This is a genomic window from Streptomyces sp. NPDC041796 (assembly GCF_055590785.1).
Genome location: NZ_JBVJAH010000009.1, coordinates 308,742 through 357,130, shown reverse-complemented (window position 1 = coordinate 357,130; position 48,389 = coordinate 308,742). Strand labels below are relative to the sequence as shown.

49 protein-coding genes are annotated in these 48,389 nt (G+C 72.5%); 18 read left to right on the top strand and 31 right to left on the bottom strand.

What is annotated here, in order from left to right; genetic code table 11:
* Positions 1-91: 91 nt before the first annotated feature.
* The 8 genes from ACZ6C1_RS20995 to ACZ6C1_RS20960 form a co-directional block, all read right to left on the bottom strand.
* Complete coding sequence (locus tag ACZ6C1_RS20995) at positions 92-520, bottom strand: SRPBCC family protein (protein ID WP_469242627.1); 429 nt, start codon at positions 518-520, stop codon at positions 92-94.
* 108 nt (positions 521-628) lie between these two features.
* Positions 629-1,801, bottom strand: a complete 1,173-nt coding sequence (locus tag ACZ6C1_RS20990) for a phospholipase D-like domain-containing protein (RefSeq protein WP_469242649.1) — start codon at positions 1,799-1,801, stop codon at positions 629-631.
* Between the two features lie 321 nt (positions 1,802-2,122).
* Positions 2,123-2,470 carry an STAS domain-containing protein gene (locus ACZ6C1_RS20985; RefSeq protein ID WP_469242626.1) on the bottom strand — a complete coding sequence of 116 codons (348 nt, stop codon included), beginning with the start codon at positions 2,468-2,470 and terminating at the stop codon, positions 2,123-2,125.
* 202 nt (positions 2,471-2,672) lie between these two features.
* On the bottom strand, positions 2,673-3,083 hold the full coding sequence (locus tag ACZ6C1_RS20980) for an ATP-binding protein (RefSeq protein WP_469242625.1): 411 nt from the start codon (positions 3,081-3,083) through the stop codon (positions 2,673-2,675).
* Positions 3,084-3,446: 363 nt separating this feature from the next.
* On the bottom strand, positions 3,447-4,682 hold the full coding sequence (locus tag ACZ6C1_RS20975; RefSeq protein ID WP_469242624.1) for a hypothetical protein: 1,236 nt from the start codon (positions 4,680-4,682) through the stop codon (positions 3,447-3,449).
* Between the two features lie 192 nt (positions 4,683-4,874).
* Positions 4,875-5,327, bottom strand: coding sequence for a hypothetical protein (locus ACZ6C1_RS20970; protein WP_469242623.1), 453 nt, complete (start codon positions 5,325-5,327; stop codon positions 4,875-4,877).
* A gap of 101 nt (positions 5,328-5,428) precedes the next feature.
* Entirely contained in the window at positions 5,429-5,719 is a 291-nt protein-coding gene (locus tag ACZ6C1_RS20965; RefSeq protein WP_469242622.1) for a hypothetical protein, read from the bottom strand.
* 240 nt (positions 5,720-5,959) lie between these two features.
* A complete protein-coding gene (locus ACZ6C1_RS20960) occupies positions 5,960-6,625 on the bottom strand; it encodes a maltokinase N-terminal cap-like domain-containing protein (RefSeq protein WP_469242621.1) in 666 nt (221 codons plus the stop codon).
* A 163-nt stretch (positions 6,626-6,788) separates the two neighbouring features.
* Here ACZ6C1_RS20960 and ACZ6C1_RS20955 point away from each other — a divergent pair, with 163 nt between their 5' ends.
* On the top strand, positions 6,789-7,658 hold the full coding sequence (locus ACZ6C1_RS20955; RefSeq protein WP_469242620.1) for a hypothetical protein: 870 nt from the start codon (positions 6,789-6,791) through the stop codon (positions 7,656-7,658).
* 45 nt (positions 7,659-7,703) lie between these two features.
* On the opposite strand, the gene ACZ6C1_RS20950 is transcribed toward ACZ6C1_RS20955, so the two are convergent.
* The 7 genes from ACZ6C1_RS20950 to ACZ6C1_RS20920 all read right to left on the bottom strand — a co-directional run bounded on the left by ACZ6C1_RS20950 (position 7,704) and on the right by ACZ6C1_RS20920 (position 17,775).
* Positions 7,704-9,284: a S41 family peptidase gene (locus ACZ6C1_RS20950; RefSeq protein ID WP_469242619.1), complete on the bottom strand. Its 1,581-nt coding sequence runs from the start codon at positions 9,282-9,284 to the stop codon at positions 7,704-7,706.
* Positions 9,281-10,834 carry an amidohydrolase family protein gene (locus ACZ6C1_RS20945; protein WP_469242618.1) on the bottom strand — a complete coding sequence of 518 codons (1,554 nt, stop codon included), beginning with the start codon at positions 10,832-10,834 and terminating at the stop codon, positions 9,281-9,283. The genes ACZ6C1_RS20950 and ACZ6C1_RS20945 overlap by 4 nt, the downstream gene beginning before the upstream one ends.
* Positions 10,834-11,601, bottom strand: a complete 768-nt coding sequence (locus tag ACZ6C1_RS20940) for a uracil-DNA glycosylase family protein (RefSeq protein ID WP_469242617.1) — start codon at positions 11,599-11,601, stop codon at positions 10,834-10,836. The genes ACZ6C1_RS20945 and ACZ6C1_RS20940 overlap by 1 nt, the downstream gene beginning before the upstream one ends.
* A gap of 590 nt (positions 11,602-12,191) precedes the next feature.
* Complete coding sequence (locus ACZ6C1_RS20935; protein ID WP_469242616.1) at positions 12,192-13,985, bottom strand: hypothetical protein; 1,794 nt, start codon at positions 13,983-13,985, stop codon at positions 12,192-12,194.
* Between the two features lie 157 nt (positions 13,986-14,142).
* Positions 14,143-15,789: a sodium/solute symporter gene (locus tag ACZ6C1_RS20930; RefSeq protein ID WP_469242615.1), complete on the bottom strand. Its 1,647-nt coding sequence runs from the start codon at positions 15,787-15,789 to the stop codon at positions 14,143-14,145.
* Positions 15,789-15,980 carry a hypothetical protein gene (locus tag ACZ6C1_RS20925; RefSeq protein WP_469242614.1) on the bottom strand — a complete coding sequence of 64 codons (192 nt, stop codon included), beginning with the start codon at positions 15,978-15,980 and terminating at the stop codon, positions 15,789-15,791. Before ACZ6C1_RS20925 ends, ACZ6C1_RS20930 begins: the two co-directional genes overlap by 1 nt.
* A gap of 490 nt (positions 15,981-16,470) precedes the next feature.
* Complete coding sequence (locus ACZ6C1_RS20920; protein WP_469242613.1) at positions 16,471-17,775, bottom strand: PucR family transcriptional regulator; 1,305 nt, start codon at positions 17,773-17,775, stop codon at positions 16,471-16,473.
* Positions 17,776-18,038: 263 nt separating this feature from the next.
* Between ACZ6C1_RS20920 and ACZ6C1_RS20915 the strand changes: the two genes are divergently transcribed.
* The 3 genes from ACZ6C1_RS20915 (at position 18,039) to ACZ6C1_RS20905 (ending at position 20,154) form a co-directional block, all read left to right on the top strand.
* Positions 18,039-19,037, top strand: coding sequence for an NAD(P)-dependent alcohol dehydrogenase (locus ACZ6C1_RS20915; RefSeq protein ID WP_469242612.1), 999 nt, complete (start codon positions 18,039-18,041; stop codon positions 19,035-19,037).
* Positions 19,038-19,151: 114 nt separating this feature from the next.
* Positions 19,152-19,517 carry an MmcQ/YjbR family DNA-binding protein gene (locus ACZ6C1_RS20910; protein WP_469242611.1) on the top strand — a complete coding sequence of 122 codons (366 nt, stop codon included), beginning with the start codon at positions 19,152-19,154 and terminating at the stop codon, positions 19,515-19,517.
* Positions 19,518-19,542: 25 nt separating this feature from the next.
* A complete protein-coding gene (locus tag ACZ6C1_RS20905) occupies positions 19,543-20,154 on the top strand; it encodes a S1 RNA-binding domain-containing protein (protein WP_469242610.1) in 612 nt (203 codons plus the stop codon).
* Between the two features lie 69 nt (positions 20,155-20,223).
* Here ACZ6C1_RS20905 and ACZ6C1_RS20900 read toward each other — a convergent pair whose 3' ends face one another.
* Positions 20,224-21,108 carry an ATP-grasp domain-containing protein gene (locus tag ACZ6C1_RS20900; RefSeq protein WP_469242609.1) on the bottom strand — a complete coding sequence of 295 codons (885 nt, stop codon included), beginning with the start codon at positions 21,106-21,108 and terminating at the stop codon, positions 20,224-20,226.
* 201 nt (positions 21,109-21,309) lie between these two features.
* On the opposite strand from ACZ6C1_RS20900, the gene ACZ6C1_RS20895 reads away from it, so the two are divergent.
* Positions 21,310-21,579, top strand: a complete 270-nt coding sequence (locus ACZ6C1_RS20895) for a hypothetical protein (protein WP_469242608.1) — start codon at positions 21,310-21,312, stop codon at positions 21,577-21,579.
* A gap of 26 nt (positions 21,580-21,605) precedes the next feature.
* Here the strand turns inward: ACZ6C1_RS20895 and ACZ6C1_RS20890 are convergent, their stop codons facing one another.
* The 4 genes from ACZ6C1_RS20890 to ACZ6C1_RS20875 form a co-directional block, all read right to left on the bottom strand.
* A complete protein-coding gene (locus ACZ6C1_RS20890) occupies positions 21,606-22,841 on the bottom strand; it encodes an MFS transporter (protein WP_469242648.1) in 1,236 nt (411 codons plus the stop codon).
* 53 nt (positions 22,842-22,894) lie between these two features.
* Entirely contained in the window at positions 22,895-23,998 is a 1,104-nt protein-coding gene (locus tag ACZ6C1_RS20885) for a PLP-dependent cysteine synthase family protein (protein ID WP_469242607.1), read from the bottom strand.
* Between the two features lie 392 nt (positions 23,999-24,390).
* A complete protein-coding gene (locus tag ACZ6C1_RS20880) occupies positions 24,391-24,744 on the bottom strand; it encodes a hypothetical protein (protein WP_469242606.1) in 354 nt (117 codons plus the stop codon).
* A gap of 389 nt (positions 24,745-25,133) precedes the next feature.
* A complete protein-coding gene (locus ACZ6C1_RS20875) occupies positions 25,134-25,547 on the bottom strand; it encodes an arsenate reductase ArsC (RefSeq protein ID WP_469242605.1) in 414 nt (137 codons plus the stop codon).
* 101 nt (positions 25,548-25,648) lie between these two features.
* On the opposite strand from ACZ6C1_RS20875, the gene ACZ6C1_RS20870 reads away from it, so the two are divergent.
* On the top strand, positions 25,649-25,957 hold the full coding sequence (locus ACZ6C1_RS20870) for an ArsR/SmtB family transcription factor (RefSeq protein WP_469242604.1): 309 nt from the start codon (positions 25,649-25,651) through the stop codon (positions 25,955-25,957).
* A complete protein-coding gene (gene arsB, locus ACZ6C1_RS20865) occupies positions 25,954-27,027 on the top strand; it encodes an ACR3 family arsenite efflux transporter (protein WP_469242603.1) in 1,074 nt (357 codons plus the stop codon). Before ACZ6C1_RS20870 ends, arsB begins: the two co-directional genes overlap by 4 nt.
* Before the next feature lie 60 nt (positions 27,028-27,087).
* On the opposite strand, the gene pstS is transcribed toward arsB, so the two are convergent.
* Together pstS and ACZ6C1_RS20855 are read right to left on the bottom strand one after the other, a co-directional pair.
* Positions 27,088-28,161: a phosphate ABC transporter substrate-binding protein PstS gene (pstS, locus tag ACZ6C1_RS20860; protein WP_469242602.1), complete on the bottom strand. Its 1,074-nt coding sequence runs from the start codon at positions 28,159-28,161 to the stop codon at positions 27,088-27,090.
* 180 nt (positions 28,162-28,341) lie between these two features.
* The gene (locus tag ACZ6C1_RS20855; RefSeq protein WP_469242601.1) at positions 28,342-33,033 is read right to left on the bottom strand and encodes a hypothetical protein; all 4,692 of its coding nucleotides are present in this window, start codon (positions 33,031-33,033) and stop codon (positions 28,342-28,344) included.
* Positions 33,034-33,333: 300 nt separating this feature from the next.
* On the opposite strand from ACZ6C1_RS20855, the gene ACZ6C1_RS20850 reads away from it, so the two are divergent.
* The gene (locus tag ACZ6C1_RS20850; RefSeq protein ID WP_469242600.1) at positions 33,334-33,873 is read left to right on the top strand and encodes a hypothetical protein; all 540 of its coding nucleotides are present in this window, start codon (positions 33,334-33,336) and stop codon (positions 33,871-33,873) included.
* A gap of 31 nt (positions 33,874-33,904) precedes the next feature.
* Here ACZ6C1_RS20850 and ACZ6C1_RS20845 read toward each other — a convergent pair whose 3' ends face one another.
* The 3 genes from ACZ6C1_RS20845 to ACZ6C1_RS20835 all read right to left on the bottom strand — a co-directional run bounded on the left by ACZ6C1_RS20845 (position 33,905) and on the right by ACZ6C1_RS20835 (position 35,508).
* On the bottom strand, positions 33,905-34,348 hold the full coding sequence (locus ACZ6C1_RS20845; RefSeq protein ID WP_469242599.1) for a MarR family winged helix-turn-helix transcriptional regulator: 444 nt from the start codon (positions 34,346-34,348) through the stop codon (positions 33,905-33,907).
* Positions 34,349-34,433: 85 nt separating this feature from the next.
* Positions 34,434-34,994 (bottom strand): GNAT family N-acetyltransferase, encoded by a 561-nt coding sequence (locus tag ACZ6C1_RS20840; protein WP_469242598.1) that lies wholly within the window; start codon positions 34,992-34,994, stop codon positions 34,434-34,436.
* Positions 34,995-35,322: 328 nt separating this feature from the next.
* On the bottom strand, positions 35,323-35,508 hold the full coding sequence (locus ACZ6C1_RS20835; RefSeq protein ID WP_469242597.1) for a hypothetical protein: 186 nt from the start codon (positions 35,506-35,508) through the stop codon (positions 35,323-35,325).
* Between the two features lie 213 nt (positions 35,509-35,721).
* Between ACZ6C1_RS20835 and ACZ6C1_RS20830 the strand changes: the two genes are divergently transcribed.
* The 4 genes from ACZ6C1_RS20830 to ACZ6C1_RS20815 are packed head-to-tail and all read left to right on the top strand — an operon-like array spanning position 35,722 to position 38,809.
* Positions 35,722-35,979 (top strand): hypothetical protein, encoded by a 258-nt coding sequence (locus tag ACZ6C1_RS20830; protein WP_469242596.1) that lies wholly within the window; start codon positions 35,722-35,724, stop codon positions 35,977-35,979.
* Positions 35,976-36,569 carry an RNA polymerase sigma factor gene (locus ACZ6C1_RS20825; RefSeq protein WP_469242595.1) on the top strand — a complete coding sequence of 198 codons (594 nt, stop codon included), beginning with the start codon at positions 35,976-35,978 and terminating at the stop codon, positions 36,567-36,569. Before ACZ6C1_RS20830 ends, ACZ6C1_RS20825 begins: the two co-directional genes overlap by 4 nt.
* Positions 36,570-36,574: 5 nt before the next feature.
* A complete protein-coding gene (locus tag ACZ6C1_RS20820; protein WP_469242594.1) occupies positions 36,575-38,302 on the top strand; it encodes an IclR family transcriptional regulator domain-containing protein in 1,728 nt (575 codons plus the stop codon).
* Positions 38,303-38,353: 51 nt separating this feature from the next.
* Positions 38,354-38,809 (top strand): archease, encoded by a 456-nt coding sequence (locus tag ACZ6C1_RS20815; RefSeq protein ID WP_469242593.1) that lies wholly within the window; start codon positions 38,354-38,356, stop codon positions 38,807-38,809.
* 26 nt (positions 38,810-38,835) lie between these two features.
* On the opposite strand, the gene ACZ6C1_RS20810 is transcribed toward ACZ6C1_RS20815, so the two are convergent.
* From ACZ6C1_RS20810 to ACZ6C1_RS20800, 3 genes are all read right to left on the bottom strand, one after another.
* Entirely contained in the window at positions 38,836-40,245 is a 1,410-nt protein-coding gene (locus ACZ6C1_RS20810; protein ID WP_469242592.1) for an RtcB family protein, read from the bottom strand.
* A gap of 131 nt (positions 40,246-40,376) precedes the next feature.
* Positions 40,377-41,918, bottom strand: coding sequence for a hypothetical protein (locus ACZ6C1_RS20805; RefSeq protein ID WP_469242591.1), 1,542 nt, complete (start codon positions 41,916-41,918; stop codon positions 40,377-40,379).
* A gap of 162 nt (positions 41,919-42,080) precedes the next feature.
* On the bottom strand, positions 42,081-42,686 hold the full coding sequence (locus ACZ6C1_RS20800; protein ID WP_469242590.1) for a hypothetical protein: 606 nt from the start codon (positions 42,684-42,686) through the stop codon (positions 42,081-42,083).
* A gap of 57 nt (positions 42,687-42,743) precedes the next feature.
* Here ACZ6C1_RS20800 and ACZ6C1_RS20795 point away from each other — a divergent pair, with 57 nt between their 5' ends.
* Entirely contained in the window at positions 42,744-43,145 is a 402-nt protein-coding gene (locus ACZ6C1_RS20795) for a hypothetical protein (RefSeq protein ID WP_469242589.1), read from the top strand.
* Positions 43,146-43,348: 203 nt separating this feature from the next.
* Here the strand turns inward: ACZ6C1_RS20795 and ACZ6C1_RS20790 are convergent, their stop codons facing one another.
* Positions 43,349-43,534: an STAS domain-containing protein gene (locus ACZ6C1_RS20790; protein WP_469242588.1), complete on the bottom strand. Its 186-nt coding sequence runs from the start codon at positions 43,532-43,534 to the stop codon at positions 43,349-43,351.
* Positions 43,535-43,715: 181 nt separating this feature from the next.
* Between ACZ6C1_RS20790 and ACZ6C1_RS20785 the strand changes: the two genes are divergently transcribed.
* The 3 genes from ACZ6C1_RS20785 to ACZ6C1_RS20775 all read left to right on the top strand — a co-directional run bounded on the left by ACZ6C1_RS20785 (position 43,716) and on the right by ACZ6C1_RS20775 (position 45,058).
* On the top strand, positions 43,716-44,462 hold the full coding sequence (locus tag ACZ6C1_RS20785) for an alpha/beta fold hydrolase (protein ID WP_469242587.1): 747 nt from the start codon (positions 43,716-43,718) through the stop codon (positions 44,460-44,462).
* A 4-nt stretch (positions 44,463-44,466) separates the two neighbouring features.
* Positions 44,467-44,811 carry an Hsp20/alpha crystallin family protein gene (locus tag ACZ6C1_RS20780; protein WP_469242586.1) on the top strand — a complete coding sequence of 115 codons (345 nt, stop codon included), beginning with the start codon at positions 44,467-44,469 and terminating at the stop codon, positions 44,809-44,811.
* 82 nt (positions 44,812-44,893) lie between these two features.
* Positions 44,894-45,058: a hypothetical protein gene (locus ACZ6C1_RS20775; RefSeq protein ID WP_469242585.1), complete on the top strand. Its 165-nt coding sequence runs from the start codon at positions 44,894-44,896 to the stop codon at positions 45,056-45,058.
* A 39-nt stretch (positions 45,059-45,097) separates the two neighbouring features.
* On the opposite strand, the gene ACZ6C1_RS20770 is transcribed toward ACZ6C1_RS20775, so the two are convergent.
* Complete coding sequence (locus tag ACZ6C1_RS20770) at positions 45,098-45,412, bottom strand: DUF3040 domain-containing protein (RefSeq protein ID WP_469242584.1); 315 nt, start codon at positions 45,410-45,412, stop codon at positions 45,098-45,100.
* Between the two features lie 145 nt (positions 45,413-45,557).
* Positions 45,558-46,061, bottom strand: coding sequence for an FBP domain-containing protein (locus tag ACZ6C1_RS20765; RefSeq protein ID WP_469242583.1), 504 nt, complete (start codon positions 46,059-46,061; stop codon positions 45,558-45,560).
* A 134-nt stretch (positions 46,062-46,195) separates the two neighbouring features.
* Here ACZ6C1_RS20765 and ACZ6C1_RS20760 point away from each other — a divergent pair, with 134 nt between their 5' ends.
* Together ACZ6C1_RS20760 and ACZ6C1_RS20755 are read left to right on the top strand one after the other, a co-directional pair.
* Positions 46,196-47,089 carry a S41 family peptidase gene (locus ACZ6C1_RS20760; protein WP_469242582.1) on the top strand — a complete coding sequence of 298 codons (894 nt, stop codon included), beginning with the start codon at positions 46,196-46,198 and terminating at the stop codon, positions 47,087-47,089.
* 37 nt (positions 47,090-47,126) lie between these two features.
* On the top strand, positions 47,127-48,215 hold the full coding sequence (locus ACZ6C1_RS20755; RefSeq protein ID WP_469242581.1) for a DNA glycosylase AlkZ-like family protein: 1,089 nt from the start codon (positions 47,127-47,129) through the stop codon (positions 48,213-48,215).
* Positions 48,216-48,389 lie beyond the last annotated feature (174 nt).

Below are 48,389 nucleotides of genomic sequence, written 5' to 3'. Positions count from 1 at the left end.
CAAGCCGCTGTCCGTCGTGATCACGGCCGGTCGGCCCGGTGACCTCCCGCGGCGCAACGAGTGGCTGTGACTGGCACTTTCGCAACAGCCCCTAGGAGGAGGCCGCGAGGTCCTCGGCCATGCGCTGGAACTGTCCCAGGTCGTAGTTGGCCAGTGTCTTGTCGAGATTGGTCAGGGCACCGAGGTGTTCGACGAACCCGTCGGGTTCGTACTCGAGCTGGATCGTGACACGGCTGGTGGTGTCACTCAGCCGGTGGAAGGTCACCACGCCCGCGTGCCGAGTGCCGGCGATCACCTTCCAGGCGATGCGTTCCTCCGGGACGACCTCGGTCAGTTCAGCGGTGAAGTACTTGTCCGCGCCGGGCAATGTCAGCCACCACGTGAACCGGCGCTCGTCGATCCGGTCGACTCGTGTGACGTGGGTGAGGAACTCCGGCCACCGTGTCACATCGCTCCACAGCTGCCAGATCAGTGAGACGGGGGCCTTCATGTCCACGGTTTCGACCAGCGAGGACGACATGGGAAAGGGTCCTTTCCGATGGGGTGCCGACGACGCGGTGCGGCACGACCGCTGCGAGTGCCGCCCGTCTACCCCCGAAGGTCCGGCTGATGCCTCGGCCGTGCCCGGTCAGAGGAAACGCCGGACGGGGCTGACCGCCACTTCCAGGGCACGCTGGAGGCGGGGCCTGTGCTTCCACCGGGAGAGCGTGACCGGACGGCTGCGGGTGAGGTCTTCGTCGAAGTGGCCGTCGAGGGTGGCGGTGAACGCCTCGTCGAGGACGGCGAGCATCACTTCTTCGTCGTGGTCCATGGAACGGCGGTTGAAGTTGGTGGACCCGATCAGGGACGCGACCCCGTCCACGGTGATGACCTTGGCGTGCATCATGGTGGGCTGGTACTGGCGGATGTCGACACCCGCCGCGAGAAGCTCGCTGTAATGGCGTTGTCCGGCCAGTTGGCTGACTCGTTGATCGGTGTGCCGGCCGGGGAGCAGTATCTCCACGGTGACACCGCGGCGGGCGGTGGCGCAGAGCAGGTCGATGAAGTACGCGTCGGGTGCGAAGTAGGCGGTGGCCAGGCGGAAGCGTTCCTCCGCGGAGGTGAGCATGATGCGGATCAGTGTCTGCATGTCCTGCCAGCCGATACTGGCGGACCCTCGCACGACCTGGACGACGGCGTCTCCGTGCTGTGTGTGCTCGGTGAACCGGTCGCGTTCGTCGAAGAGTTCAGCGTGGCATTCCGCCCAATTCTGGGCAAAGGCGGCGGCTATTCCGTCCACCGCGGGGCCGCGGACCTGGACATGGGTGTCGCGCCACTCGCCGGGGTCGCGAGCGTCACCACACCATTCCTGGGCAATCCCGACTCCACCGGTGAAAGCGGTGTGCTCGTCGATGATCAGCGCCTTGCGATGGCAGCGGTGGTTCTGCTTGAAGGGTGAGAGCCACAGCGGCTTGCGGAACCAGGCGACCTCAACCCCTGCCGCGTCCATGTCGTCGAGCAGGTCCGTCTCTATCTGCCGGGCACCGAAGCCGTCGAGCAGCAGCCGCACCCTCACTCCGTCCCGCGCACGGGCCGCGAGGGCGGTGGCGAACTCCCGGGCGATCTCTCCGCGCCAGTAGACGAACGTCATCATGTCGATGGTGTGCTCGGCGCCGCGGATGGCCTTCAGCATCGCGGGGAAGATCTCGTCGCCGTTGCGCAGCGGATGGAGGTGGTTGCCTTCGGTGGCCGCGACTCCGATCAGGCGCTCCAGCCGGCGTCGCAGTCGCTGTTTGCGCTCCTGCACGGTAGGGATCGTCATCGTGGTGCGCTCGGCACCGTCGGGTCTGAGGGGATCGATGACGCTCATGCTGAACACTCCGGGGTGACTCCGCGGTCCTGACTGCCGCGGCGGTGCGGCTTCGGACACAGGTACAGGTGCTGACGAAGCCCGCTTTCCCTGCAAACAGGGTTCCACGCCGCCAAGGATGGGCCGAGCGTCGAAAGGGCGCGGAAACCCGTCAGGACCCGGTGGCTTCGCAGAGGGCTCCGGCCGGGCCATGCGCGGGCGGGCTCCCGGCGCCCGTCGAGACACGAGGCCGCCGTACGTCGTCTTTCCCGGCCCTTACGCGCACCCGAAGGGCTAAGCCGTGAGAGCCTCACTGACATCGGCGTACAACGGGATGGCCTGGTCGAGCCCGACGAGTTCGATGACCCTCATCACCGACGGCTGGGGCCCGGCGATCCGCATCCATCCGCCGGAGACGTGGGTGTCGCGGCGGGCCTTGAGCAAGGCGTTGACTCCGGAGGAGTCCATGAACGTCAGGCCCGACAGGTCGACCAGCAGGCAGTGGCTGCCCAGGGCGCGGACGGATCTGACCGCGTCTTCGAGGGCCGCCACCCCGTCGTAGTCGAGCTCGCCGCTGACCCGTACCAGCGCGATGCCGGCGGGTTGAACTTCGCCTTGTACCTGAAAGCGCCCGGGTTCCATATCAGCTGTCTCCTCACGAACTCTTCGGCGCCCTGACGCACCGGTGTAGATGACTGCCCGCTGACGGCTTCCGCAATTCAAGCCGGCCGCCACGTCCGCGTACGGCGTCCGCTCGGGAACCGGGCCGGTCCCTCGGTGCCCCCCTCGGAAGGACACTGCGTCCATGATCGTCCGCCTTCGGCTGCCTTCGGCGCGGCACGCGTCAGCGCAGGGCGAGGCGCGCCCGGACCCGCTTGCCCGACGGCAGGGGTTCGATCTCGACACCTTCGCACACGGCCAGAACGATCTCCAGCCCATGCTGCCCGACCCGGCGGGGGTCGGGTGCGTGGGCGGTGGGGGCCACCGGGTGAGTGTCCGACACGGCGATGTGGAGCACCCCGCCGATGAGTTCCAGGTCGATTTGACAGGGGCCTGTGGCGTGCCGGACGACGTTCGTGACGAGCTCGCTGATCACCAGGCGGGCATCCCCGACCGCGCTGGGCCCCATCGGCACCCCGCCGGCCGCCTTCTCCAGCAGAAACGACCCGACGAAGTCCCTCGCCGAAGCGATGGCGCCATCAAGATCGGTGTAGATTGTGGAGGCGATCGCCCCGGCCGCCCGTTTGGTCGGCACAGAAGCTTCACCTCCTGGCTGCCGCTGGACGGACCGGACCGATGTCGCGGCCTCAATGGGGGCCACGCTGTCACCACGCACCAGAGCTACCCCCATCGCACTCTTCTTCCTCTCGCCACGGCTCCTTCATACCCCTATCCCGGATCCGGCCCGGCAACACCGCCCTTCTTGGGCCTGCTGCCGTCGGGTTGTCGTGACGGGCGGCTCGCACCCCACTGCGAGGGATGCCATGGGGCGGCGGCGGGAGAGCAGGCCGGAAGGCACTTTACCGCCGGCGGCCGCCCGCGGCTCCAGGCCCCGGCCCCTGAAGGAGTCGGCTGCGCGACGGGAGGCGCCGGCGGTCCATGACCAGCGGGGCGGTGCTCAGAGGTTGCGGAACTCCTTCGCGTCCGGGTACGTCACGTGCGTGCAGCCGCGCTGCTTCGTGATGTCGGCGACGTACGCGCGGAACAGTGCGGACAGCGTCTCGGGGCCCAGTACGTCGTCGTAGGTGTAACCGGAGCTGAGGGTGTGCAGGGCGGGCTTGCCACCGCAGACGGACGAGGCCCACCAAGCCCCACGCGCGTGCCCGGTCGTCCCCACCTCGATGACCTTGTCCTGGCCGAGATCCTCGTATCCCACCGTGCGCGCCTCCGCGCCGAAGTAGGAGACAGTGCGCAGCCACCAGGGCGAGTGGGTGAGCGCACTGTCGGCGTAGTCGCGCTCGTCACCGCTCAGGCCTCCCGCCACGCGGCGCACGTGGTCGGGGCCGACCGCCAGGAGACAGCCCTCGACAGGGTTCGATGTCCGGCCGGGTACTGCGAGGGCACGGTCGGGAAGACGGCCTTGCCCCTTCTCCTTGAGGTGACGGTTGAACCAGCCGCACGAACCGTCCGCGGTCCGCGCGGGGCGAAGGGCGGACGGCACCGGGGCCAACTCGTCGGGCAGGGCGGGCAGTCGGGTGCGGCAACCGATCCGGTCGGTGAGCTCCTCGGCCGCGGAGCGGGCGATGCGGGCGAGGCGCCCACGGTCCGCCGCGGAGACGTCGTCGTACTCGGCGCGGGCGGTGACGTGCAGCAGCTTCGGAGCCTTCGGGCTGCCGCCGGGTCCGCACTCGGCGCGGACGGTGGTGTACCAGTTCCCGTACCAGCCCAGGGTGCCGTCGCCCAACGGTCGCGATTCGGGGCGGCGGTCGGCGACGGCGGTGACGTCGGGCCGGTCGTCGCTGTCACCGCTGTCACGGAGATCACTGGCTCGGAACGGCTCGAGCCCGGGGTCATCACCGATCCAATGCAATGGCCTGGAGGTGTCACCGCCTTGCACCACCAGCGTGAACAGGCTCTTCGTCCTCCCGGGCCCCGGCACCTTGTAGACGGTGCAGGAGCCGGACAGCTCGCGTGCATCGAGCCTTGCCCCGTCGTGGTCGCCGGCCGTGGCCCGGACCATCCCGCCCTGCAGGTCCATCACCGCCGCCCCGGACACGAGCCGACCGCACGCCGCGCTGATCTCGCGCTCGCTGGACGCGCGGTCCCGGATGTCATCGACCGTCAGCCAACCCGCGTACAGGCTCAGGCCGATCCCGCCCCACGCCGCCCACTGCCACAGCCTGATCCAGCCCACGCGCACCGCACACCCCCGTTGAGACCCGTCCGTCGCGATCGTTGCCGCGCCGGGTACCGAGCGTAGGAGTCCGGCCTCGGGCGCATCGAGGCGGGGCCGGGAGCTGACCGGTCCGGGTGAGGTCGGCTCGGCTCGGCTCGGGTCGGATGAAGCCAGGTCAGGTCAGGTCAGGTCAGGTCAGGTCAGGTCAGGTCAGTAGAACCAGACGACAAGGCGGACGTTCTCCGGTCCGTGGAGTTCGCCGAGCGTCCGCATCACGCTCCATACGGGCGCCCAGTGGGTTCCCTCTCCGGCGACCATGTCCCGGCTCAATGTGCCCGATTCGTCTGTTTCCTGCCAGTCGGCGGAGGCAAGCTCGGCCCAGGTGAGCCATGTTGTGCCATGTGTGTCGGTCGTGCCGTCGTACGCGGCGTAGTCGGTTCTCAGCCGTTCGGACGCGTCACCCGGAAAGCCGCGGCCTTCGGCCAGGGGTCGGAAGCCGAAGTAGTTGCGGACACCGAAGAGGCAGGCGAACGCGTCGTAGGCGTTGCCGTTGTTGAGCAGGAAGATGTCGATGGCGGCGTGCCATACGGAGTCTTCGTCGTCGGGGCCCCACAGGCGGGCACCGGGTCGGCATTCGATCATGCCGCTGATCTCGGTGGACATGGGGGCATCCTGTCCGCACGACCTGGTGGGCGGCACCTGATTTTCGCCTGGGCGTCCGGCGGGCGTCACGGCCCGGGGAACGGACGATCCCCGCGAAGTGACTAGGCGCCGGCGGTACGGTCAGCAGGGTCGGCAGACCTCCACCAGGCGATCACTCGGCTCGCCATCGCGTCGGTCGCCAGGTCCGCGGGGTCGAGGGCGAAGTGGTCCTCCAGCTCATGCCGCAGGAATTCATCGATGTCCGCCTGGTCGGCGCCGCCACGAAGCCGCCCGAGCAGAGGGGCGAGCAGGCAGTCGTACTCGTCCTGCACCTCGTCGGCGACGCCGATCGGATCCCACTCATTGAGCAGACGGCGCAGGTGGTTCTCGGTGGAGGTGCTCCCAAGTCTCATCACCCCAGCCTGCCATGCCGCCACGGCTGCCATCACACGCCCCCGACCGTCGCGGCGATCCGCCTCCGGCCGTGGCCACAACCGACCGCCGGTCCTCCGTCCACGCGAACGGCCATGCTCCCGTGGGGCAGTTGGCGTGGCGGTGGCTCACCGCACAGCATGCCGACCGGCAGCTCGACGGCCGGTGACAGGCCCTGAGCGTGCGGCGCGTTGCGGTGTCGGCAGGCTCCGCAGCCGACCCTAGGACTCGGCGCGCAAGGTCAGGAACGGGGCGCGGTGTTCGGTGCCGTCCGGGAGGTGCCAGGGGGCGGTGACGCATGTGTGGGGAGGTGTCGGAGCGGAGGGCTGGAGGACGCGGGTGACGGTGAGGGTCAGCGGGCCGGTGGCCGTAGGGACGGCGATGTCGGTGCCGTGCGGACCGTCGGTGACGGTGCTCGGGCCGGTCGGGGACGGGAGAGGGCCGCCCGCGCCGTGCCGGGTGACGGACCGGTCGGGGGTGTCGCTCTCGCTCTGGGCCTGCGGCACCGTCCGGCCCTGGAGGAGGGCGAGGACCTGGGCGACGAGGACCGGGTCCCCCGCTCCGTCGTAGATCCAGCGCCGGCCCAGTACGCCGTGCTCCGACGTTCCGACGAGCACACTCCCCCGGCCGTCCCCGTCGCTCTCGTCGAGCGGTGCGCCCCGGTAGGTGAGCGGAACGTGGTAGGTGACGGGCCGGTCGCCGGAGCCGTCGGTGACCGCCATGAATTCCATGCCGACCTCGCCCTCCGGGTCGTCCAGCCGGAAGCCACCCGCCTTGGAAAGGTTCGGCGCGCTGCCGGTCGGGACGTACCAGGGGCGTGTGGGCAGCCAGGACGCCAGCAGCTCCAGCTTGCCCGGAGACATCGTCGTGCGGTGGATGACAGCCATTCTTCGTGATCCTCCCGGGTCGGTGTGCCCGTTGATCGTACGAACCCCCTCCGGCGCCACGTTACTTGGTGGCCACTTCCGTGCTCTGGGAAGCGGGCGCATACCGTGGCAAGATGGTCGGACGGGCAGTATCGACGGTCGGTACTCGTCCTCTGGGGCATCAATGAACGTCTGGCTCCACTTCCGCCTCATCGGTGTCACGGTCGCGACCGGCTTGTCGCTGGTGGCCTGCAGCGGTACGGACACGCGCCCGGACGCGTCGGCGTCGCCGTCCGCCGTACCCCGGCCGTCCGCGCCCTCCGCACCGTCCCCGTCGGTTTCCGTGCCGAGCGGGCAACCGTCGTCGACGCCGAGCGCCCCGGCCACGCCGCGCCCGGACGCGTCGACCGCCACTCCTCCCGGTCCCGGCGGCGTCGCCCCGGTTCCCGGTCTGGGGCGCCTGCAGCCGATCTGGCCCTTCACGACGCCCGCCCAGGCGCAGGCGTGGCAGCGCGAGTACCGCACGGGCGGCCATCAGCCCTGGCACCTCGACCCGGAGCAGACCGCCCTGTCGTTCACCCGGGGCTACTTGGGCTTCACCGAGATCGACCGCGTCACCTCGCGGTCCGTCGCCGCGACACACGCCCGCATCGGGGTGGGCCTGAGCGGACCCGAGTCGTCGGGCAGCGCGGCGGTCGTGCACCTCGTGCGGTTCGGCACCGGCCGTGACGCCCCGTGGGAGGTCGTGGGCACGGACGACACCTCTTTCAGCCTGACGAAGCCCGCGTACGGCTCGGTGGTCCGGTCCCCCGTGGCCGTCGGAGGACGCATCAGCGGTGTGGACGAGAGCATCCGCGTGCATGTGCGTCAGCCCTCGTCGAAGGCGCCGCTGGGCGAGTCCTGCTGCATCCCGGCGGGCGGCTTCGGACAGCCCTGGTCGTACTCCGTGTCCTTCAAGGGTGCCAAGGACGCGGTGCTGACGGTGGTCGCCATGACCGGCGGGCACATCGCCGAGGTCGAGCGCTTCACGGTCACGGCGGTCCGGACCCGCTGACCGCGGCACCGGGCGGAGGCGGACCGCCACCGTTGCGGCAAGGGGTCAGGCGAGCAGTGCGGCGGCCGCCGCCAGAAGGTCCTGGTTGTGCCCGGTGACGTCGCGCTCGGTCAACCGGTGGAGCTCGTCCGCCTGTACGCCGAGGTCCTCGAGCGGTACGTCGATGTTGCCTCGTGCCCGGGTGGCGCGCCGCAGGGCGACGCGGAACCCGGCGCCGCGCGGCAGTTCGCCGAGCAGCTCGGGCAGCCAGACGCGCAGCAGCTCGTGCGTCCACACGTTGGCGCCACCGGCGCCGGTGCGCCCCGCGGTACCGAGCACGGGCCCGAGGCCGTTGTCCTGGAAGCCCGCGGCGAAGATGTCGGCGGCCGAGTAGGACAGCGCGTCGGTGATGAGGACCTTGGGGCCGGAGTAGCGCGGGAGCCCGGCGGTGATCGCCTCGGGGTCGGTGAGCGGGAAGCCCTGCGAGTACACCTCGCCGGTCTCCACGGCGGCGCGGATCGAGTTCGTCCAGGAGCGGAAGCCCGGGTTGGACCGTGCGAGCGTGAGCGCGGCGCGTGTGGTCGACAGGGAGAAGCTCACCGGGACGACGGGGCTCTCGTGGAGGACCTGGAGCGCGGATTCCGCGGCCGGGACATGACCGCCCGGATTGCCGCGGACGTCGACGATCAGCCCTCCGGCCGGTGCCCGGGCCGCGATCCGCGCGACCTGCTCGGCGAACGACCGGGCTCCGGAGACGTTGAACGAGAAGATGCGCAGGTACCCGTACGAGCGGCCCCGGAATCGGAGCGTCCGGTGGTCGATGACGCTGCGGAGGGCACGCGCCGGCGAACGCCGGGCCCTGGGCGGCGCGAACAGCACACGTTTGACCTGCCGGGTCGCCTCGTTCCCGGCGTCGATACCGAGGTTCGTCGCCAGTGTGGGGACGGGATCCTGGGCGTGCCCCGCCTGCAGCTCAGCGGCGCGGACGCGCCACGGGATGCGTGTCTCGCGGCGGCGGCCGGAGGGGGTGCGGTAGGTGAGGAGCACCCAGTGCTCGTCGGGTGGGGGGCCGGTCCGCAGCGGGCGCAGCGCCAGCGACTCCAGTCCGCGTGCCAGGCGGGCGTCGGCGTTGGAGCCCGCTTGCGCGGCCGCGTTGCGTTCGACGGCGCGCTCGATGGGGACGCCGTTCCAGGTTTCCAGCTCGGCCCCGACGTCGAAACCCGCGTGTACGAGTGACTCGTCGATCTTGGAGACGATGTGGTGCGGTGTCCCGTCCGGGTCGGAGTAGCGTTCGACGAGGAAGCCCAGTGTCGCCACGTGGCCCCGGTACGGGGAGGGGAGCTGGTAGACGGTGTGCAGGTCGCGCAGCCCCCGGAAGATGCCGGCGAGCTCGGCGTGGAACTGCAGTTCGCTGAGCGGGGGCAGACGGCGCTCCAGCAGACGCAGGTGCTGGACGGGGTCGGTGGCGTGCATCGCCCGTTTGAGGGGGAGGTGGACGTACAGCTCTTCGAGCAGTACGCGTGCGGCGGCCACGATCCGGTAGCGGTCGGCGAGCGGCAGCGGGTCGGCCTCGATCCGGCCCATGAACTCGTCGAGCCCGATCGTCCCCGGGAGGGTCCGGCTCGGTCGCGCGATCGTGGGGCTCACGGGTAGTAGTCCGCGAGGTGCTGGAGCTGGGGCACGCCGCTGCGGGCCACGGCCGCGAAGTAGGCCGCGTCGTGGGTCAGCGGGTCCAGGCGCGGGATGACCAGGTCCGGTGGGACCTCACCGGCCGCGCCGAAAGCTCCCAGGTCGCCGTCCGGCATGTCGCCGAACAGGACGAGCGGCGCATCGGGGTCGTCGAGCGGCCCTCCCCACTCGGCGAGCGCGTCCTGTGAGGCGCGCCAGGCGGCCACCGGGTCGTCGCGTACCTTTTCCAGGGCGCGTGTGACGCCGGGCCAGTCGAGTTGCGCGTCGGGCCGGTCCGGTTGGCGGACGGCCACGCGGCGCTTGGCCCCGTCGACCGTGATCGTGCTGGTGTCCGTCGCCCCGGCGGCGGTCATCAGCGCTGTCGTCCCGTAGAACGGCCGGCCGCGCACCATCACCAGGCGTACATGGCGCTCGGTCGCGTCGATCAGATTGCGGTACACGTCCTTGGTCGGGTCGTGGCGTTCGAGTACGAGCAGGTCCGCGGCGCTGCCGCGCTGGAGGCGTCCCACCTGGGGCCCCCAGGCCGTCGCCAGGGCGTCGCCGGGGTTCGCGGTGACCATGTCGCACAGGTCACGGTCGCTGAAGCGTCCGCCGAGCTCGTGGCGGTTGACGGCGTCGGCGACCTTGAGCTCGCCGAGCACATGCTTGGTCCCCGAGGGCGCCCAGTCGGAGCCGAGGGCGATCCGCAGCCCCTTCTTGTCCGCCTCGACCACGTTCGTCGTGTCGTGGTAGAGCCAGTAGTTGGAGAACGGTGACCACACGAGGGTTCCCTTCTCCTCGGCGTTGACGGCCGCCACCGCGTCCCGCCACTTCTTGAAGTCTGCGCCGTCGAGCGCGGTGCCGTGCACACCGATCAGACCCGGCTTCAGGCAGGGCTCGAGATCCTCGAACTCGCGGTGGACGATCGACCCGGACCGGCCCTCCGCGACGTGGTAGATCAGCAGCCGGGTCCCGTTGAGCTTCGGTGCCCGGTCCTCGCGCAGTTCCTCTGCGTCGAGCTGGAGCGCCGCGGTCATCACCATGTCGGTGCCCGTCGGCAGCTTCTCGTTGTCGATGATCCGCAGCAGCCAGCCGTCGACGGCACGGGTGGAGCGGGGGGCGCCCTGGATGGCCGTGGTGCCGCCGATGAGCGCCTTGACCTCGACGTACTTGAGCAGTGCTTCGGGAGCGGCCTGGCCGAGCACCTTGGCGGGCCAGGTGACCGACGTGGAGTAGTCGGGCGGATGGTCCTCGTCGACCCAGCGGTCGTGGTGGAGGTAGGGGACGCCGGAGGCCTCCCACAGCGGGAGCGTGTTGTAGGCGATGTGGTTGTGCAGGTCGATCAGGCCGGGGAGGATGAGCGCGCCGGTGTCGATCCTGGGCGCTCCGGAGAACCCGGCGGGGGGATCCTGTTCGGCGGACCGCACCGCGTCCAGGCGGCCGTCGTCGCCGACGTACACGGCGCCGCGGTCGAGGATCCGGTGGTCGTCGTCGAAGGTGACGACCGTGCCGAGGAGTACGAGTGCCATCAGCTCGGCGCCTTCCATAGCAGCGTGTGCTCGTCGTCCGGTGACGGGCGCCTCACCGAGTTCTGTGCCACGCCCGGCTGGGCGCGCACCCACGCGTCGTCGCCCAGGAAGGCCGGCGCGCCGAACGGCAGGTCGTGGCGCGGGATCGCGCTGTGGTCGGACTCCTCGAAGCTCGTCCCGTAGTTGGACCCGGTGTTGTCGCCGTCCTCGTCCGGCGTCACGATCGCGCGCAGTCGTGTGACGGCATCGCGCCAGGTGTTCAGCAGCGCGTCCTCGTCATCGCTGGACGGATGGGGGATCTCGACGAGCTCGACCTGGGGCCGTGTGGTCCACAACCGCACGGCCTCGCGGGCCATGAACCCCATCGCGACGACGGCCTGGAGTGTTGTGTCGGTCGCCCGGTCGTAGACCGCGTTGCGCCACTGCTTCTGCGCCGGGTCGTCGAGCCGGTCCTTCATCGCGAGCGCACGACTCGGATGGACCGCGTACGCCCATGCGTTGAGGCAGACGTACGAGCGGGTCAGCCCGAGCTTGGTAAGGAAGCCCTGCACCCGCTGCCCGGCGTTGCCGACGAGGCTGCGCCCGGCGATCCGTTCGGTCGGTCCGGGGTCCGAGGCCACGATCAGTACACGGGCCGATCCGTCGAGCCGTCCCCGGTAGAAGACCGGCCCCCAGTCGAACCAGAACGCCGAGGTGTCGGGCGGGTCGGGCACCTGGGCGAGCAACTCGGCGAACCGGTCCGTCGGTCCGCGATCGAACTCCGGCATCGTCAGCGCCTCCTCATGGCGGCAGGGTGCGCGCCATCGGCCTTGCGAGGCCCTCCGGTGTCGGGGCCCTCCGCCGTCCGGCCCGCCGGGTGTACGGGCCCGGGTGTCGGGGTCCGGATGCCCTGGCCCGGGGTGCCCGGTCCCGGACGTCCGGGGCTGCCGGGTGTCTGCCGGCCATGACGGCGTCCGTTTCAATGGATCACTCCGTTACGGGCCCCGCAAGTCGGGGCGGCCGCCATCCGGAGCAGTGACACTTCGCCGGGTCGGGACAGCGGGGCCCGCTTCCGCCCCCGGGACAAACCGGCCGCCGACTGGAGCGAGCGGCCTGTTACGGGCGGGGCGCCGGTACGGGGATACGAGAGAGCCGGTACGGGGGGCGCCGATACGAGGGGCACACCGGTACGAGGGGGCACCGGTTACGGGCGGGACCCGGTACGGGCGGGACGCCGGTACCGGGGGTACGAGAGACGCCGTACGGGGGCGCCGGCCCTTCGGCTGCCGGGACGGCCTCCGGCTCTCACCGCGGCAACGCCGTCAGCGGCCCGGCCGGTGACGCAGGAACGCGGTCAGCCGGTCAGCCGGTCAGCCGGTCACCCGGTCAGGGCCAGCAGGCCGCGTGCCAGCCGTCGCGCCTCGATGTCCGGGTGCGGCGATCCGTCGCAGGGGAAGCCGGAGACGACGCGACGGGGGGAGGCAGCGATGTGCCGAACGGCGGGACGGGCCGCCTCGGGGAGCAGGCGCATCGCCGTCAGGGTGCGCAGCGCGCCCAGATGCGGCTGGTGCAGCTCGCCGCAGCGGGCGAGCTGGTCCGCGACCACGGGTGCCGTGTCGTGCGTGCGGCCCGTGGCACGCCAGATGGCGGCGGCCGCGTCCGCCCGGCTCTCCCGGTCGGGCGCTCGCAGCCGCTCCTCCACGAGGGGCAGCAACGCGGCTGCCGGCGCGCCGAGTTCACCCGCCACCCGAACGGCCGCCGTGCGTCGCGCCAGGTCGTCCGTGAGGGCCCGCACCACGTCCACCGCCGGCCCCGCGTCTCCCGTGACGCGGGCCAGGGCGATCGCCGCGGCCAGGTCGCCGGCCTCGGCCCCGGCTCGCAGGGCGCGCGCCGCCGCCGGGCCGGCCGCCGGGCCCAGTGCGCCCAGCGCCCCCGCGGAGGCGGGCAGCAGACGGACCAGGGCGTCCACGGAGCCGACCGCGAGCGCCGGGAAGTGCGTCAGCGCGTCCAGCCACTCGGCACGCGGCGAGTCCGCGACCCGCCGCGCCACCGGCTCGGCCGCCGTGCCGAACACCTCCACCGCCGCCGGCACGACCCTGCCCGCGGCGGTGACGGGCGTGAGCTGAAGCGTCGCTGTCTGCTCGGGCAGTTCGTCCATCAGACGCAGGACGAGGCCGATCGCGCCGGGCACCCGCAGCCGCACCGCGGTGTGCGTCGCCGCCACCCGTACGGCAGGGTCCTCGGACCTCAGGAGGGGCTCCAGCCACGGCGCGCGCTCACCGCCCTCCAACGCGGCTCCCACCCTCGCCACTTGGCACAGTTCCTCCACGGTCCCGGCGGACGCGGCGAGCCACGGCAGGACGTCCCTCTCCCGGTCCCGCCACACCTCGGTGAGCTCCCAGGCCAGCGGAACGCCCCGCTCCACCGCCCGCAGCGCCGCGTCGGGGTCGTCCATCACGCGGTCCATGAGCGGCCGGTAGGAATCGGGCCACGGATGGTACGTCTCGTCATCGGCAGGCGCGGCCTCGTGGGCGTCGAGTGCCGATTCCACCAGAGCGGCGGGCAGCGGCAGCGGCGCCGTACGCAACAGGTCCGTCACCGCCGCCCTGCGTACCTGCGGCTCGGGCGCGGACAGCAGGGCCCGGTTGCGTGCCGTGCTGGTGGCCGGTGAGACGTCGAGCAGACCGAGCGCGGTGACGAGGTCGCCCCGTACACCCGCGTCGTCCTCCTCCTCCAGTCGTGCCCGCAGCAGTGGGAGCAGCGGGAGGGACCTCTCCTCACCGGCGGCGACGATCCACACCATCGTGCGCCGTACGGAGGGGTCCTCGTCCGCCGCAAGGCCGAGCAGCTCCGGGAGCGCCCCGGCCACCGCCCGGCGCACGTCCCGGTACTCGCGGCCCGTCCCGTCGGCCGCCGCGTGCAGCAGCCACAACAGCCTCAGCCGGTCGCCGGGCCCCTTCAGGGCGAGCCGCGCGACGAACGGCACGGCAGCGGCTGTCGCCGAGTAGACCGACCCCTGGTGGCAGAGCGAGGAGAACAGCTCCTCCAACGCCTCGTCACGCACCCGCGCGTCCACGGAGCCGGCCGCACGCAACAGGGCCGGTACGTCGTCCGCCGGCCCGTACGCGTGGTCGAGCGCCGCCCAGTCGATGTCGTCGATCCCCTCCAGCACGGACGTGACCCTACGACAGAGGTGTCCCCTCCTCGGCGGCCGCCCTCCTCCGCCGCCGGCTGCGCTGGTCCAGGACACGGTGGCGGAGCGACTCGAGCACTGACAACGGCGGCCGCCGGGCCGGCCCGGCCCAGCGGGCCAGACCATGCCAGGGCCGTCAGGCGTCGGCGTGTTCCGCGGCCGGTACGACGGACCCGTGCCGGTCGAGGACGCTGCCGAGGAAGCCCGCCACGAAGCCGGTGGGTATGGATACCAGGGCGACCGTCTGAAGGGGGAACCAGTCGAGGTGCCAGTCCGGGAGGAGCGCCGCCGGGCTGCCGGAGAACACCGGGCTGCAGACCTGGAGCCCGATGGCGCAGCCGAGTCCGCCGTACAGCGTCCACAGCAGTCCCCTTCGTGTGAAGCCGCTCCAGAACAGGGTGTAGAGGAGGGCCGGCAGCAGGCAGGAGGCCGCCACCGCCAGGCCGAAGACCGACAGGAACCCGACGTTCCATCCCTGCACCAGGACCGCGAGCACGATGCTCAGGGCGCCCGCGAAGGCGGAGGCCCAGCGGGCGGCGGCCACTTCACGACCCTCGGTTCGACGTCTGCGGCCCGGGACGTGCGTGTACAGGTCGTGCGCGATGGCGCCCGCGGCGGCCAGGGTGATGCTCGCGACGACGGCCAGGGTGGTGAGGAACACCGCCGACGAGACCAGGACGACGAGCATCGTCCCGCCCGTGCCGGCGGACGCGCCGCCCGCCAGATCGCCGGTGAGCATCAACAGGGCGCCCTGACCGCCCGGGTCGGCGGCCGCGATCGCCGGGGCTCCGATCACCGCGGCGGCACCGAAGCCCAGTACCGCCGTGGCGAGGCAGAACGCAGCGACGACGAAGGTGGTGTGCCGTACCGTACGCCGCGCGGCGTCCGCGTCGGGGGCGGTGTTGAGCTGCATGGCGACGTGCGGCATGCAGGCCACGCCCAGCACGACGGTGAGCATCAGGCCGACGAAGTCGAGGGTGGCCTCCGGCCCGGCATCAGGGCCGGCGCCGGCGCCGAACAGGAGGCCGGGGCGCAGGTAGGCGTCGGGACGGCCGCTGCCCTGTGCGGCGCCGTGGATGAGGGAGTTGGGACTCCAGCCGAACCGTTGGAACACGACGGCCGTCAGGATCAGGGCCATGGCGATGAGGACGACCGTCTTGATGATCTGGAGGGTGACGGTGCCGCGCATCCCGCCGAACGCCGTGGCACAGACGACGAGCGCGCCGATCATGACGATCGCGGCCTGTTCCGCTCCGGGGCCCGACAGCCCCAGCAGCATGACGGTGGTCGCTCCGGCACCGGCGAGCTGTACGACCAGGTACGGCACACAGGCGCTCAGCGTCACCACGGCGACCGCGATCCGCACCGCCGGTCCCGGTGTCCGCAGTGCGAAGGTGTCGCCGAGTGTGCAGCCGCCGCGTTCGCGCAACGGGGCCGCGAGCAGGAGGAGTACGCCGAGGGAGAGGACCGTGCTCAGGGCGATGAAGAGCCCGTCGTAGCCGACGAGCGCCACATTGCCCGTGGTGCCGAGGACCGTGGCCGCGGACAGGCAGATACCGGACAGGACGAGGGTCCGTCGGAGGGGAGTGATGTCGCGACCGGCTGTGTAGAAGTCGTGGACCCGGTCCTTCTCGGGGCTGCTGAGGACGCAGATGAAGAGGATGGGAACGATGAAGGTGAGGAAGCCGGTGAGCACCGCGGCACGTGTGTCCGTCTCCAGGATGTCGGTCTCCAGGATGTCGGTCGCGGCGAGCAGCGTCTGAGATCGCGTCAGTGGTTGCATCAGTGCTCCTCCCCCTCCTGCTCGTCGTGGGAGCCACGCCCGGCGAGACGGTCGTAGCGCGCTGCCGACCACAGCAGCAGGGCCGCCTGGAGCAGGAGCGCGAGGGTGCCGAGGGTGATCTCTCCCCGGACCCGGGTGGCCAGGAAGCCGGGGGCGGAGCAGGCGAGGAGCAGATGCACGGCCCAGGTCACGGCGTTGATGAGGGCGAATGACCGGCCTGGGTGGCTCCGGGGTGGTCCGTGATGGTGGTGAGGCGGATGGGGAAGAGGAAGGGGAAGGGGATGCTGGACGTGCGGGATTCTGGGCACGTGCTCGTGTGGGTTCTCGGGGGTGTGGGGGGTTCGGGGGGTGTGGGGGTCGTACGGGGCTTGGGGTGGGTACGGGGCTCGGGGGGCGTACGGGGCTCGGGGTGGGTACGGGGTTCCAGGGGTGTACGGGGTTCGGGGCGGGTACGGGACTCGCTGTGTTCCCGGGGTTCCCGGGGTTTGCGGGGATCCGGGGACGTGCGGGGGTCCCGGGACGTGTTGAGGCGGCATGGCGGTCTCCTGGCGGGCCTGGTCGCGGGCGGCTCTGGGCCGTCGCGGGCTCACCAGAGCACGTACGGCCGAGGCAGTCGATGGGCCTCACCCGTGCTGTTGTCCGCTCCCAACGCGCGTGGTCCCCGGCTGTGCCGCTGCCCATTCAGACCGGATCGGTGTCCGTCCCGAAGGCGGTGGTGGGCCCCAGCAGTCGCTCCGCGTCGAGTGCCAGGACGAGCCGCATCACGTCACGGGGACGGGTCAGGTCCAGGCCGGTGATCTGCTCGCAGCGGCGCAGCCGGTTGAGCACGGTGTTGCGGTGACAGAGCATGCGCCGGGCCGCCTGGGCCGCCGATCCGCCGCTCTCGACCCAGAGGGTGAGGGTGTCGAACAGGGTCTGGCGGTCGGCCGGCTGGAGTGCGTGCAGGGGGCGGAGCACTTGTCGGGCCAGTTCGGTGGACAGGTCCGGCCGGGAGACCAGAAGGCCGTCGGGCAGGCGGGAGTCGAGCCGCGCGATCTCGCCGTCCGTCCGGCAGGTGCGCAGCGCGAGCGCGGCCATGTCCCGTGCCCGGGGCAGGCGGTCCAGGCCGCGCACGACCGGGCTGATTCCGATACGGAGCCCGGGCCCGGCGTCCAGTCCGTCGGCCAGCGCGTCCAGGGGCAGGTCGCGGAGGTGGGCGACGAGGACGTGGCGCTGTCCCTGCGTATGCCGCAGGAGCCGGATGCCGGGGATCTCGGGTTCGGTCCGCGGTAGTCGGCCGTAGGGTGCTTCGGCGCGGACGACCGCCACCGCGAACCGTCCGTCCGGTGGCAGGTCGAGGATCGATGCCGCGTCCCGGGTGGAGCACGGGTCGCCGCCGTTCTCCAGCAGGGCGGCGAGTACCAGGCGGACGCGTTCCGTGTCCCGGCTGGCGAGGCCGTTGGCGACCTGCCGGTAGGCGTCCGCGACCAGGACGGCGTCGCGGTCGTTGTGTTTCCACACCAGCTCGGCCACGTGCACCAGGTGGCGCAGTTCGCCGGGCCCGTCCCGCTCCACGACCCCGATGATCGCGCTCCAGACCGCGGCGCCGGCCACCCGGTACGCGTGCAGCACCTCGTCGAGAGGGCACCCCTGCTCGGCACGTCTGATGCCGAGCTCTCTGGTGTACCGCTCGACGTCCATGACGGCGGCGGGATGCACGCCGGCCTCCAGCCCGTACCGGATGCCCGTGCGCACGGTGGGTCGCAGGTCGGACGGTGCGAGGACGGGGTCGGCGTAGTACGACACCTCGGTACGGATCTGTTCCACGACCGTGTCGGCGAGGTCGGGGCTCCTGCCCAGGAGGCGCCGGCAGGCCCGGCGGAAGACCTCCAGCGGGGGCGCTTCGGCGGCCTGTACCGGGTAGGCCTGCTGCGGAGAGAGCTCGTCGCGGCGGTGGACGGTGCGGGCACCCTGGCGTAGGCCGCCAGGGACGGAACTGGTGTGCATGGACCCTCCAGATGGACGGGACGTGCGGGAACACCACGCGATCGCCGGACAGCGGCATCGGCATCCATGCGGTCGGAGCGTCCCTTCCCGCGGCGGACCACCATGCTAAGCAGTTGGTCAGCGCATGGCGAGGGGCGGGAACGGACCGTTCCCAGGCCGTCACCTAGGGGCTGTCCCCGATTCCCGGGGAGCGGGCGCACGCCTAGCGTGACGACCGGTAGGCCGATGCTCCGGCGCCGCCCCACGAGAGTGACGGAGAGCCGATGAAGGCGGTTGTTCAGGACCGGTACGGCTCCCCCGACGTCCTGGAGGTCAGGGAGGTCGACACGCCGGCACCCGCCCGCCATGAGGTGCTGGTGCGTGTACATGCCGCCGCCGTCAACGCGCGCGATTGGCATCTGATGCGTGGGGATCCCTACGTGGCGCGTCCGACGCTCGGGTTCGGCGGTCCCAGAGCGAAGATCCGTGGCACGGACTTCGCGGGCCGGGTGGAAGCGGTCGGGGAGGGCGTGACCCGGTTCCGACCCGGCGACGAGGTCTTCGGCGAGGCCGAGGGTGCGTTCGCCGAGTACGTCTGCGCCGCGGAGGCGGTGGTGGCGCCGAAGCCCGTCAACCTGACGTTCGAGGAGGCGGCCGCGATACCCCTGGCGGGCAACACCGCCCTCATGGGTCTGCGTGATGCCGGGCGCGTGCGGCCCGGTCAGAAGGTTCTGATCAACGGGGCGTCCGGTGGGGTGGGGATCTTCGCCGTACAGATCGCGAAGGTGCTCGGCGCGGAGGTGACCGGCGTCTGCCGTACGCGCAACGCGGACCTGGTCCGGTCGGCCGGCGCCGATCACGTCATCGACTACACCATGGAGGACTTCACCCGGCGTGGCGGACCGGGCGGAGACCCGGACGGACAGCGGTACGACGTCGTGCTCGACCTGGTGGGCAACCGGTCTCTGGCCGGCTGCCGGCGCGTGCTGACGCCGACCGGGACACTCGTGCTGTCGGGCGGTGGCGTGTCCGAGGGCGGCAGCCTGATCGGCCCCATGGCACTGCTACTGAAGGGCCAGGCCATGTCCCGGTTCGCCCGCCACCGGCTGCTCGTGCTCACCGCCGTACCGAGCAGCGAGAATCTCGCGACGCTCAGGGAGTTGGCCGAGTCCGGTGGCATCACCCCTGTCATCGACCGCTCCTACGCGCTGTCCGAGGTGCCCGAGGCCATCCGTTACCTGGAGGTGGAACACGCCCGCGCGAAGGTCGTGATCAGTGTGTGACGCCGTGCGGTCCTGAAAGGTCCTGGTGTGGCAGCAGTGACCAGTGGTGGGCGTCGACCCGGTGTGTCCGCCCGCGCGGGGTGGGTGTCAGTGGCACTGGCTACCGTGGTGACCATGATCGACGTTGATGACGTCCGCCGTATCGCCCTGTCCTTTCCCGAGACGGTGGAGAAGGAGGCCTGGAACATCCCCACCTTCCGGGTGGCCGGGAAGATGTATGTCACGATCCCCGACGACCAGACGTCGTTCGCCGTGCGCTGTCCGAAGCTCGAGCGGACGGAGCTGATCGCGGCCGAGCCCGACAAGTTCTGGGTACCGCCGCACGAGGCGAGTTCGGCGTGGGTGCGGGTGCGGCTCGCCGCGCTGGACGGCCCGGAGGAACTGTGGGACATCCTGGTCGACTCCTGGAGACAGGCGGCGCCGGACCGGCTGGCCGAGGAGCACCCGGGCCTGCGGCCGGGCGCGGGGAGCGGTCGGTGAACACCGCCCCGGTCAGGCGTACGGGGTGCCTCGTCCCGGGGACCTGGTCACCATCGACCCGGGCGGAGGCGGGACGCGGATGCGGATGACCGCCGGCGAGCACCCGGAACTCTGGGCGTTCCTCTCCTCCCTTCACCCCGGTGAGACCCTTTCGGGCACGGTCGCGGCGATCGAACCGTTCGGTGTGTTCGTGGCGTTGGACGAGGGGCCCGACCACCCGTTCTTCCCCGGGGTCGGGTTCGTCGCGTACCCCGAGCTGTCCTGGCGGCGCTTCGACACGGCTGCGGATGTCGTTCAGGTCGGTCAGCGTGTCTCGGGCGTGTTCCTCCAGTTCGACACCTGGAACGGCGAGGCCAGGCTTTCCTTGCGGGATGCGCAGCCGGACCCCTTCCAGGCGTTCGCCGACGGCGTGTCCGTGGACCGGACTCTGCGGGGGCGGGTGACCAAGCTGATCCCGTTCGGTGTCTTCCTCGAGGTCGCCGACGGGATGGAGGGTCTGCTCCATCTGCGCGAGTTCGCGTCAACCCCTGCGGAAACTCCGGAGGATGTCTTCCAGGTGGGTGACGAGGTCACGGTCGTCGTCACGGAGATCGACCGGCAACGACGCAGGCTGGGCCTCGGACTGCCCGGCCGATGAGGGCAGCCGCGGCTCGGTCCTCGGCACATGCTCCTGAGCGGGCCCGCCCCACCAGCCGGTCGTGAGCGATCACACCGCAGGCGCGGCAACAGCCTCCGCCAGTCGGTGGAACAGCGGCCCGGCTGCGGCTCCCCGTGGGAGGTCGCTGACCTGGCCGTCACCGACCTCCACCACCCGCCACTCGCCGTCCTCCCGCAGGGCGAGGTCGGTGGTGACGAAGCGGCAGCCCAGCGCGGCAACCAGCGGCCGGACGAAGGCGGGATCGGGCTCCGGACGAAGCCCCGGGCTGTCGGGGTGGGCGGTGAGGAGGACCGGGCTGCCGTCGACCCACCACAGGCGCGCCTCGCCGACGTCGGGGCGGAAGTTCTCGAACGTGCGGATCACCACGCCTCCGACGAGGGCGTCGTCCCTCAGCTCCACGAAACGGGCGACTACGGAGGCCAGATGGCGCGTATCCGCCAGGTCGGGTACGAAGCAGGCCTCGTACCACTCGTGCTTGCGGGACTTCACATGATCCTTGACGATCGCCGGACCGCCGCCGAGAACGGCGCCCGCGGCGGCGAGGCCGGAGGTGGCCGGAGGCGTGCCGGGGGTCGCCGGGAGCCACACGCTGCGCGGGGTGACCGGCTCGAACACCCCGTACCAGCCGGGCAGCTCGTGCGCCCGCCGGTAGTCCTCCGGCGGGGTCACCAGGGACACCCCGCGTGCGGCCAGGGCGTCGGACAGCGCACCGTACTGCTCGGAGGTGAGCATCCAGCCGCGGTACCAGGCGGCTCCCGAGCCCTTCGGAACCCGGGCGACGGCAGCGGTCGCGTCACCGGCGGTCAGGGCGTCGTGGTCGATCAGCGCGACCGGATGGTCCAGGTCGCGGGCCGCACGCGCTTCGTCCGCGAAGTGCGCGTCGGTGTGCCGTGGCCGGATCGGATCCGCGCAGAAGATGAACGTCGCCCCCATGCGCGGCACTCTATCCGGCTCGGCGTCCACCGTTCCGGGCCCGATCTCGGCCGGCCCCTCGGCCGGTCTCTCGGGCCGGTCGGTCTGGCTGGGCCGGTCGCTCGGGACGGCCGGTCTCGCGGGCCGGTCCCTCGGGACGGGGCCATCGGCCCTCCACCGCCGCCGGTCCCTTTGTCAGTGCCGGATGTGAAGCTGATCGGTATGGACGACAGGATCCTCCGGCGCCGGGTCTATGGCGCCGACCACGACGACCCCGACCCCGGCCCGCGCCCCGACCGTGTCTATGGCGAGCTCGTGGGCGGCCCCCTCGACGGGCTCCTCCTCGACGTCACCGGCTGGAGCGGGCCTCGACTCGCCGAAGAGGCCCGGCTCCCCACGGAGATAGGCCGGTACGGTGCCGGCGGCCGTGCCCACTACCGCCGGCGCGGGACCGATCCCGCGTACTGGGACTGGACGGGTGACAGTCCATGATCCCGCGCCGGCCGCCGGCCGGCGTGTCAGGTGGTGGCGGGGTCGGGCTCGGCAGCCCGTGCCCGGGGCGCGAGCCGGCCGGTGCGGTCCAGGCCGTACAGGGCGGCGGCGCAGGCAAGGCCGAGGAGCGTCAGGGCGATCCAGGGCAGGGCGGACACTCCGGCGGCGCGGGCGGCGTCGAGTGCCGCGCCGGTGAGGAGGTTCCCGAGGGTGATGCCGGTACCGCAGATGGTGTTGTGGAGGCCGTAGTGCGTGGCGACCAGACGGTTGCCGGACAGGCGGACGATGGTGTCCATCTCGAAGGGGTAGGCGATCATGGTTCCCAGGGCCAGCAACAGCGCGGACAGTGCCGACGGTACGGCGGCGAGCAGCCACAGCCCCGGACCGCCGTCGGGTACGGGCACGACCGCGGCGGCCAACAGAGGGACGAAGGCGAACCCCATCACCAGTATCCCCCAGGTCAGCGCGCGGGCCGGTGCCATGCGGGCCTTGCACCATGCGGTCACGCGGGTCTGGCCGAGGATGGTGCTCAGACCGGACACCGCGAAGAGCACGGCCACCGCCGCCGTACCGAAGGCGCCTTCACCGCCCAGGCGCCGGACTTCCAACGGCAGTGCGAGGTAGACCTGGAACGACATCACGTACGAGCCGGTCATGGCGAGTGAGAACAGCAGGAACGGCCGGTTGGCCAGGATGCCCCGCCACTGCGAGAGGACGCTCTCCCGCCGGCTCTGCTCCTGGCCCCGGCGCGTCGGCAGCGCCCGGATCTGCACGACGCTCAGCACCGCGAAGATCGCGGCGGCCGTCAGACAGGTGACACGGAAGCCGACGCCGGTCAGGACCATACCGACCAGCGGGCCGAGCAGGATTCCCGCCTGGTAGAAGACGTTGAACAGGGCGAACGCCTCGACTCGCCGCTCCCCCGCGTCAGCGGCGAGGTACGCGCGGCTGGCCGGGTTGAACAGGGCGCCGGCCAGGCCCGTCGCGGCCGAGGCGGCGAGCAGGGCGGGCACGGAGTCGACGAGTCCGAGGGTCGCGAAGCCCACGGTCCGCAGGCCCAGTCCGGCGATGATCATCGGCTTGTAACCCAGCCGGTCGGCGAGCGTCCCACCGACCAGGAACATGCCCTGCTGGCTGAAGTTGCGCACGCCGAGGATCAGGCCGACCAGCCATCCGGCCAGCCCGAGGGGCCCGGCGAGATACGTGGCGAGGTAGGGCATCAGCATGTAGAAGCCGAGGTTGATGGTGAACTGGTTGACCATCAAGAGCTGGACGCTGGGCTCGTAGGTGCGCACCTGCGCCAGGGTGTGCTGCTTCACCGGTCGGCCTCCCCCGCGGGCGCGGTGAGGGTGAGCGGGTCGACGACGCCGGTGCACCGGGTCCAGCGGGTGACTTCCTTCTCGTCGAGCCGGCCGAGGACCTCCGGTTCGGACGCGGGCGGGCGGTCGAGGAGGCCGTGGGCGGCGCAGTAGTCGTCGTCGTACACGGTGCCGAGATAGCGTTGCGGGCCGTCGGGGAAGACCGCCGCGATGCGGGTGTCCGCGGGCAGGGTGCGAGCGAGCCAGCCGGCGACGAGGGCGACCGCGCCGACGCTCCAGCCGCCGGTGGCGTAGTGGGATGCGGCGAGTTGCCGGCAGGCCCAGACCGCTTCGGCCGGTGCGACCCAGTGGACCTCGGAGAAGCTGTCGTAGGCGACGTTGCGGGGGTAGATGCTGGATCCGAGTCCGCGCATCAGCCGCGTCCGCGCGGGCTGGCCGAAGATGGTGGAGCCGATGGTGTCGACGCCCACGAGGGTCAGGTCCGGGTAGAGCTGCCTCAGGACGCGCGAGACGCCGGCCGAGTGGCCTCCGGTGCCGACGCTGCACACCAGCACGTCGATGTGGGTGAGTTCGGAGGCGAGTTCCAGCGCGAGTGGGGTGTACGCGGTGGTGTTGTCGGGGTTGTTGTACTGGTCCGGGCACCAGGACCCGGGGTGCCGGCGCATCAGCTGGGCGACGCGGTCGCGGCGGGCCTGCTGCCAGCCCCCGGTGGGGTGGGGTTCGGAGACGACGTTGACCTGGGCGCCGTACGCGGTGAGCAGCCGGGTCATGGACATCTCCAGGCCCGGGTCGGTGACCAGGGTGACCGGATGGCCGTGGACCATGCCGGCCAGGGCGAGACCGAGGCCGAGGGTGCCGCTGGTGGACTCGATGATCCGGGCCCCGGGCTCCAGGTCACCTCGGGCTCGGGCGCGTTCGACCATGTGCAGGGCGGGGCGGTCCTTGATGCCGCCGGGGTTGAAGCCTTCCAGCTTCGCCCAGAAGCCGCGCCCCTCGGGGGTGAAGGGCGCGCCGACGTGCAGGACGGGGGTGTTGCCGACCAGGACGGACAGGGCGGCGTGGCCGGACCTGGTGACGGAGGTGCTGTGCGGAGAGGACATCTGATTCGCTCTCGTCGTGGGGTGAGTGGCACGTTCGGGACGGCGGCCGCGGTACGCCGCGGCTCGCCGGTGCACCGGCCCGCGTCCGCCACCGGCAGAGGATGCCGTGGCTTCGGACGCCGTCTCGTCGAGCCCCGAGTGACGCGCCTGCCGTCGTACGACCCGGAGCCACACGTCCAAAGCGGCCTGTGGGCAGGGGTCATCCGGTGGCTGGCCCGTCCGGTTGCGCGCGTGGCCGGTTGCGCCCCGGCGGGTCCGGATGCCGATGGCTTCGAAACGGCGGGGCGTCGTGGGCGTGCGGGCAGGTCGGTGCGGCGACAGTCCGTCGCCCCGGGCTCGCGGCCGCGAGGGGCGGAGGGCGTCGAGGGCGGCCGGTGGGGCGGCGCCGGATTCTAGATCTGCAGAACCGTGGCCCTTATTGACGCGCTCGGGGCTCGCCCGGCCGGCGCCGTGTCACTGAAGGCGACACGGGCGAGTCGCGGCGCCTCGGGGGCGCTGTCCCTGGAGAGGGCGCAGGCACCCGGTGCTTCCAGGGTGGGCGATTGCTGCGGCTGGCCGGGGACGCATTCCTGAGCCGCGTGGGACGGGGCGTGTTCGCCCTCGTGGTGATCGGCCGGCGGGTCCTCGACCGTGTGGTCGTGGAGGGTGGCCGCGGCGGTCACGGTCGTGGTCATGTCGAGGTGGGCGGTGGTGCCTTCGGCGCTCACACCGTGGGCGTACACGAAGGCGAACAACGTGAGCGCCACCCACAGCATGCGCAAGGGCCCCACCGACGAGGGGGTACGCGACGTGCCGGAGGACGACCAGGCCGTGACCATGCCGTGATCCTAACGGCTCGTCCGGTCGGCCCCACCGCCCGTGCCGGGACATGGCGCGAATGTGTCAGGGGGAGGGGCGGGGTCATGGTCGGGTGCAGCGCGAGGCGCGTGGTCCGGGGCACTCGGCCCCTGGCACGGCGCCCCGTGCGCGCTGCCAAGAGGTGCGGCCCGCCGCCGCCGGGTGGCGCGGAGCGATCGCCTGGAGGTCGTCGGCACGGGCCGCCATCAGACCAGGAGCGCAGTAGCTTCGCCGGTGCGCCTCTCCGTAGCCTGGTCGCCGCCCCTCGCCGGCGGCTGGACGCTCGACGGGGCCGGCCTCACGCGGTGTGTTCGGGGGCGATCTCCTCGATCAGGGCCTCGACGAGCTTCTTGATCTCGTCGCGGATGGGGCGTACCGCTTCGACGCCCTGACCGGCCGGGTCGTCGAGCTTCCAGTCCAGGTAGCGCTTGCCGGGGAAGACCGGGCAGGTGTCGCCGCACCCCATGGTGATGCAGACGTCCGACGCCTTGACCGCGTCCACGGTGAGGATCTTCGGGGTCTCGGCGGACATGTCGATGCCCACCTCACGCATCGCCTCGACGGCGGCCGGGTTGACCCGGTCGGCGGGGGCGGAGCCGGCCGACCGGACCTCGACACGGTCCCCGGCCAGGTGGGTCAGCCACGCGGCGGCCATCTGGGAGCGGCCGGCGTTGTGGACGCAGACGAACAGGACGGAGGGCTTCTCGGCCATCGGAGGTCTCTCTTGTCTCACGACGAAGCAGGCGCATCAAGGTTCGCTGACATCAGCACCCGGTGGTGTCACCCACCACTGATGTGTGACAGTATCAGCCCATGATGACGTCAGTCGACACTGAACTGATCCGCGTCCTGGCCGACCCGCTCAGGCTGCAGATCGTCACACTGCTCGCCCGCGAGACCCTCTGCACCACCCACCTCGTGGAGGAGACCGGTGCCCGCCAGACGAACCTCTCCAACCACCTGAGAGTGCTGCGGGAGGCCGGCGTCGTGGAGACCGAGCCGTGCGGCCGCTTCACCTACTACAAGCTGCGGTCCGACGTCATCGCACAGCTCGCCGACCAGTTCGCCGAGCTGGCCGCCACCGCTCGTACCGCCGCCGACAACAAGAGGGCATGCCCGTGACCCGCACCGAAGCGCCCGCGACCACCGAGGAGACGTCGGTGGTCGCGAAGCTTTCGACGCTCGACCGCTTCCTCGCCGTCTGGATCCTGCTCGCCATGGCCCTCGGGCTCGGGCTCGGGCGGGTGATCCCCGGTCTGAACGACGCCCTGGCGAAGGTCGAGATCGGCGGGATCTCACTGCCCATCGCCGTCGGCCTGCTGATCATGATGTACCCGGTCCTGGCGAAGGTCCGGTACGACAGGCTCGACGCCGTCACCGGCGACAAGAAGCTCATGGTCGCGTCGCTCGTGATCAACTGGGTCCTCGGCCCGGCGGTGATGTTCGCCCTCGCCTGGATCTTCCTGGCGGACCTGCCCGAGTACCGCACCGGCCTGATCATCGTCGGACTGGCCCGCTGCATCGCCATGGTCATCATCTGGAACGACCTGGCCTGCGGTGACCGCGAAGCCGCCGCCGTCCTCGTCGCCCTCAACAGCGTGTTCCAGGTCCTGGCCTTCGGCCTGCTCGGCTGGTTCTATCTCGACCTGCTGCCCGGCCGGCTCGGTCTCGGCGACGGCGAGACGCTCGACATCTCGATGTGGAAGATCGCGCTGAACGTCGTCATCTTCCTGGGCGGTCCGCTCCTCGCGGGCTTCCTCACCCGCCGCCTGGGCGAGAAGAAGCTCGGCCGCGAGTCCTACGAGTCGGGATTCCTGCCGAAGATCGGTCCGTGGGCGCTCTACGGCCTGCTGTTCACGATCGTCGTCCTCTTCGCGCTCCAGGGGAAGACGATCACCTCGCAGCCGCTCGACGTGGCCCGGATCGCCGTCCCCCTCCTGGTGTACTTCGCGGTCATGTGGTTCGGCACGTTCCTGCTCGGCAAGGCCATCGGCCTGGGCTACGACCGGACCGCGACGCTCGCCTTCACCGCGGCCGGCAACAACTTCGAGCTGGCCATCGCGGTCGCCATCGCCACCTTCGGCGTGACGTCCGGCCAGGCCCTCTCCGGGGTCGTCGGCCCGCTCATCGAGGTCCCGGTGCTGGTGGCCCTGGTGTACGTCTCGCTGGCCTGGCGCAAGAAGTTCGCCTAACGGGTGGGCGGTGGGGGTGGGCCCGACCCGGCCGCCCCCACCCCCCTCCCGCGCCTCCGCTCAGGACAGGCCGCTGACGACCTGCCGCACCCGGGCGGCCACTTCGTCCGGCAGTGGGGCGTAGTGGATCCGGGACAGATCCTTCTGTCCCTCCTCGCTCGCCGTGTAGGTCAGGAAGGACTTCAGGGCGGGCAGCACGTCCGGCTGGTTCCCGGTGTCGCACACGATCTCGTACGTGACGAGGACGATCGGGTACGCGCCGCTCGCCCTGGTCCGGTAGTCGAAGGTGAGCGCCAAGTCCTTGCCCGTACCGCTCACCCGCGCCGAGGCGATACCGGCCGAGGCGGTCTCGGCGGAGACCGCGACGGGTTCCGGCGCGCCCGTGTCGAGCCTGACCGCGGGGATCCCTTTCGCCTTGGCGAAGGACAGCTCGAAGTAGCCGATCGCGCCGTCGACACCCTGCACCTGGGATGCCACTCCATTGGAGCCGACGGCCGACTGACCGCCCTTGGCCTGCCAGGTCTTGCCCTTCGGGTACGGCCACTGCTCCGGCGCGGCCCCGGCGAGGTAGGCGTTCAGGTTCTGGGTGGTGCCCGATTCGTCGGAGCGGTGAACCGCGCTGATGGGGGTGGCGGGGAACTCGGTGCCGGGGTTGAGGCGCTGGATCTCCGGCGCGTTCCACATCGTGATCTCGGAGTCGAAGATCTTGGCGAGCGTGGTGGCGTCCAGGACGAGGTCCTTCACGCCGTTGAGGTTGTAACCGATGGCGATGGGCCCGCCGACCATGGGCAGGTCTATGGCCCTGCCTCCCCGGCACACTTCCCGGGAGCGCTCCACGTCATCGGCCTTCAGCGGACTGTCCGTTCCGCCGATGACGGTCGCCCCGCGCAGGAACTGGGCGACGCCACCGCCGGAACCGATGGGCACGTAACGGATCTCCACCCCTGGGCAGGCCTCCTGGTACGCGCGCATCCAGTGCTTCATCGCGTTCTGCTGCGCGCTGGAGCCGGATGCGGCCAACTGGCCCCGCTCCGCGCACACGATGCTGCTCGTGCGCGCGGGGGACGGAGCACCGTCATCGACGGCCGTGGTGCCGCAGGCGGAGAGAAGCAGAGCACCTCCCACCACTGCCATGCTCGTGCCCGGCAGACATGCGCGATGTGCCCGTCGACGCTGCACCTGTCGTTCCTTTCCGAAGGCGGGAACATTGATGTTTGCCTATATGGGCGGGGCCATGGTGACGCGCCGACGAACATCCGCCGTCCTTCGAGTGACGCGTGGGCGCTACCGCGGACTCGGAAGCGCCCTCGACGACTACTGGCGGGCCTCCTTCCAGGCCACTGCGAAGAGTTCGTGCACGGGCAGGGGCGGCAGGAGGTGGGTGAAGGGGCCCTGGACGCCGCTGCCGTCCGTCGTGGCCAGGTACAGCGAGAGCTTCGCCGTCTCCAACGGGCAGTGTGGGGCCCGTAGTTCGGTCCACGGTCCCGGTACGAACGCCGTCCGGCCCGCGCGGGCGCGCTTGTCGGTCCCTATCGCGCCGACGGCCGCGAGCTCGGCCTGTGCCTTCTTGTGGCGGGCGGCCGTCCAGCCGTTCCAGCGCCGTACGTTCTGGTCCGTCGGCCGGGCGAGGGCCAGGAGCTGGAGGTACAGAGCGGCGGCCTCCGGACCCACGGAGAGGGTGTCCGAGACCTCGGCCAGCAGGTCGGGGTGACTGTGGCGCGGGTTCGCCTCGTAGGCGCCCGGCGGTACCGGGGTCTCCTCGGCGCGCCGGACCATGCGGGCCAGTCCGCCGTCCTTCTCGTACAGCGTCTCGAGCCGGCGCGCCTCCGCTTCCACCGCGCTGTCCTTGCGGCGGGCGGCCAGCCCGGACGGGCGGAGGAAGACCTCGGTGCCCGGAACGGCGACGACGAGGCATCCGTCGTCGTACGCCACCGAGGGGTTGTCCCGGCCGTACTGGGACCAGGTGCACGGCAGCACCCGGCCTTCGTACGGCCGGAACGCCGGGTCGGCCGGTGCCCTTTGGGCGAGTTCGGCGTTCCAGCCGACCGGGACGAGCATGCTCGGGTCGTTCAGTGTCCGGAGCACCTCGGCGTGGAGCCGTCGGGCGTGCGCGCGCGTCGGCTCGCCGACGGGGCGCTCGGTGAGGAGCCAGGCCAGGACGGTGGCGGGGCGGGTGTGCGGCAGGTCGGAGGAGCGGACGTAGTCCCCGGGACCGCCGTCGTCCTTGGCGTGGTGGAGGCTCAGGCCGCCGGTGCTGCCCCCGGCGAGGACGAAACGCGGCCCGGGCGCGTCGCGCTTCGGGCCGGTGCCGGTGACCTGGTCGCCGCCCTCCTGGTCGCCGGTGCCCTCGTCGCCGCCGTCCTGGTCGCCGGTGCCCTCGTCGCCGGTGCAGGCGGAGAGGCGCTGGGCCCACTCGATGCCGAGCCCCAGGTCGGCTTCGAGGGCGACCGCGAGGTCCTCGTCGGCGTACGGCCGGCGGCCGACCAGGCGATTCCACTCCTCGGCCATCCGCTCGGCGGCGCGGACCGTGCCACCGTTCGCCCACAGATCCGCCGGGTCGTCGGGGACACCCGCCGCGAGGACCGCCGCGCTGCCGGACGGACCGATCGTGTGCGGCAGTCCGTCGTACACCCCGGTGACGTCCTTGTCGGCCTTGTACGGCGCCGAACGCAACAGCTTCTTCTGCTCGGCGTATCCCATGGGGCGGGGCAGTCCGGCCAGGACCAGTGTCGCGAGGGAGCGCCGGACGCCGGTGCGGCGGCAGAAGGCCAGGACTGCTTCGGGGTCCACCGGCAGTGGCCCGTGCTCGTCGAGGAGTTCGAGGAAGCGGATCAGCCGGGAGGCGTCGTCGCGGGTGACCGTGACGGTGACGGTCTGGGGCACGGTGGCCCGGTCGGGGTTGGTCACCTCCTCGGGGGCGATCGTCCCCGAGGGGGCGGGGGCTTCGGCAGGCTGGACGAAGCGCAGCGTCTTCGCCCAGTTGGCCGGCCCGTGGACGGCGGCCCGGAGGCGCTCGTCGCCGAAGGAGGTCACGGGCGCCCGGCCGGTGCGCCATGTACTGCCCCGTTCGGCGAAGGGCTGACCGGCCCAGGTCTTCAGCAGTGCCTTGAGCGCGGCCCGCTCGTGGTCGCCGGTGAGGGTCACGGCCGCGCGCCAGGCCGCGGCGTCGATGTGCCCGAGCAGCACGCCCCACTCGAAGGGCGGTGCCGGAGGGGCCAGTCGGCGGGTCTCGTCGTCGAGTTCCCCCCGGAGGAAGGCGCCGTCGGCGGCGACCGCGGTGAGGGTGGCCGGATAGGGCTGCGGGTCGCGTCGGTCACCGAGGCCGCGGAACTCCGGCAGAAGGCCCCACAGCGCCGGTACCAGGTCGGTGTCGGGGACCTGGGCGGGCAGCCGGACGGCGGGCCCGGACCGCATGATGCGGACCCGGCGGGACAGTTCCTCGCGGCGGCGCAGCACGTCGGCCGCCAGTCGTGCGGCCCTCCGGACGCCGGCCGCGATGTGCGCGTCGGACACGCCGTCGGGGATCCGCTCGGGGTCGGCGAGGAGGACACGCGCCGCCTCGTCGCTCACGGACCGCAGGGCGGTGGAGGAGGCGGGGTGGCGCGGGACGAGGAAGTGCCAGAAGGCGGGCGGCGGGAAGGGGGTGTCGCCGTGGGAGCGGCGGGCGGTCTTGTAACGGGGGACGTCCGGCGCCTGGAAGCCGCGTACCTCCCACAACAGGGAACCGTCCTCGGAGGCGTGGCAGCGGATGCTCGCCTCTTCCGCCAGGACGCCGTCCTCGCCGCCCTCGGGCATGCGCACGATGCCCCAGGGCTCCTGGCCGAGCTCCGAGACGCGGTAGGTGGCGGTGCGGCCGTCGATGCCTTCGAGGACGAAGTCGGTGGGAGCCTCCGTGCGGTGGTCGGTGCGGTGGAGGACCCGGAAGCCGACCAGATCGCCCGCCTGCCCGAGGGGGGACGCGGGTGCGCCGGGGGGCAGCGGCGCCAGGGTGCACGCCCTGGCGAACAGGGCCGTTCCCGGCGGAAGTTCACCGGCGGTGTGGAACGCGGGGAGGGCGGTGTCCTCGGCTCGGGCGCCGGTCGCCGGGTCGAGACGGGCCCATCCCTTGAAATACGTCTCGGAGCTCCACATGTGGCGTCCGTCGGACATCTGCAGCTCGGCTCCGGCGATGCCCTCCCGGCCACCGGGGCGCAGCACGCGTTCGCCGTCGTGGCGGCCGCCGCCGTCGGCGCTCGCGAACTGGAAGCCGAGGCCGCCTCGGACGGACCCCGCGAACGGGACGATGCCGAGGACGTCCTCGGGCGTGAAGACGTCGTCGGGGCGGTCGGTCCAGAGGGCGTGTTCGGCGAATCCGGCCCCCCGGGTGTTCCAGCCGACGAGGAAGTGTCCGCCGACGAAGTGCACGCAGTGCATGGTGGCGTCGTCCGGGACGGAGAAGGCGGAGGAGGCGCGCGGCCCGGCGTGGTCGACGGCGACGGCCCGGGTCTGCGAGTACACGGTCAGCACCGGCCAGGTGCAGGTCACGCCCGTCACCTCGTGGCCCAGCCTCCCGAACTCGGCGAGCGCGTCGTCCAGGGCGGGCCAGCTGAGCTCCTCGGGGAGGCCGGCTCGCAGGGAGCGGGCGAGCGGGCCCACCAGGTCCAGCGCCGCGAGGGCCTCCTCGATGCCGTCCAGCGCCGTGGCGGTGGGCCGGTCGAGCAGGGTCGCCAGTTCGTCCACGGCCTCGTCGGCGGCGCCGAGCCCGCCGCCGCGCAGTGCGTCGAGCAGCCCGTCGACACGGCGGTGCACCTCGGCGGCTATGCCGGAGTTCTCGGGGAGCCGGGTGATCGCCGAGCCGGGCGTGCGGGAACCGGAGAAGCGGCCGCGGAGCAGTTCCTCGTGGACGGTGCCTTCCAGGCGTGGCCCGAAGACGGGGTCCTCGGCCAGGGCTTTGAGGTCGCGGCGCGACCGGTCGCCCCAGAACTCCAGGGGTACGCGTCCGCCGGGGTCCTCGACGGGGATGCCCTCGGCGAGGCAGGCGTCGAGCAGGTCGGCGTCCAGGCCGGTGTAGTGCCACTTGGTCTTGTGCAGGCACACCGGTACTTCCGCCGCGCGCAGCCGGGGGGCGAGCAGGGTCACGAACTCGAACAGTTCACCGGGCATCGGCTGGCGCGTGATCCCGCCACCCGAGGGACGGAAGGCGTAGTGGGCGGCGAACCGGCCCAGCCAGGCGGCGTGTCCGCCCTCGGGGACGACCCGGCCGGCCGCCAGCGCCCGGGCCGCGCCCGAGCGGAGCAGCAGCCGCAGCCAGGGGGCCGCGTCACTCTTCGAGGAGGGGAAGAGCTCGAGGAGGGCGGCGTTCACCTCGTCGCCCTGCGGGTGCTCGGCCAGTACGGACGCGGCCGCGTCCAGGAGGGAGTCGGGCAGGGCCTTCCCGCGCGCCTGGGCGAGGACCGTACCCAGAACGCGGGCGTCCTCCTCGGTGCCCATCCCCGCCGCCTGCGCCGATGCCCTCACGCGGCGGGCAAGGTCTGCCGGGAGGTCGCCGGGGGACGCGGCCCAGGCGGTCAGCAGCCGGACGTACTCCTCGTGCCCTTCCTTCGGCGGGAAGGCGTCCGCCAGCCATCGCTGATACGCCGTCAGGTCCTTGGCGGGCAGGGCGCCCGCCCGGGCGAACAGCAGCGTGTTGGCCCGGTGGAAGTCCGGGTCGACGGCGAGGGCGTGCTCACGCTCGGCCTTCCTCGCCTCCGCGTACGCGCGCCCGGCGTGGCGCGGTGAGCGCACCGCCGCCGTCAGCCAGTGGCCCACCGTGTCCCAGAACCACGGCAGATGAGCGGGCGGCAGCTGCCGGGCGCGTACCGCCATCCCGTCCAGGAACCGTCCCGGCTTCTCCCACGCCACGGGCAGCTGCCCCTTGGCGGCGTCGAGCAGCTCCCGCGCCGCGGGTTCGGCGCCGGGGTCCCGGGCGAGCACCCAGTCGACGTACAGGGCTGAGGAGATGGGCGTCCGGGGAAGTGCGACAATCATGAACGCATCCTGGCACGGGCCACTGACAGGGTCTGCCGGGCCTTGTGCGTACGCCGCGCTCCCCTCCGGTGGCGGGGCGCCTCGGAGCACGACGGCATGGCCTCCGGGACCGCGTGGGCACTCCGCTGGCGCTCACCGACAACTGGTACGTGACCCGTACTTCGACCAACCTGGCGGACCGGCCGGAACCGCGGCTCCGGTCGCGGCACCGCGCGCCGACCGTAAAGGACCCCCTCGGACTTCGCCAGGTCCGCGTCAACCACTGACGGTGGCGGCCGCGCCGGGTCTACGGTCGCCGCCATGGGACGTATCCGTGGTGCGGGGCCCGCCGGACAGCCCGCCCCGGTGGTGCGGGACAGCCACTGGGTGGCCGACGCCCGTTTCGCGTGCGCCTGTGCGGCGACGCTCTTCGCGCTGCTGCTCCTGACCGACGCGGCTGCGGGCAGCCTGACCGGGTGGCGGGCCGCGCTGTGGACCGGCCTCGCCGTCCTGCTGCTGGTGGTGCTCACTCCGCCGAGGGTGTCCGCGCGGCCGGGTCTCCTGGTCTCGCGGGGCCTGCTGCACGAGCGGAGCGTACGCACCGACCGCCTCGTGTCGGTGAGCAGGCCCGACGGTGTGGAGCGGCGGCTGATCCTGCGGGACGCGGAAGGTGGCCGCGTCGAGCTCGATCCGAGGGTGCTGGCCGCCAACCCACCGCTGTGGCGGGTGGTCGACGAGGACGTCCGCGCGTGCCTCGCCGCGGGATGGCTGCTGTGCGGGGCGACCGCCATGCGTCAACTGTCGGCGCGTATCGACAGCGAGACCGCCTGTGCGGTCTTCAAGGCGTCCGGCCTCGGGTAGCGACGGCTCCCATGAGGGGCCCGGGCGTGCGTCAGGGGGCTTCCACCAGGGGCGGTTCGCCCCAGGGCGCGGTCAGTGCCTCGCGCAGGCCGGTGACGGCCTCCTCACCGATGCGCCGCGCCAGGTGGTCTTCGAGGACGGCGAGCGTGGCCAGGGCACGACGGTGGACGCGGGCACCTTCCGCGGTGGTGCGGATCAGGCGGCTGCGGGCGGAGGCGGGGTCGGGCACCTGCTCCAGCAGCCCCATCCCGATGAGACCGTGCACGGCCTGGTGGGCGGTCTGGCGGGTGACGCCGATGCGGCGGGCGAGCTCGGAGATCGTGGTGCCCTCGTCGTCCAGCGTGGCGAAGACCGCTCCCTGGGCGGCGGTCACCGGTTGCTCGCCCGCGGCCCGCATGCTCGCCTGCAACGCGTCCTCGAACCAGCGCTTGGCCTCGATCAGCAGCTGGGGCAGGTTCCGTACGGGGGTGGTCATGGCTCCTCGGTCGGCGCGGGAAGCCTCGAGCATAACCACGCGCGTCGACGAGGACGCCGTCCGGGCGAGGGGGGCCGGGCAGGCGTCATCGCCCCTGACACCGCAGGCTCATGAACAACGCCGTCTCTCCGGCGGACTCCGTGCCCTCGTAGAGCGAGGTGTCGAGGCCACAGAAAGTGAAGCCCACGCTCCGGTACAGCCGGATGGCGGGCGCGTTGACATTGGTGACCTCGAGCCAGACGTGTGCGGCGCCCAGCTCGCGGGCGCGGTCCACGGTCCGGCCCAGCAACGCCCTGCCGATGCCCCGGCCCCGGTGGGCCGGCGACACCGCGAGGTCGGCGATGGTGAGACGCCGGTTCCACGGGTGGTACACGGTGGTGACGAATCCGCACACGCGCTCGTCCTCCACCGCGACGAGCGTCCCCTCGCCCGCCGGGTCCTCCTCCGCGCACTCCTCGTCGGGGAACTCCTTGAGGAGCGGGGGGTCGACCGGTGTCTCCCGGATGGAGAAGCCCGTTTCGGTGGCCACCACCGCGAACGTCGTGTCCGTGGTGAACGAGGCGTCGACGGACTCGATGCCCGCCAGGTGCTCGGGGCCCGCCTCGCGGTAGATCACCGTGCCGCTGTGCTGACCGAAGATCGTCATGGTTCCACTGTACGGACCACCCTGCGCCCGGTTCCGGGGGCCCCGCGGAATCGGGTCACCCGCTTCGCGTCGCGCCAACTGCCGTACGAAACCGCCCGCTTCCTGTGGTTGGCGCCCCGGAGCACGCACACGGTTCGCCCCCTCGGCGGTCCGGGGACCGCCCCCGCGTGCGGGGCGGCGTCGCGGCCGGCGGGCGGGCGGCAGCGCCCGTACGGTGCGTGGCCCGGACGGTCTGCCGCCGCCACGCCCGACGCCGACCGCACCACCCGGGCCTCACGGAGGAACGCCTTGGGCCGTCCGGATGAACGGACACCGTCGGCCGCCGGCGTCAGTCGTCCGGGTGCGCCTCCGTCTTCACCGACCAGGAGCTTCCGGGGCAGCCGGCCGGCAGTGGCGGGAAGCGATGTCCCTTCACGTCCGTGCTCCAGTGGTGACCCGCTCCGCAGTCGCACTCGTAGATCCCACTCGCGGGAACGATCTCACCGGGATGCCACCACGTCTTCTCCTCGCTCATGTCCCCTGTCTACGACGGCCCTCCCCGCTCCGCGACCCGGCGGCCACACAGCCGGACTCCGCCTCCAACCGGTCGGGATACGTCAGTCCAGGCTTCCGACCGATCATCTCCGGCCTTCTCTGATCACGCGTTAATGTCCCGGCCCGCCGAGGCGTCCATGGGTGACGGCGCAGTCCGCGCCGCGCTCTCTTACGGAAGATCGGGAGCCCTTGCATGACGTCGTCCCTGGAGTGGGTCGGATTGGTCACGGCCGCGTTGAGCGCGGTGCACGCGCTGAGTGCCGTGGGGCGTCGGCCCTGGAGGCGGCTGGCCCGGCGGACGCCGGGCGCGGGCAACGGAGTGGAGCAGGAGCTTTGCGGGTGCCCGGTGCCCTCGGTGGTGCGGTTCGAGGCGGCCGACGGCAGCGTGCTGACCGTGTGGACGGTGCGACCGGCCCCAGGAAGGTGTCGCGAGGAGACCGCCCTGTGGTGAGCGACGTACCGTCCGGCGAAACACTGCGGCTGCGGGGGAACGTCGGGCAGCGACTGCTGGAGATCTACCCGGCGTACATCGAGCGGGCCCCCTACGCCCTGCGCCGCACCTTCGGCATGTCGCTGGTCCAGGGCCAGGACGTGGCGCAGGAAGCGTTCCTCCGGGTGGCCCGCGCCTGTCTGAGCGGCCGGGCCGTGCCGGGCAAGCACCTGATGGCCTACCTGTTGGGCGCGGCCCACAACCTGGCCGTCAGCACGTTCCGCCGGGAGCGGGCGGTGCTGGTGGCCGACACCGTACTGGCCCGGCTGCAGGAACAGCGGTTGCCGCCACCGGCCGTGGACCTGCGCGTGCTGCACGAGTTGGTGGTGCCCGCCATCGCGGAGATGGTCCCCGGGTCCCGGAAGCGGATCGTCGAACTTCAGGCCCGGGGGCTGGAGGACAAGGAGATCGCGGAGGTGCTCGGGATATCCCTGGAGAACCTCAGGGTGCAGCGGCACAACGCGATCGTGGAGCTGCGGCGCAGGCTCCGACGGCATTGCCGCCCACAGCGGCGGAAGGACACGGCGGTGCACGGAAAGGGAATCAGGTGAGCGATGTGAGCAGGTACGACGGTCCCCGGGGCGAATGCCCGGAGCCGCCGGTTCCGGCCGGGCTCACCGAACTGCTGCAGGAGTTGTACGGACCGGAGGACTTCTGGGACCGGCCGTACGGGACGGGGGACCCCGCCGGGGAGAGTGACACCGAGGCGGAGCGGTCCCGCGCGAACTCCCTCTACCGGCTGGGGACGAGGGCCCTGCGCCGCGACGAACTCGCCACGGCCGCGGACTGGCTGGGGCAGGCCGCCGAGTGTGGCCATCCCGGGGCGCTGTTCCGTCTGGCGGTCGTCGTCCACCGCACCCTCGGGGACGAGGCCCGGGACGATGCCGCGTTCCTCGTCGCCGAGGCGGCACGGCACGGGCACGGCGACGCCAGGACGATGCTGTACGGGCCCACGACCGGGGCGGAGGCGGTGCAGGTCCCGGCCCAGGACCCCGAGTTCGTCGACGAGGTCCGCACGGTCCTCGGACTGCCGCACACGGCACCCCTCCCGAGTGTCCCCCCGGCCGCGCCGCGCCGCGGTGCCAACCCTCCAACGGGTGCCGACGCCGGGGAGGCCGCTGTACGGGACGGCGGCGCCCCGGAGGACACCGCGCGGCCCGCGCCCGCGCCCGGGCCCGACCGGCCCGCCTGCCTGGACCTCCCGGCCGACCCCGCCGTCCCCGCTGACCCTGCTGACCCGGCCGACCCCACCGTCCCCGCTGAGCCGGCCGACCCGACTGACCCCACCGTCCCGGCTGACCCCACCGACCCCGCCGTCCCGGCAGTCCTGGCCGTCCCGGCAGGTGGGCTGTGGGTTCCCGGCCACTCGGGGCGCAGCCGCCTGTGGACCCCGGCCCCCCTGCGGCCCGCTTCCCTGACCGGCCTCGCCCAGCACGTACCGTCCGCGCGGGAATCGGCTCAGCGGTGGCAACAGGCGATGCGTGTGCTGGACGTGCTCCACGCCATCGACGGCGCCGACGGGCCGAAAAGCGCCGCCCAGATCGCGCGTGGCACCGGCCTGGACGTGCCCTCCCTGGAACACCTGCTCGCCTGGCTGTCCGAGCAGGAGCTGGTGGCGGCCCCGGAGCCGGGTGCGTACACCGCCGGTCCCCTGCTGCGCGCCTGGACGAAACACGAGGGCACGGAACGCGAGAACGCCCTGCAGGAGGTCCTGTCCGCGCTTCGGGACAGGGTCGGGGCAGCGGTGTACGTGAGCCGCTACACCGACGGGGAGGTACGGATCACCCAGTACGCGGCGGGCCCCAGCACCCCGGCGGTGCGCGAGTGGGTCGACTTCCGCGAGGCGGCCCACGCCAGCGCCGTGGGCAAGAGCCTGCTGGCGCAGCTCGACTTCGAGGGCCGCATGGACCACCTCCACCGGCGCCGCCCCGTGCCGCTGACACCACGCACCATCACCGACCACCGCCACCTGTTCCACGCTCTGGACCACCATGGGCCGCACGCGGCCCAGTTCGACCTGCTCGAGTACTCCAACGACGAGGTGTGCGTCGCCTTCCCGCTCACCGTGGCCGGCCGGGCCGGATGTGTGGCGCTGTCACTGCCCGTCGCCCAGCAGCACCGGCTCCTCGAAGCGGCCGACGCCCTGAGCAACCGTTCGGCGAGCCTCCTGGCGACCCTGCTGCTCTCGCAGGACCCGCCGGAGGGCGGGTCCGCAACGGCCGGGGCCGCCGCCGAGGGCGCGGAGGCGTTCGTCCGCACGGGGGCGCCGCACGCCGCGCGGTAACCGGTGGCGCTCGGGAGGCATGCGGGCGGGCGGGCGGGGCACGCGACCGGCATGGCCGGTGACACGGACGACGACATGCGGGTACGGCGCCCCGGGACGGGCGGGCACCGGGCGGTGCCGCACACCGCTGACGTGCGCGTCGAGGCGTGGGGTGTGAACCGCGAGCAGTGCCTGGTGGAGGCGGTGCTCGGGATGGTCGAGTGCTTCGCGGACGTCTCGGGGACCCGAGCGACCGCCGTGCGGCAGGTGCAGGTGGCCGAGGGCAGCGACGACGATCTGCTGGCGGCGCTGCTGGACGAGGTGGTCTTCCGGCTGGAGGTGCACGGTGACGTGCCGGTGGACGTCGAGGTGGAGACGGTGGACGGCGGGCTGGACGTACGGATGGCGGTGACGGACGTGGGTTCGGTACCGGTCACCGGTGCCGTGCCGAAGGCCGTGTCGTGGCACGAGCTGCACCTGGCTCCGGACGCCTATGGCTGGTCGTGCTCCGTGACGGTCGACGTCTGAGCCCCGCGAGATCCGAACGGCACGCGCTAGCCCTTGACCACGCCGAGCGGGACCAGACGGGCGACCTTCCGGCACAGTCCCGCGCCCTCGCTCGCCTCGACCACCGCGGTGACGTCCTTGTACGCCTCCGGCGTCTCCTCCGCCAGGCCGCGCCACGACACCGGGCGCACCGCGATGCCGTCCGCCTCCAGCCGCGCCCGTAGCTGCTTGCCGCCGATGACGCGCGCGGCCTGGTGGCGGCTCATCACGCGGCCCGCTCCGTGGCAGGTGGAGTGGAAGGCGTCGCCACCGGGGACGCCGGTGAGGACGTACGAGGCGGTCCCCATGGTGCCGGGGATGAGCACCGGCTGCCCCACGGCGCGGAGGTCCTCGGGCAGCTCCGGATGTCCGGGTGGGAAGGCACGCGTGGCGCCCTTGCGGTGCACGCACAGCCTGCGCGGTTCGCCGTCCACCGGATGCGTCTCGACCTTGGCGAGGTTGTGGGACACGTCGTACACCAGCGAGAGGCGGGCGTCCGCCTCGCGACGGAAGACCCGGCGGGCGGCCTGGGAGAGGAGCTGCCGGTTGGCGCGGCCGTAGTTGGCCGCCGCCGCCATCGCTCCCAGGTAGGCGCGGCCCTCCGGCGAGTCGACCGGCGTGCAGGCCAGTTGCCGGTCGGGCACGCCGATCCCGTACCGGGCCATGGCCCGGTCCATCACCCGGACGTGGTCCGAGCAGACCTGGTGGCCGAGTCCGCGCGACCCGCAGTGGATCATCACGCACACCTGGTCGGCGGCGAGCCCGAACGCGGCGGCCACGGCCTCGTCGTAGATCTCGGCGACCTGCTGGACCTCCAGGAAGTGGTTGCCCGAGCCGAGGCTGCCGACCTGGCCGAGCCCCCGCTCGCGTGCCCGCTCGTTCACCTGGCCGGCGTCCGCGTCGGCGACGGCACCGCCGTCCTCGCAGCGCGTGAGGTCGCGTTCCTCGCCGTGGCCCTCCTCCACCGCGTACCGGGATCCGCCCTTGAGGATCCGCTCCAGCTCACGGCCGCTCAGCCGCCAGACCCCGCCCGGCCCGGCGCCACGCGGGATCACCTGGCCCAGGCCGTCCATCAGCGGGCCCAGGACCGGTTCCAGTGCCCGGCGGTCGCAGTCGGCCGCCAGCAGCCGTACCCCGCAGGAGATGTCGAAACCGACGCCGCCCGGCGAGACCACACCCCCGTCGTCGATGGCGGTTGCGGCGACTCCGCCGATGGGGAACCCATAACCCCAGTGGATGTCGGGCATGGCGTACGAGGCGCCGACGATGCCCGGCAGTGTCGCCACGTTGACGACCTGTTCCAGTGACTTCTCCGCGTCCCGCAGCAGGTCACGGGACGCGAACACCACTCCGGGCACCCGCATGTCCCCCCGGCGGCCGATACGGAAACGGTAGGGGTGCTCTTGCAGGTACTCCATCGCAGCCTCCAGAGGCGGCACACGCCACCGGCACCGCCTGCCGCGTTTCCCGCACCGCCCCTCCTAAACGCACCGCTCCCGCTCGGCGCACCGCCCCGGCCGAACACACCACCCGGCAAACCGCGCCCCGCTCACCCGGCCGGGGTCGCGGCGGGCGACAGGTAGCCGCGCAGGCCGGTGCGGTGGCCGAGGTCCGGGAGGCGGTGAACGCGCCACTGGCGGGCGTGACCCGGGATCCCGCCCAGGTCGGAGACAAGGACCGCCACCGGCAGGCGCCCGCCCATGGCGGTGAGGCCCTCCGGCGTGATGCTCCCGTCGTGGCCCGAGGGCTGGCGGGAGGCGCATCCGGCGCGGAACGCCACCCGGATGGCGTCCTCGCCGCTCACCACACAGGGCGGGCGGACGCCCTGCGCGCGGAGCTCGGCGGCGATGCGGCCGAGGGCGACGGTGTCGCGGCGCACCCGGTCGGCCACCGAGTCGAGCACCCGGTACTGCACCGCCAGGTGCGCGGTGAGCGCCACGGCGACCAGCACCACGGTGGCCGTCCGGCGCCCCTGCGGCCCGGTGGGGCGGACGGCCCACAGCAGGCACCCGGCGACCGGCAGCGCCAGCAGGGCGTACGCGGGCAGCAGGAAGCGCGGCGCGGCGTAGCCGACGGTGAACAGGTACGGCGCGGCCAGGACCAGACCGGTCACGGTCGCCAGGACGACCGGGACGCGGTCGCGGGTACGGGCCGCGGCCCGTACGCCGCCCGCCACGAGCAGGGGCAGCGCCAGGAACCAGACGGCGGCCTGCGGGAGCCGCCACGGCACGTCGCAGGGGCGGCACAGCGTCCGCCCGCCGAGCGCGCGTACATGGTCGTCGACGGCGAAGTACCAGCCGAGGTGGCCCTGGATCTCGCTGGCCCGCCGGAGCCTCGCGGCGAGGCCGCCGTAGTGCGCGTAGGCCTCGACGACCCATAGGGCGCAGCCGAGCGCCAGGGCCGCGGCGAGCACGGCCGGCACCGCCCATCGCGGGCGGCGGTGTGCCGGTCGCGCGAGCAGCGCCGCCCCCGTCAGTGAAAGGGCGAGCCACACCGCGTCGGTGGGGCGCATGAGGGCGGCGAGCGCGACCCCGGCGCCGAGCCCGGGCAACGCCCAGCGGTCGGCGGGGTCGCGGACGCCCCGCAGGAAGAAGCCCACAGCGATGAGCGCCCCGTGGGCGACCCAGAGGTTCGGCATCGCCTGCGGGCCGTAGAACAGGGTGACCCACAGGGTGGCGAACAGCGCCCCGGCGGTCGCGAGCACCGGTACGGGAAGCAGCCGCCGCCACACCCACAGCCCGAGGAACAGCGCGCAGCCCGAGAGCAGGGCGAGGTACACACGGAGCGCCGTCACGGAGGTGGTCAGCGCCGCGACGGGTGCCACCAGGAAGCTGATGCCCCGCGCCCGGGGTGCGCTGAAGAACGCCGGCGGGGCCTGCGCACTCGCCTGGCTGACGTACACCGTCTCGTCCCAGCCGAGCCCGAGCCCCGGCACGACCAGGGCGAGCTGTGCGGCGGCGAAGGCGGCGGCGACGGCCGCCAGGCAGGGCAGCGCGCCCGGGGAGGCCCCGGGGGTGGACGGGGTCGCGTCGTCGGGTGCGCCGAGAGGCGCGTTGCCGGGCGAGTCCGTGATCACACGTGTGTGCTGCATGGCCCCGGCCTCACTCGTCACGTCTGGTGGCGGTACGACGGCGAGCGCCCCTCGCCCGCCGTCCCTGACCACGCTGCGCGCGGCCCGCGCCCGGTGCCCCCGGGAGGCCGGGCAGTCGGCGCAACGGCCGGGCTCGAAGGGGTGACGAGACGAGGAGGGGGCTCAGCAGCGGAGCCCGACGATGCCCCAGCCCCGGCGGTGCGCTTCCGCGACGACGTCGCCCCACTGCTCGAGGAGGTCCGCGAACGTCGCGAAGTCGGGTATCCAGCCCTGGGGGTCGGCGGCGTGCAGGGTGAACGGCTCCCGCAGGGTGCCGAGGTCCGGCAGGGCCTCGCCCCGGAGGCCTTCGAGTTCGGCGACGTCTTCGGGTGGGCACCACAGCAGCAGGTCCGCGTCCCAGGCGCCCTCCGGTACGGCGAGGACTGCGGCGCCCTCCCCCGCCACATGTTCCAGGCCGTGCCAGAACAGCCGGGCCGTGAACCGGTCCAGAGCGGTGCGCAGACGGGGGTGCGCACGGTCCCGGATGCGCTCCCACCGCTCACCCGCCCAGAAGTGCGGCTTGTAGGAGTCGAGAGTGCGGCGGAAGGAGTATCTGAGGCACCAGCCCGTGCCCACGGCCGTGGGCGGGATCCACCCCTCCTCCGGGAGGCCGTCCTCGTGGTCGTCGTCGCCGAAAGCCGCGTCGATCAGCAGGTCTTCCCGCTCTTCCGGCGCCGCCGCCTCGACCCGCGCCCAGTCGACGACCATCACTTCTATGCTCACTCCCATGGCCGCAAGGGTAGGTGCGCGTTCCGGCCGTCCATGTGGCTGCCGGCTTCGTACGCCATGCGATCACACGACGACGACCGGAACTTCCGTGCCCGGGCCGTGCGCCTACGGGCCTGGCGCATCGGGCTGTTGTCGCCGGCCGGCCTGTGGTGGGCGTGGTGCGCCGTTCTGTTGCTCACGCCGTACGAGGTCGACGAGGAACCCGGCGACCGTTACCCCCGGGCGTGCGAGTCCCGGTTGCTGACCGAGCGCGGCAGGGCCGACGACGGCGTGGGGCGCGGTGCTTGGTGCGAGGACGAGCGGGACTGGCCGGAGGCCCTCGCCGCGCTGGGGCTGTCGGTGCCGGTCCCGGTCGCCGGTGCGATGCTGTTCACCAACGACCGTGTGACCGGTCGGATGAGCGCGCATGCCGGGGCGATGCGCGTGCTCGACGAGCTCGCCGGCCGGCCGCCGACGTAGGGCGGACGGCGGAGGACCGGGGCCGGCGGTTCAGCTCCGGGCCGGGAGCAGCGGGTGTGCCGTGGTCGTCGCGGGGGTGGAGAGGGTGAAGGCCGTCTCCAGGCCGGTCGTCCGGAGGATCTTCTCGACCGCCGGGGACGCGGGGTGCAGCAGCAGCCGGGCGCCCGTGGTGGCCGCCTGTCGGCGGGCCCACAGCAGGACGTTCAGGCCGGAGCGTCGAGGAAGGTGACGCCGGACAGGTCGATGAGGACCGTGGACGACCGGAGCAGCGCGCTGCGCAGCCGGCCGCGCAGCTCCTCACCGGTGGCGATGTCGAGCTCACCGGACACGGTCAGCACCGTGCCGCCGCCGGGTTGCGCGGTGACGGTGGTGCGGAACTCGTCGGGCATCGCCGTGTGCCCCCTTCCGCCGCGGGCGGGGGAAACGATCTGTTGTACACCAGGAAAACGCGACCCGGCCGCGCTGTCCACCACGGCTCCCCGGCCGGTTTGCACCACGTCGGGGCACGGGAATCGCCTCCGGCTCTCCTGGAGTTCTCCAGGAGGAGAGACCGAGCGGTGGAGGTGCCCGATGACTCCACGCACACCCGGGCGGAGGCGGCCCGGGACGCCCGCCCCGGCCCGTCCCCCCGCGTCCTGCGCGGAAGGCCACGCGGCCGGCCTGCCGCCCGTCACCGTGGCGTACGAGCGGCACGGGGACGGCGAGCCGCTGGTGCTGCTGCACGGGGTCGGTGACGACCGCGGGGTCTGGCGTGACGTGGTGCCGCTGCTCCTCGGGCACGAGGCGATCGCGTTGGATCTGCCCGGGTTCGGGCAATCGCCCGACCTGGACCCCGCCGTGCCGCGCGACTTGGAGACGGTTGTGGCGTGGATGGGCGCGGTGTTCGCCGGGCTGGGGGTGGAGCGGCCACATGTGGCGGGCCATTCGCTGGGCGGGCTGATCGGACTGCGTCTGGCCCAGGCCGGTCTGGCGCGGAGTGTGACGGCGCTGGCCCCGGCGGGGTTCTGGACCGGGGCGGAGCGGAGGTACGCGTACGCCGTCCTGGCCCTGGCCCGGCAGAGCGCGGCGTGCAAGGCGACCCTCCGTGCCGGGCGGGCGTCGCGGCTGTTCAGCGGGGACATCCCGGACGTGCCCGTCACCATCGCCTGGGGCACCCGGGACCGGCTGCTGCCTCCCTGGCAGGCGTCGCGGGTGAAGGCCATGATCCCCGGTTCGCGCATGGTGCCGCTGCCCGGCTGCGGCCATGTGCCGATGGCGGAGGCCCCCGGACTCGTCTCCCGCGTCCTGCGTGAAACGACAGGTGCCACCCGTCCGTGAGGGCGTGCGTGGGGCCTCACCCCCGGCCGGGGAGGACGGCTCGGTCCGGGTCGTGTTCGACCTGCCGGGCGTCGACCCCGACTCCGTGGATCTGAGGGTCGAGCGGGCCGTGCTGACCGTCCAGGCGGAGCGCAAGCCGATGGCCACGGAGGGCGCCGAGACGGTGATCTCCGAGCGGCCCGTCGGCACCTTCACCCGGCAGGTCGTCCTGGGCGAGTCCCTGGACACGGAGCACATCGAGGCGACGTACGAGGCTGGTGTGCTCAGCCTGCGGATCCCGGTCGCCGAGCAGGCCAAGCCGCGCAAGATCGAGATCACCACCGGTGAGCGCAAGGAACTGCGGTCCTGACGCACCGGTGAGCGCCCCGGCGCGGGGCGTTCACCGCGGGACCGCCCGGACACCTTCCGGATCCGACACGAAGGGAGACGCTGTGACTGCACTGACATGGCTGGCGATTCCCCTGATGGCCGGCCTTGGCGCGAGTACCTGGGCCTGGTGCGTGTCGCGCCCGCACCCCGCCGACGTATGGACCGACGTGGAGCGGTACGACCGGCTCCGGGCCGCCTTCGGACGCCTCACTCCCGAGCACGGCTGAGTCGGTGCCGGCGGTGCCGGGCCTCATAGGGCCCGGCCGTCACAGGGACACGGCGGGGGTGAGGCCGCTGGGCGGTGCCGGCGCCTCGTTCGACGACGCGTTGAGCACCGCCGTCAGGAGCATCCCCACGAGAGCGATGACGACCAGGATCAGGGCGGTCCTCCGATGCCGGCGCCGGTTCCGCTTCGGCGGGGCCGGCGGGGCCGGGGCGGCGCCCTGGTCCTTTCCCGGGAACTGATCCTTTCCCGGGAACTGATCGTTGAGCGTGCTCATGCGGGCGGCGAGCCCGGGGTCCTCGGTGCTGAGCCCGCGCTCTATCTGCGCGAGGATGCGTCCTTCCGACTCGTGTTCCATGGCAGCCACCTGCTTCATGGGAAGGATTCACGCGCGGGAAAAGCCACTCGTACTCCTCCCGTACTCCTACACATTTTCCCCCATCTCGCCCGTCCCGGCCCTTCCGGTCGGTGTCGGCGCTCGCCGTCCGGCGGGGGCGGCGCTTTCAGCCCGTGGTGACCTTGGCCACGAAGGCGTCCAGGTTGGCCGTCATACGGGCGATGCGCTCGTCCGGGCCGAGGGACTCTTCATGGCGCCCGGACCGCAGCTTCGGCTGCCGCTTGCCACGGACGTACAAGGGGCAGGCGAGATCCGAGCAGATGTAGATGCCCACCGTGTTGCCCTCGCGGCCGCGTACCCCCGCCAAGGGGGCGGCGAGCAGGGTGACCCCGGAGGAGGCGTGTCCGGTGAGGCAGATCTGGCACAGGCTGGACTTCACCGCACTGGTGCGGCCCACGGCCGGCACGCGCAGGGTGACTCCCAGCGGCCCGTCCGCGCGGGGCAGTACGAGGTGGGCCCGCAAGGGCGCCCCCGGATCCACCCATCCCAGGAAGTCCAGGTCCTCCCAGGGCAGTTCGGCGAAGTCGTGCGGCAGCCTGAGCCGCGACGCCTCGCCCTTGGTGCAGTTCACGAAGGACGAGCGGATCTGTTTCTCACTGAGCGGTTCCACGGGCGTCGACCCTACGCACGGGTCGGTCGCCTCGCACCCCAATAACCGTCGCGGTGGCCCCGGCACCCATGGCGCCGGAAAACCGCCGGAAAACCGTTCGAAGCCAAGGCGCCGCCCGTTTAGCATGACCCGCCATGCCCACCAACGCAGAGATCATTCACCGTGCCCTGGACCGCATCACGGCCGGGTACGTCTTCCCCGACAGGACCGCGGACATCGACGCCGCGATCCGGCGCCACCTCACGGCCGGCGACTACGACGGTCTCGAGGGCCCGGCTCTCTGCGAGACGGTGACGGCCCACCTGCAGGAAGCCTGCCCGGACAAGCACCTCCGTCTGCTGTGGACGGACGAGGCACAGGACCTGGATCCCGCCGCCGAGGACGAGGGCCGGTCGGCGTTCCTCGAACTGCTCAGGGCGGAGAACCAGGGCATCCGGCGCTTCGAGCGACTGGACGGCAACATCGGGCTCATCGACATACGGCGGATCGCGTACGCGGACGAGGGCGGCCGGGCGATCGGCGCGGCCATGGAGCTGGTCGCCCTCAGCTCCGCGCTGATCCTCGACCTCCGTGCCTGCCGGGGCGGCGCGCCCGAGGGAGCGGCGATGTGGTGCAGTTACTTCTTCCCCGACGACCAGGTGCACCTCAACGACATCTACGACCGCGGCACCGACTCCACCCGCCAGTTCTGGACGACCGCGCACCTTCCCGCTCCGCGCTACCTGGACCGCCCGGTCTACGTGCTGACCAGTTCCCTCACCTTCTCGGGCGGTGAGGACGTGGCGTACACGCTCCAGGCCCACGGCCGGGCCGTCGTGGTCGGCGAGACAACCCGTGGCGGCGCCCATCCGACGGCCCGTTACGCGGTGGCCGAACACGTCCTCGTGACGGTCCCCACCGCCCGCACCATCAGCACCGTCACCGGCACCAACTGGGAGGGCGTCGGGGTGGTCCCGGACGTTCCGGTCCCCGCCGGCGACGCGCTCGACACGGCCCACAAGGCAGCCCTGCGCCGACTGGGCGCATAACGGTCTCGTCGCACGGGCGGGTGGGTAGGGTGCGGCCGTGAGCAGTGCGGGACGCACCGAGGTGAGCCGGAGCCAGGTACTGGCGTACCGGGTGAAGGCCCACGGGTTCGACCGCTCCTCCCCCACCCCCGACGTGCTCGCCCTGGGCGTCCAGGACACACCGTACGGATCCGCCGAGCCGGCCCTGGCCGGGCGGGGCGCGTCCCGTGACGGGCTCGAACGCGTCTGGTCGTTCCGCGGCGCGCCCCATCTGCACCGGCGCACGGAGCTGCGGGCGCTGGCCGTGGCTCTGTGGCCGCTGGACGACGCCGACGCGACGGCACGGATCGACACGGCGGTGATCCGGGAGGGCGCGCGGCTCGGCATCGAGGCGTTCCGGGTCACCGCCGAGGCGTTCCGCGCGGTGGTGACCGCGCCTATGGCCAAGGGCGAGGTCAGCACGGCCGTCAGCGCCTCCGTCCCGGAGTCGCTGACCTACTGGTGCGAGCGGTGCGGGGCGCGGCACATCTCCGGGCTGCTCTTCCAGCAGGCCGGGATCTTCGGGTCGGTCGCAGTGGCGCCGAAGGGGAACGGGACGGTGCTGGCGCCGCTTGCCAGGCGGTTCCCGGTGCCTGCCGCGGCGTCGGGGACCACCGGGCTGGTCCGCGCCTATCTGCGTTTCCTCGGCCCCGCCGGCCCCGCCGAGGTGGCGAAGTACCTCGGCACCAGGGCGACCGCGGTGAAGGCGGTGTGGCCGGACGACCTGGCCGAGGTGTGGGTGGAGGGCCGCAAGGCATGGTTGCCCGCCTCCGACCTGGATGCGCTGGTGTCGGCCGGGAGCCCGCACGGACTCGTGCGGCTGCTGCCGCCGGGCGACCCGTACCTGCAGGCACGCGACCGGGCTTTGCTGGTGCCGGACAGGAACCGGGAGAAGGAGATCTGGCGGGCGATCGGCGGTCCGGGCGCTCTGCTGGTCGGCTCGGAGATCGCCGGCACCTGGCGGGCCAGGAACGTGGGCCGCGCGCTCGACCTGACGGTCACTCCCTTCGGGCCGCTGTCCGCCGCCGTCCGCGAGCGACTCGGCGAGGAGGCCGCCACGGTGGCCTCGGCACGCGGCGCGGACGCGGTCCGTCTGCACATCGCCTAGGACGGGTACGTCTCGTCAGCCCGCGTGCGTCTCTCGTGGCGGTGTCCGGCCGGGGGGGGGGGGGGGGGCCGCCCCCCCCCCGGGGGGGGGGCATCCCCCCCAGTGGGAGGGAGGAGGAGGGGGGGGGGGGGGGACAAACACCGCCCCCCCGCACCCCCTTGGTCGTTTCTTTTT

Excerpts from the sequence above, each read along its gene's own strand:
- ACZ6C1_RS20995 (WP_469242627.1), bottom strand. The coding sequence starts at position 520 with ATGTCGTCCTCGCTGGTCGAAACCGTGGACATGAAGGCCCCCGTCTCA.
- ACZ6C1_RS20990 (WP_469242649.1), bottom strand. The coding sequence starts at position 1,801 with ATGACGATCCCTACCGTGCAGGAGCGCAAACAGCGACTGCGACGCCGG.
- ACZ6C1_RS20985 (WP_469242626.1), bottom strand. The coding sequence starts at position 2,470 with ATGGAACCCGGGCGCTTTCAGGTACAAGGCGAAGTTCAACCCGCCGGC.
- ACZ6C1_RS20970 (WP_469242623.1), bottom strand. The coding sequence starts at position 5,327 with ATGTCCACCGAGATCAGCGGCATGATCGAATGCCGACCCGGTGCCCGC.
- ACZ6C1_RS20965 (WP_469242622.1), bottom strand. The coding sequence starts at position 5,719 with ATGAGACTTGGGAGCACCTCCACCGAGAACCACCTGCGCCGTCTGCTC.
- ACZ6C1_RS20960 (WP_469242621.1), bottom strand. The coding sequence starts at position 6,625 with ATGGCTGTCATCCACCGCACGACGATGTCTCCGGGCAAGCTGGAGCTG.
- ACZ6C1_RS20955 (WP_469242620.1), top strand. The coding sequence starts at position 6,789 with ATGAACGTCTGGCTCCACTTCCGCCTCATCGGTGTCACGGTCGCGACC.
- ACZ6C1_RS20945 (WP_469242618.1), bottom strand. The coding sequence starts at position 10,834 with ATGGCACTCGTACTCCTCGGCACGGTCGTCACCTTCGACGACGACCAC.
- ACZ6C1_RS20940 (WP_469242617.1), bottom strand. The coding sequence starts at position 11,601 with ATGCCGGAGTTCGATCGCGGACCGACGGACCGGTTCGCCGAGTTGCTC.
- ACZ6C1_RS20930 (WP_469242615.1), bottom strand. The coding sequence starts at position 15,789 with ATGCAACCACTGACGCGATCTCAGACGCTGCTCGCCGCGACCGACATC.
- ACZ6C1_RS20920 (WP_469242613.1), bottom strand. The coding sequence starts at position 17,775 with ATGCACACCAGTTCCGTCCCTGGCGGCCTACGCCAGGGTGCCCGCACC.
- ACZ6C1_RS20915 (WP_469242612.1), top strand. The coding sequence starts at position 18,039 with ATGAAGGCGGTTGTTCAGGACCGGTACGGCTCCCCCGACGTCCTGGAG.
- ACZ6C1_RS20910 (WP_469242611.1), top strand. The coding sequence starts at position 19,152 with ATGATCGACGTTGATGACGTCCGCCGTATCGCCCTGTCCTTTCCCGAG.
- ACZ6C1_RS20900 (WP_469242609.1), bottom strand. The coding sequence starts at position 21,108 with ATGGGGGCGACGTTCATCTTCTGCGCGGATCCGATCCGGCCACGGCAC.
- ACZ6C1_RS20895 (WP_469242608.1), top strand. The coding sequence starts at position 21,310 with ATGGACGACAGGATCCTCCGGCGCCGGGTCTATGGCGCCGACCACGAC.
- ACZ6C1_RS20890 (WP_469242648.1), bottom strand. The coding sequence starts at position 22,841 with ATGGTCAACCAGTTCACCATCAACCTCGGCTTCTACATGCTGATGCCC.
- ACZ6C1_RS20885 (WP_469242607.1), bottom strand. The coding sequence starts at position 23,998 with ATGTCCTCTCCGCACAGCACCTCCGTCACCAGGTCCGGCCACGCCGCC.
- ACZ6C1_RS20875 (WP_469242605.1), bottom strand. The coding sequence starts at position 25,547 with ATGGCCGAGAAGCCCTCCGTCCTGTTCGTCTGCGTCCACAACGCCGGC.
- ACZ6C1_RS20870 (WP_469242604.1), top strand. The coding sequence starts at position 25,649 with ATGATGACGTCAGTCGACACTGAACTGATCCGCGTCCTGGCCGACCCG.
- pstS (WP_469242602.1), bottom strand. The coding sequence starts at position 28,161 with ATGGCAGTGGTGGGAGGTGCTCTGCTTCTCTCCGCCTGCGGCACCACG.
- ACZ6C1_RS20855 (WP_469242601.1), bottom strand. The coding sequence starts at position 33,033 with ATGATTGTCGCACTTCCCCGGACGCCCATCTCCTCAGCCCTGTACGTC.
- ACZ6C1_RS20850 (WP_469242600.1), top strand. The coding sequence starts at position 33,334 with ATGGGACGTATCCGTGGTGCGGGGCCCGCCGGACAGCCCGCCCCGGTG.
- ACZ6C1_RS20845 (WP_469242599.1), bottom strand. The coding sequence starts at position 34,348 with ATGACCACCCCCGTACGGAACCTGCCCCAGCTGCTGATCGAGGCCAAG.
- ACZ6C1_RS20840 (WP_469242598.1), bottom strand. The coding sequence starts at position 34,994 with ATGACGATCTTCGGTCAGCACAGCGGCACGGTGATCTACCGCGAGGCG.
- ACZ6C1_RS20835 (WP_469242597.1), bottom strand. The coding sequence starts at position 35,508 with ATGAGCGAGGAGAAGACGTGGTGGCATCCCGGTGAGATCGTTCCCGCG.
- ACZ6C1_RS20830 (WP_469242596.1), top strand. The coding sequence starts at position 35,722 with ATGACGTCGTCCCTGGAGTGGGTCGGATTGGTCACGGCCGCGTTGAGC.
- ACZ6C1_RS20815 (WP_469242593.1), top strand. The coding sequence starts at position 38,354 with ATGGCCGGTGACACGGACGACGACATGCGGGTACGGCGCCCCGGGACG.
- ACZ6C1_RS20810 (WP_469242592.1), bottom strand. The coding sequence starts at position 40,245 with ATGGAGTACCTGCAAGAGCACCCCTACCGTTTCCGTATCGGCCGCCGG.
- ACZ6C1_RS20805 (WP_469242591.1), bottom strand. The coding sequence starts at position 41,918 with ATGCAGCACACACGTGTGATCACGGACTCGCCCGGCAACGCGCCTCTC.
- ACZ6C1_RS20800 (WP_469242590.1), bottom strand. The coding sequence starts at position 42,686 with ATGGGAGTGAGCATAGAAGTGATGGTCGTCGACTGGGCGCGGGTCGAG.
- ACZ6C1_RS20795 (WP_469242589.1), top strand. The coding sequence starts at position 42,744 with ATGCGATCACACGACGACGACCGGAACTTCCGTGCCCGGGCCGTGCGC.
- ACZ6C1_RS20790 (WP_469242588.1), bottom strand. The coding sequence starts at position 43,534 with ATGCCCGACGAGTTCCGCACCACCGTCACCGCGCAACCCGGCGGCGGC.
- ACZ6C1_RS20785 (WP_469242587.1), top strand. The coding sequence starts at position 43,716 with ATGACTCCACGCACACCCGGGCGGAGGCGGCCCGGGACGCCCGCCCCG.
- ACZ6C1_RS20770 (WP_469242584.1), bottom strand. The coding sequence starts at position 45,412 with ATGGAACACGAGTCGGAAGGACGCATCCTCGCGCAGATAGAGCGCGGG.
- ACZ6C1_RS20760 (WP_469242582.1), top strand. The coding sequence starts at position 46,196 with ATGCCCACCAACGCAGAGATCATTCACCGTGCCCTGGACCGCATCACG.